Origin of the sequence: Xanthomonas hortorum, from assembly GCF_024339125.1 — a bacterium.
GTDB classification, from domain to species: Bacteria; Pseudomonadota; Gammaproteobacteria; order Xanthomonadales; family Xanthomonadaceae; genus Xanthomonas; species Xanthomonas hortorum.
Genome location: NZ_CP101417.1, coordinates 5262610 through 5318885, shown reverse-complemented (window position 1 = coordinate 5318885; position 56276 = coordinate 5262610). Strand labels below are relative to the sequence as shown.

At 62.6% G+C, this 56276-nt stretch carries 52 protein-coding genes, 1 tRNA gene and 1 pseudogene (2 of these 54 only partly in view); 24 read left to right on the top strand and 30 right to left on the bottom strand.

Annotated features, from left to right (window positions below):
• From NMB96_RS22855 to queE, 10 genes are all read left to right on the top strand, one after another.
• Positions 1-1787: the 3' portion of a potassium transporter Kup gene (locus NMB96_RS22855; RefSeq protein ID WP_255085810.1), read on the top strand. 121 nt of this gene lie to the left of the window's left edge; the window shows 1787 of its 1908 coding nt (coding positions 122-1908); the start codon falls outside the window, past its left edge; its stop codon occupies positions 1785-1787.
• 178 nt (positions 1788-1965) lie between these two features.
• A complete protein-coding gene (gene ruvB, locus NMB96_RS22850) occupies positions 1966-3003 on the top strand; it encodes a Holliday junction branch migration DNA helicase RuvB (RefSeq protein WP_006452374.1) in 1038 nt (345 codons plus the stop codon).
• Entirely contained in the window at positions 2993-3424 is a 432-nt protein-coding gene (gene ybgC, locus NMB96_RS22845) for a tol-pal system-associated acyl-CoA thioesterase (protein WP_043910488.1), read from the top strand. Before ruvB ends, ybgC begins: the two co-directional genes overlap by 11 nt.
• Positions 3425-3435: 11 nt before the next feature.
• Positions 3436-4215: a protein TolQ gene (gene tolQ, locus NMB96_RS22840; RefSeq protein WP_006452376.1), complete on the top strand. Its 780-nt coding sequence runs from the start codon at positions 3436-3438 to the stop codon at positions 4213-4215.
• Positions 4216-4354: 139 nt separating this feature from the next.
• Complete coding sequence (gene tolR, locus NMB96_RS22835) at positions 4355-4804, top strand: protein TolR (protein WP_006452377.1); 450 nt, start codon at positions 4355-4357, stop codon at positions 4802-4804.
• A complete protein-coding gene (gene tolA, locus NMB96_RS22830) occupies positions 4794-5834 on the top strand; it encodes a cell envelope integrity protein TolA (RefSeq protein ID WP_006452378.1) in 1041 nt (346 codons plus the stop codon). Before tolR ends, tolA begins: the two co-directional genes overlap by 11 nt.
• A 157-nt stretch (positions 5835-5991) precedes the next feature.
• The gene (gene tolB, locus NMB96_RS22825) at positions 5992-7311 is read left to right on the top strand and encodes a Tol-Pal system beta propeller repeat protein TolB (protein ID WP_023904815.1); all 1320 of its coding nucleotides are present in this window, start codon (positions 5992-5994) and stop codon (positions 7309-7311) included.
• 56 nt (positions 7312-7367) lie between these two features.
• The gene (gene pal, locus NMB96_RS22820) at positions 7368-7886 is read left to right on the top strand and encodes a peptidoglycan-associated lipoprotein Pal (protein ID WP_006452380.1); all 519 of its coding nucleotides are present in this window, start codon (positions 7368-7370) and stop codon (positions 7884-7886) included.
• 6 nt (positions 7887-7892) lie between these two features.
• A complete protein-coding gene (ybgF, locus tag NMB96_RS22815; protein WP_255085805.1) occupies positions 7893-8717 on the top strand; it encodes a tol-pal system protein YbgF in 825 nt (274 codons plus the stop codon).
• A 42-nt stretch (positions 8718-8759) separates the two neighbouring features.
• A complete protein-coding gene (gene queE, locus NMB96_RS22810; protein WP_115040751.1) occupies positions 8760-9443 on the top strand; it encodes a 7-carboxy-7-deazaguanine synthase QueE in 684 nt (227 codons plus the stop codon).
• A gap of 47 nt (positions 9444-9490) precedes the next feature.
• Here the strand turns inward: queE and NMB96_RS22805 are convergent, their stop codons facing one another.
• The 3 genes from NMB96_RS22805 to NMB96_RS22795 all read right to left on the bottom strand — a co-directional run bounded on the left by NMB96_RS22805 (position 9491) and on the right by NMB96_RS22795 (position 13223).
• Positions 9491-10357: an aldo/keto reductase family oxidoreductase gene (locus tag NMB96_RS22805; protein WP_255085804.1), complete on the bottom strand. Its 867-nt coding sequence runs from the start codon at positions 10355-10357 to the stop codon at positions 9491-9493.
• Positions 10358-10652: 295 nt separating this feature from the next.
• Positions 10653-12560 (bottom strand): XVIPCD domain-containing protein, encoded by a 1908-nt coding sequence (locus NMB96_RS22800; protein ID WP_255085802.1) that lies wholly within the window; start codon positions 12558-12560, stop codon positions 10653-10655.
• A 15-nt stretch (positions 12561-12575) separates the two neighbouring features.
• Positions 12576-13223, bottom strand: a complete 648-nt coding sequence (locus tag NMB96_RS22795) for a hypothetical protein (RefSeq protein ID WP_255085801.1) — start codon at positions 13221-13223, stop codon at positions 12576-12578.
• An 840-nt stretch (positions 13224-14063) separates the two neighbouring features.
• Between NMB96_RS22795 and NMB96_RS22790 the strand changes: the two genes are divergently transcribed.
• From NMB96_RS22790 to NMB96_RS22775, 4 genes are read left to right on the top strand one after another with little or no spacing between them, the layout of a single operon-like run.
• Positions 14064-14369: a ParA family protein gene (locus tag NMB96_RS22790; protein ID WP_255085800.1), complete on the top strand. Its 306-nt coding sequence runs from the start codon at positions 14064-14066 to the stop codon at positions 14367-14369.
• Positions 14370-14380: 11 nt separating this feature from the next.
• Positions 14381-14956, top strand: coding sequence for a ParA family protein (locus tag NMB96_RS22785; RefSeq protein WP_255085799.1), 576 nt, complete (start codon positions 14381-14383; stop codon positions 14954-14956).
• Positions 14953-15486, top strand: a complete 534-nt coding sequence (locus tag NMB96_RS22780) for a hypothetical protein (RefSeq protein WP_152025575.1) — start codon at positions 14953-14955, stop codon at positions 15484-15486. The genes NMB96_RS22785 and NMB96_RS22780 overlap by 4 nt, the downstream gene beginning before the upstream one ends.
• Before the next feature lie 50 nt (positions 15487-15536).
• Positions 15537-16178, top strand: coding sequence for a hypothetical protein (locus NMB96_RS22775; RefSeq protein ID WP_255085798.1), 642 nt, complete (start codon positions 15537-15539; stop codon positions 16176-16178).
• Positions 16179-16248: 70 nt separating this feature from the next.
• Here the strand turns inward: NMB96_RS22775 and NMB96_RS22770 are convergent.
• Positions 16249-16930: pseudogene (locus NMB96_RS22770) on the bottom strand (DNA-methyltransferase).
• A 297-nt stretch (positions 16931-17227) separates the two neighbouring features.
• Here NMB96_RS22770 and NMB96_RS22765 point away from each other — a divergent pair.
• The gene (locus tag NMB96_RS22765; protein WP_255085797.1) at positions 17228-17446 is read left to right on the top strand and encodes a hypothetical protein; all 219 of its coding nucleotides are present in this window, start codon (positions 17228-17230) and stop codon (positions 17444-17446) included.
• On the top strand, positions 17443-17751 hold the full coding sequence (locus NMB96_RS22760) for a hypothetical protein (RefSeq protein ID WP_023904806.1): 309 nt from the start codon (positions 17443-17445) through the stop codon (positions 17749-17751). The genes NMB96_RS22765 and NMB96_RS22760 overlap by 4 nt, the downstream gene beginning before the upstream one ends.
• Positions 17752-18154: 403 nt before the next feature.
• On the opposite strand, the gene NMB96_RS22755 is transcribed toward NMB96_RS22760, so the two are convergent.
• From NMB96_RS22755 to queC, 10 genes are all read right to left on the bottom strand, one after another.
• Complete coding sequence (locus NMB96_RS22755) at positions 18155-18970, bottom strand: hypothetical protein (protein ID WP_154844523.1); 816 nt, start codon at positions 18968-18970, stop codon at positions 18155-18157.
• Positions 18971-19204: 234 nt separating this feature from the next.
• Positions 19205-19942: an HGGxSTG domain-containing protein gene (locus NMB96_RS22750; RefSeq protein WP_104551275.1), complete on the bottom strand. Its 738-nt coding sequence runs from the start codon at positions 19940-19942 to the stop codon at positions 19205-19207.
• Positions 19939-20493, bottom strand: a complete 555-nt coding sequence (locus NMB96_RS22745) for a hypothetical protein (RefSeq protein ID WP_146091527.1) — start codon at positions 20491-20493, stop codon at positions 19939-19941. Before NMB96_RS22745 ends, NMB96_RS22750 begins: the two co-directional genes overlap by 4 nt.
• Position 20494: 1 nt before the next feature.
• The gene (locus tag NMB96_RS22740) at positions 20495-22591 is read right to left on the bottom strand and encodes a DUF3987 domain-containing protein (RefSeq protein WP_154844524.1); all 2097 of its coding nucleotides are present in this window, start codon (positions 22589-22591) and stop codon (positions 20495-20497) included.
• Positions 22588-22974, bottom strand: coding sequence for a CHC2 zinc finger domain-containing protein (locus NMB96_RS22735; protein ID WP_180313586.1), 387 nt, complete (start codon positions 22972-22974; stop codon positions 22588-22590). The genes NMB96_RS22740 and NMB96_RS22735 overlap by 4 nt, the downstream gene beginning before the upstream one ends.
• Positions 22975-22976: 2 nt before the next feature.
• Entirely contained in the window at positions 22977-23183 is a 207-nt protein-coding gene (locus NMB96_RS22730) for a helix-turn-helix transcriptional regulator (RefSeq protein ID WP_053054084.1), read from the bottom strand.
• 277 nt (positions 23184-23460) lie between these two features.
• Entirely contained in the window at positions 23461-24351 is an 891-nt protein-coding gene (locus tag NMB96_RS22725) for a hypothetical protein (protein WP_144422629.1), read from the bottom strand.
• A gap of 92 nt (positions 24352-24443) precedes the next feature.
• The gene (locus NMB96_RS22720) at positions 24444-25664 is read right to left on the bottom strand and encodes a tyrosine-type recombinase/integrase (RefSeq protein WP_255085790.1); all 1221 of its coding nucleotides are present in this window, start codon (positions 25662-25664) and stop codon (positions 24444-24446) included.
• A 163-nt stretch (positions 25665-25827) separates the two neighbouring features.
• A tRNA-Lys gene (locus NMB96_RS22715) sits at positions 25828-25903 on the bottom strand.
• Between the two features lie 47 nt (positions 25904-25950).
• On the bottom strand, positions 25951-26625 hold the full coding sequence (queC, locus tag NMB96_RS22710) for a 7-cyano-7-deazaguanine synthase QueC (RefSeq protein ID WP_255085788.1): 675 nt from the start codon (positions 26623-26625) through the stop codon (positions 25951-25953).
• Positions 26626-26924: 299 nt separating this feature from the next.
• Between queC and NMB96_RS22705 the strand changes: the two genes are divergently transcribed.
• On the top strand, positions 26925-27932 hold the full coding sequence (locus NMB96_RS22705) for a sensor histidine kinase (RefSeq protein ID WP_115040750.1): 1008 nt from the start codon (positions 26925-26927) through the stop codon (positions 27930-27932).
• Positions 27929-28288, top strand: coding sequence for a response regulator (locus NMB96_RS22700; protein WP_006448627.1), 360 nt, complete (start codon positions 27929-27931; stop codon positions 28286-28288). The genes NMB96_RS22705 and NMB96_RS22700 overlap by 4 nt, the downstream gene beginning before the upstream one ends.
• 93 nt (positions 28289-28381) lie before the next feature.
• Here the strand turns inward: NMB96_RS22700 and NMB96_RS22695 are convergent, their stop codons facing one another.
• Complete coding sequence (locus tag NMB96_RS22695) at positions 28382-29287, bottom strand: LysR family transcriptional regulator ArgP (RefSeq protein WP_023904803.1); 906 nt, start codon at positions 29285-29287, stop codon at positions 28382-28384.
• Between the two features lie 106 nt (positions 29288-29393).
• On the opposite strand from NMB96_RS22695, the gene NMB96_RS22690 reads away from it, so the two are divergent.
• Together NMB96_RS22690 and NMB96_RS22685 are read left to right on the top strand one after the other, a co-directional pair.
• On the top strand, positions 29394-30020 hold the full coding sequence (locus tag NMB96_RS22690; protein WP_023904802.1) for a LysE/ArgO family amino acid transporter: 627 nt from the start codon (positions 29394-29396) through the stop codon (positions 30018-30020).
• A gap of 27 nt (positions 30021-30047) precedes the next feature.
• Positions 30048-30482, top strand: a complete 435-nt coding sequence (locus NMB96_RS22685; protein WP_183086683.1) for a GNAT family N-acetyltransferase — start codon at positions 30048-30050, stop codon at positions 30480-30482.
• A 199-nt stretch (positions 30483-30681) separates the two neighbouring features.
• Here the strand turns inward: NMB96_RS22685 and NMB96_RS22680 are convergent, their stop codons facing one another.
• Together NMB96_RS22680 and NMB96_RS22675 are read right to left on the bottom strand one after the other, a co-directional pair.
• Positions 30682-32853: a methyl-accepting chemotaxis protein gene (locus NMB96_RS22680; RefSeq protein WP_183086684.1), complete on the bottom strand. Its 2172-nt coding sequence runs from the start codon at positions 32851-32853 to the stop codon at positions 30682-30684.
• A 527-nt stretch (positions 32854-33380) separates the two neighbouring features.
• Positions 33381-33587, bottom strand: a complete 207-nt coding sequence (locus NMB96_RS22675) for a hypothetical protein (protein WP_006448620.1) — start codon at positions 33585-33587, stop codon at positions 33381-33383.
• Between the two features lie 245 nt (positions 33588-33832).
• Between NMB96_RS22675 and NMB96_RS22670 the strand changes: the two genes are divergently transcribed.
• Positions 33833-34543: an rRNA pseudouridine synthase gene (locus NMB96_RS22670; protein WP_023904798.1), complete on the top strand. Its 711-nt coding sequence runs from the start codon at positions 33833-33835 to the stop codon at positions 34541-34543.
• Between the two features lie 550 nt (positions 34544-35093).
• Here the strand turns inward: NMB96_RS22670 and NMB96_RS22665 are convergent.
• The 4 genes from NMB96_RS22665 to NMB96_RS22650 all read right to left on the bottom strand — a co-directional run bounded on the left by NMB96_RS22665 (position 35094) and on the right by NMB96_RS22650 (position 38835).
• Positions 35094-35498, bottom strand: coding sequence for a response regulator (locus tag NMB96_RS22665; RefSeq protein WP_043889366.1), 405 nt, complete (start codon positions 35496-35498; stop codon positions 35094-35096).
• Between the two features lie 78 nt (positions 35499-35576).
• Positions 35577-36059 carry a hypothetical protein gene (locus tag NMB96_RS22660; protein ID WP_023904796.1) on the bottom strand — a complete coding sequence of 161 codons (483 nt, stop codon included), beginning with the start codon at positions 36057-36059 and terminating at the stop codon, positions 35577-35579.
• 137 nt (positions 36060-36196) lie between these two features.
• Positions 36197-37999 carry a DNA helicase RecQ gene (gene recQ, locus NMB96_RS22655; RefSeq protein WP_023904795.1) on the bottom strand — a complete coding sequence of 601 codons (1803 nt, stop codon included), beginning with the start codon at positions 37997-37999 and terminating at the stop codon, positions 36197-36199.
• Between the two features lie 278 nt (positions 38000-38277).
• Entirely contained in the window at positions 38278-38835 is a 558-nt protein-coding gene (locus NMB96_RS22650; protein ID WP_006452768.1) for a Dps family protein, read from the bottom strand.
• A 90-nt stretch (positions 38836-38925) separates the two neighbouring features.
• Between NMB96_RS22650 and hrpA the strand changes: the two genes are divergently transcribed.
• Positions 38926-43047, top strand: coding sequence for an ATP-dependent RNA helicase HrpA (hrpA, locus tag NMB96_RS22645; protein ID WP_023904794.1), 4122 nt, complete (start codon positions 38926-38928; stop codon positions 43045-43047).
• 246 nt (positions 43048-43293) lie between these two features.
• Here hrpA and NMB96_RS22640 read toward each other — a convergent pair whose 3' ends face one another.
• The 8 genes from NMB96_RS22640 to pqqA all read right to left on the bottom strand — a co-directional run bounded on the left by NMB96_RS22640 (position 43294) and on the right by pqqA (position 51222).
• Complete coding sequence (locus NMB96_RS22640) at positions 43294-45930, bottom strand: TonB-dependent receptor (protein ID WP_043889365.1); 2637 nt, start codon at positions 45928-45930, stop codon at positions 43294-43296.
• 107 nt (positions 45931-46037) lie between these two features.
• Positions 46038-47072: a glucokinase family protein gene (locus NMB96_RS22635; protein ID WP_023904792.1), complete on the bottom strand. Its 1035-nt coding sequence runs from the start codon at positions 47070-47072 to the stop codon at positions 46038-46040.
• A 275-nt stretch (positions 47073-47347) separates the two neighbouring features.
• Positions 47348-47860, bottom strand: a complete 513-nt coding sequence (locus tag NMB96_RS22630) for a hypothetical protein (protein WP_023904791.1) — start codon at positions 47858-47860, stop codon at positions 47348-47350.
• A gap of 173 nt (positions 47861-48033) precedes the next feature.
• Positions 48034-49158, bottom strand: a complete 1125-nt coding sequence (gene pqqE, locus NMB96_RS22625; protein WP_023904790.1) for a pyrroloquinoline quinone biosynthesis protein PqqE — start codon at positions 49156-49158, stop codon at positions 48034-48036.
• Positions 49155-49430, bottom strand: a complete 276-nt coding sequence (pqqD, locus tag NMB96_RS22620) for a pyrroloquinoline quinone biosynthesis peptide chaperone PqqD (protein ID WP_023904789.1) — start codon at positions 49428-49430, stop codon at positions 49155-49157. The genes pqqE and pqqD overlap by 4 nt, the downstream gene beginning before the upstream one ends.
• Complete coding sequence (gene pqqC / locus NMB96_RS22615) at positions 49427-50179, bottom strand: pyrroloquinoline-quinone synthase PqqC (protein ID WP_023904788.1); 753 nt, start codon at positions 50177-50179, stop codon at positions 49427-49429. Before pqqC ends, pqqD begins: the two co-directional genes overlap by 4 nt.
• Complete coding sequence (gene pqqB / locus NMB96_RS22610) at positions 50176-51075, bottom strand: pyrroloquinoline quinone biosynthesis protein PqqB (protein ID WP_023904787.1); 900 nt, start codon at positions 51073-51075, stop codon at positions 50176-50178. Before pqqB ends, pqqC begins: the two co-directional genes overlap by 4 nt.
• Positions 51076-51141: 66 nt before the next feature.
• Positions 51142-51222 (bottom strand): pyrroloquinoline quinone precursor peptide PqqA, encoded by an 81-nt coding sequence (gene pqqA / locus NMB96_RS22605; protein WP_002812057.1) that lies wholly within the window; start codon positions 51220-51222, stop codon positions 51142-51144.
• A 290-nt stretch (positions 51223-51512) separates the two neighbouring features.
• Between pqqA and NMB96_RS22600 the strand changes: the two genes are divergently transcribed.
• Complete coding sequence (locus NMB96_RS22600; RefSeq protein ID WP_043889854.1) at positions 51513-53699, top strand: RelA/SpoT family protein; 2187 nt, start codon at positions 51513-51515, stop codon at positions 53697-53699.
• Between the two features lie 194 nt (positions 53700-53893).
• Entirely contained in the window at positions 53894-55408 is a 1515-nt protein-coding gene (locus NMB96_RS22595; protein ID WP_023904784.1) for a hypothetical protein, read from the top strand.
• Positions 55409-55557: 149 nt separating this feature from the next.
• Here NMB96_RS22595 and NMB96_RS22590 read toward each other — a convergent pair whose 3' ends face one another.
• Positions 55558-56276: the 3' end of a glycosyltransferase gene (locus NMB96_RS22590; protein WP_023904783.1), read on the bottom strand. Its footprint extends 1384 nt past the window's final position; only the last 719 of its 2103 coding nucleotides appear in the window; its start codon lies off the right edge, out of view; its stop codon occupies positions 55558-55560.

Below are 56276 nucleotides of genomic sequence, written 5' to 3'. Positions count from 1 at the left end.
CCCTCAAGGAGGCGTTCTCGCCGCATTACGGGCTGACCAGCGATCACGACACCGTGCTGGGCGTGCTGTCGCTGGCGTTCTGGGCGCTGATGGTCACGGTGACGCTCAAGTACGTCACCATCATCATGCGCGCCGACAACGAGGGCGAGGGCGGCATCATGGCGCTGATGGCCTTGACCCAGCGCACCATGCGCAGCGGGTCGCGCTCGGCCTATGTGGTCGGCATCCTGGGCATCTTCGGCGCCTCGTTGTTCTTCGGCGATGGCGTGATCACCCCGGCCATCTCGGTGATGGGCGCGGTGGAGGGCCTGGAAATCGCCGCGCCCAGCCTGCATCCCTTCATCGTGCCGATCACCGTGGTGGTGCTGCTGGTGGTGTTCATGGTGCAGCGCTTCGGTACCGAAAAAGTGGGCAAGGTGTTCGGCCCGATCACCTGCCTGTGGTTTCTGTCGCTGGGGGCGATCGGCATCTGGAACATCGTCGATGCGCCGGAAGTGATGAAGGCCTTTAACCCGTGGTGGGCGATCCGCTTCTTCATGCAGCACGGCTGGCACGGTGTCTTCATTCTCGGTGCGGTGGTGCTGGCAGTGACCGGCGGCGAAGCCTTGTACGCGGACATGGGCCATTTCGGCGCCAAGCCGATCCGCCACGGCTGGTATTTCTTTGTACTGCCGATGCTGCTGCTCAATTACCTGGGGCAGGGCGCGCTGGTGCTCAACCACCCGTCCGCGCTGAAGAACCCGTTCTTCGAAGCGGTGCCGAGCTGGGCGCTGTATCCGATGATCATCCTGGCCACGCTGGCGGCAGTGATCGCCTCGCAGGCGGTGATCACCGGTGCGTATTCGGTGGCGCGCCAGGCGATGCAGCTGGGCTACATCCCGCGCATGCTGATCAAGCACACCTCGCGCACCACCATCGGTCAGATCTACGTGCCCGGCATCAACTGGCTGTTGATGGTGATGGTGATCGCGCTGGTGCTGATCTTCCGCAGCTCCACCAATCTGGCGGTGGCCTACGGCATCTCGGTGTCGATGACCATGCTGATCGACACCTTGCTGCTGGCGCTGGTGGCGCGCTCGCTGTGGCCGCGCTGGCGCAACTGGGTGCTGCCGCTGTGCGTGGTGTTCTTCATCATCGAACTGGCCTTTGTCATCGCCAACGGCGCCAAGCTGCTGCAGGGCGCCTGGTTTCCGCTGGCGCTGGGCATCTTGGTGTTCACCCTGATGCGCACCTGGCGCCGCGGCCGCGCGCTGCTGCGCGAGGAAATCCGCAAGGACGGCATCCGCATCGACAGCTTTTTGCCTGGCCTGATGCTGGCCCCGCCGGCGCGCGTGCCGGGCATGGCGGTGTTCCTCACCGCCGACCCGATGGTCGTGCCGCATGCGCTGATGCACAACCTCAAGCACAACAAAGTGCTGCACGAGCGCAACATCTTCCTCAACGTCGACACCTTGCCGATTCCGTATGCGCCGGCCGACAAGCGCCTGCAGATCGAATCGATCGGCGACGAGTTCTATCGCGTCTATGTGCGCTTCGGTTTCATGGAAACCCCCGACGTGCCGCTGGCATTGATGCGTTCCTGCGACCAGGGCGGCATCCATTTCGACCCGATGGACACCACCTTCTTCGCCAGCCGCGAGACCATCGTGGCCAGCGCCAACCGCGGCATGCCGATCTGGCGCGACAAGCTGTTCGCGCTGATGCATCGCAACGCCGCCCCGGCGACAGGTTTCTTCCGCATCCCCGGCAACCGCCTGGTGGAGCTGGGCGCGCAGGTCGAGATCTGAGGCCGCAACAGCGTCGCGGCCTTGGGAATCGGGAGACGGGAATGGGGAATAGGAAAAGCAACGGCCTGCGCCAGCCCGAGACACTCGGCGGCGGCTGAAAAGGGCACCAGCCGTGCCGGTAACCGCTACTATTGTCCGCTCGATTCCCCATTCTCGATTCCCCATTCCCGGCTTTTCAATGGACCGCATCATCGCCAGCAGTGCCACCCGGGAAGACGATGCCGCCGATGCGAGCATCCGCCCCAAGCGACTTGCCGATTATCTCGGCCAGCAGCCGGTGCGCGAGCAGATGGATATCTACATCCAGGCGGCCAAGGCGCGCGGCGAAGCGATGGATCATGTGTTGATCTTCGGCCCGCCGGGCTTGGGCAAGACCACGCTCAGTCACGTCATCGCTAACGAACTCGGGGTGAGCCTGCGTTCGACCTCCGGCCCGGTGATCGAAAAAGCCGGTGATCTGGCCGCGCTGCTGACCAACCTGCAGCCGCACGATGTGCTGTTCATCGACGAGATCCACCGGCTCTCGCCAGTGGTGGAAGAAGTGCTGTATCCGGCGATGGAAGATTTCCAGATCGACATCATGATCGGCGACGGCCCGGCCGCGCGCTCGATCAAGATCGACCTGCCGCCGTTCACCCTGATCGGCGCCACCACCCGTGCCGGCCTGCTGACCGCGCCCTTGCGCGACCGCTTCGGCATTGTGCAGCGGCTGGAGTTCTATTCGCCGGAAGAGCTGACCCGCATCGTGATCCGCTCTGCCGCAATCCTGGGCATCGACTGCACGCCCGATGGCGCCGCCGAGATCGCGCGCCGCGCGCGCGGCACCCCGCGCATCGCCAACCGGCTGCTGCGGCGGGTGCGCGACTTCGCCCAGGTCAAGGCGTCCGGGCATATCGATCTGCCGGTGGCGCAGGCGGCGATGCAGATGCTCAAGGTCGACCCGGAAGGTTTTGACGAGCTCGACCGGCGCATGCTGCGGGTGATCGTCGATCACTTCGACGGCGGCCCGGTCGGGGTGGAATCGCTGGCCGCCTCGCTGTCGGAAGAACGCGGCACCCTGGAAGACGTGATCGAGCCCTACCTGATCCAGCAGGGCTTTCTGATCCGCACCGCGCGCGGGCGCATGGCCACCAACAAGGCCTATCGCCATCTCGGGCTCAAGCCCAAGGCAGCGCCGGCACCGGACCTGTTCGTGGAGGACGAGGATGTCGGTTGATCCCCGATTCAGTTGGCCGACACGCGTGTATTGGGAAGATACCGACGCCGGTGGGGTGGTCTACCACGCGCGCTACGTCGCCTTCATGGAACGGGCGCGCACGGAATGGATGCGCGCACTCGGTTATGAGCAGGAACGCCTGCGCCAGCAGCACGATCTGGTGTTCGCGGTCCGCTCGATGCAACTGGATTTCCTCAAGCCGGCCCGGCTCGACGACGCGCTGTCGGTGTCGGCGGTCCTGCTCAGATGTAAACGTGCCAGCCTGCTGTTCGCGCAGTCGGTGCGTCGCGAGGGCGAAGTGCTGCTGACCGCGCAGGTGCGCATTGCCGCACTCAGTGCCAGCGACTTCCGCCCGCGCGGCATGGACGATGCGCTATACGACGTGTTGAAAGCTTTAGAAACCACAGAATCAGAAGACTGAGGAACAAACGGATGTCGATTGCATTGCTCCTGGCCCTGCAGGACACGGTAGTGGAAGCACTACCGCAGGACGTTGCCGCCGCTGCGGCACAGACCGCCAGTGTGGCGCACAATAGCGGCATCAACTATGTCGAGTTGATCCTGCGGGCGAGCATCCCGGTCAAGATCATCGTGCTGTTGCTGCTGATCGGCTCGTTCATCAGCTGGGTGATCATTTTCCGCAAGGCGCGCGCCTTCAAGCAGGCCAACCGCGAGGCGGACGAGTTCGAAAACCGCTTCTGGTCCGGCGCCGATCTGGCCAAGCTGTACGCCTCGGCCACCGATCGCAACCGCACCGTCGGCGGCCTGGAGTCGATGTTCGAAAGCGGCTTCCGCGAATTTTCGCGCCTGCGCGATCGCCGTCGCCTGGATGGCCGGGTGCAGCTGGAAGGCGCCCAGCGCGCCATGCGCACCGCGTTCACCCGCGAAGTCGACCAGCTCGAGCGCAATCTCGAACTGCTGGCCAATATCGGCTCCACCGCGCCGTATGTCGGCCTGGTCGGTACCGTGTTCGGCATCATGGTGACCATGCACGACATGGTCAGCAGCGGCGAACAGGCCGGTATCGCTGCAGTCGCACCGGGTATCTCCGAAGCCTTGTTCGCCACTGCCATCGGCCTGTTCGTGGCGATTCCCGCCGTGTGGGCCTACAACCGCTTCACTACCCGCGTGGAACGGCTGTCGGTGCGTTACGAAACCTTCGCCGACGAGTTCAGCTCGATCCTGCAGCGCCAGGCCGGCGCCGACGAGTGATGCCGCTCCCTCGCAACAGCCGGCTTGCATGCGAGTGCCTCGCAGACGCCCGCACCTTCGTGTGCGGGGACAGGATGGACGAGTCCCTCGGAGCAGTCCGCACACGCATGTGCGGGGGATTAATTAGGAACGTGTCGCGATGATTTCCAGTATTTCCCGCCGCAAGAAGCGCAAGCTCAAATCCGACATCAACGTCGTGCCGTACATCGACGTGATGCTGGTGCTGTTGATCATCTTCATGGTGACCGCGCCGCTGTTGACCCTTAGCACCGACGTCAATCTGCCGAGCTCGCGCGCCAAGGCGTTGGAGAGCAAGCAGGATCCGATCGTGGTGGTGGTGGCCGCCGACGGCCAGCTCGCACTGCAGTTGCCCAAGGGCAAGCCGCAGGCAATGGACGTGGCCGCGCTGCAGGCGCAGCTGGCCGCCATCGTGGCGCAGGACAAGGAGGCCCGCGTGGTGGTGGCCGGCGATCGCGCCGCCCCCTATCAAAAGATCATGGATGCCATCGACGTGCTCAAGCAGGCCAAGGTCGAAAAGGTTGGCCTGATTTCCGACTCCGGCGGTGCTGCAGGCAGCGATGCACGCTGACGCACTCCCCACGCAGACCGCGCGCGAGGATGGCTGGTTGCGACCAGTCGTGCTGGCCTTGGTCGTGCACGTCCTGGTCGCGCTGGTGTTCATCGCCGGCTGGCTGTGGTCGCCCGAGCGTTCGGTTGAGCCGGCCGCTGGCGATCCCAGCATGGAAGCCTCGCTGGACGTGTCCGCAGCCGAAGCGCGCGTTGCGCGGCAGGCGTTGAAGGCGACCCCGGTGGAGACGCCGCCGCCACCGCCCGCTCCGGTGCCTGAGCCCGCGCCGGAAGAAAGCGTGCCGCCACCGCAGCCGATCCCCGAGCCGCGCCCGCAGGATGCGCCCACGCCGCAACAGGCGCAGGCCCAGGAACGCGTGGCCCAGCCGGACAAGGTCGATCAGGAGCGTGTCGATGCGCTTGCGCTATCGGCAGAAAAGGCCAAGCAGGAGCAGGAAGCCAAGCGCCGTCAGGAGCAGATCGACCTCACCGAGCGCAAACGCCAGGAAGAGGCCGAGCAGAAGCTGCGCCTGGCCAAGCAGCAGGAAGAAGCCGACGCCAAGAAGAAGCAGGCTGCCGCGCAGCAGGCCGAAGACGCCGAACGCCAAAAGAAGATCGCCGATATCCGCCGGCAGCGCGAACAGGCCACCAAGGAAGCCGCACTGGCCGAGCAGAAGCTGCGCCAGGTGGCCGCCGCACGTGCGCAGCAGGCGTCTTCGGCCGCCGCTGCCACTGCCCAACCGACTGCAGGGCAGGGCGGCACCAACACCGACCTGTCGGCCAAGTACGCTGCGGCCATCCAGCAAAAGGTGTTGGGGCAGTGGGTGCGCCCGCCGTCGGTGCCGCCGGGTCAGAAATGCACCATCAACATCCGCCAGTTGCCGGGCGGGCAGGTGATGGAAGCCAAGGTCGCGCCGGGCTGTCCGTACGACGAAGCGGGTCAGCGCTCGATCGAGGCCGCCGTGTTGAGCGCGCAGCCGTTGCCGTATCGCGGCTACGAATCGGTGTTCCAGCGCAATCTGACCTTTGTGTTCACTGCGCAGGATCAGTAACGGCCGGTCTGGACGACCGGTCGGTTGGCAATACAGAGGTGTCGTGCTGTCTGCGGCCACTCGCTCCACTTTCACGCTGTCTCGTTCACGATTGCGAGTATGTTCACTCGTTGATTGGTATCTCTTGCACACTTTTCCTGCCCGATCCGAGCCGTCCATGAAAAAACCGCTGCGTTGGTTAGCTGCCCTGACCGCCTTGTTGCTTCCGCTGAGTGCCCTCGCGCAGCAGCAGGGGCTCACTATCGATATCGTCGGCGGTAGCGCTTCGGCTACGCCGATCGCTGTCATTCCGATGGCCTACCAGGGCTCAGGCACCGCGCCGCAGACCGATGTGGCGGCCGTGGTTGGCGCCGATCTGGACCGCTCCGGCCAGTTCCGGACCTTGCCGGCCGCGCAGATCGTCGAAAAGCCGACCCGTGGGACAGAGGTGCAGTTCCAGACCTGGCGCACGCTCAAGCAGAACTACATCGTGGTTGGCCGCGTGATGGATGCCGGCGAAGGCGCTTACCGCGTCGAGTACGAACTGTTCGACGTGGCCAAGGGCGAGCGCCTGCTTGGCCTGGCGATGACCGCACGCGCCAATGCGATGCGCGATGTCTCGCATCAGATGGCCGATGCGATCTACGAAAAGATCACCGGCGTGCGTGGCGCGTTCTGGACCCGCATTGCCTATGTCACTGCCAGCGGTAGTGGCGGTTCGATGCGTTTTGCGCTGATGGTGGCCGATTCGGATGGCTACAACCCGCAGACCATCGTGCGTTCGGCCGAGCCGTTGCTGTCGCCGAACTGGAGCCCGGACGGCAAGAAGCTGGCCTATGTGAGCTTCGAGCGCGGCAATTCCTCGATCTATCTGCAGGACATCTCCACCGGTGCGCGTGAACTGGTCTCCAGCTTCCGTGGCATCAATGGTGCGCCCTCGTTCTCGCCCGATGGCCGTCGCCTTGCGCTGGCGCTGTCGCGCAGCGGCAACCCGGAGATCTATGTGATGGATCTGGGCAGCAAGCAGCTGACCCAGCTGACCAACCACTTCGGCATCGACACCGAGCCGACCTGGGCGCCGGATGGCGGCAGCATCTACTTCACCTCCGATCGCGGCGGTCGCCCGCAGATCTATCAGGTGGCTGCAAGCGGCGGCAGCGCCAACCGCGTGACCTTCCAGGGCAATTACAACGCCACTGCCAGCGTCTCGTTCGACGGCAAAAAGGTCGCCGTGGCGCAGGGCAGCGGCAATACCTACCGTATCGCCATGATGGATCGCAGCCTGGGTTCGCCCAGCTGGAGCACGATTTCGCCGGGTTCGCTGGACGAATCGCCGAGCTTCGCGCCCAACGCCAGCATGATTCTGTACGCCGCTCGCGAGGGTGGCCGGGGCGTGCTGTATGCCGTCTCTTCCGACGCTCGGGTACGCCAGCGTCTGGTCCTGGCCGATGGTGATGTAAGAGAACCTGCATGGGGGCCTTACCGAACCGCGCATTAATGTTAATATTTCGCTGCGTTAAACCCCATTGGCCCAGGAGCCACCATAGGTATCCCATGAACAAGTCCACCCGCGTCTTGCTTGTCTCCCTGCTGTCTGTTGCCGTGCTGGCTGGTTGTTCGAAAAAGGTGAAGGAAACTCCGCCTGCTCCGACCGACACCACCACCGGTTCCTCCGTTCCCACCGGCCCGGCAACCTCTGGCCTGTACGGCCCGGGCGACCTGGATACCGATGCCTGCCTGCGCCAGCGCGTTGTCTACTTCGATCTGGATCAGGACTCCCTGAAGCCGGAATTCCAGGCCATCATGGCTTGCCACGCCAAGTACCTGCGTGACCGTCCTTCCTCGCGCATCACCCTGCAGGGTAATGCCGACGAGCGCGGCTCGCGTGAGTACAACATGGGCCTGGGCGAGCGTCGCGGCAATGCCGTGTCGTCGTCGCTGCAGGCTGCTGGCGGTTCCGCCAGCCAGCTGACCGTCGTCAGCTACGGTGAAGAGCGTCCGGTCTGCACCGAAACCAGCGAAAGCTGCTGGTCGCAGAACCGTCGCGTCGAAATCGTGTACACGGCTCAGTAAGAAGCGATGCGCTTTCGAGTGACATCTCTGTTCGTCGCGGCGGCCCTTGTGGTCGCCGCGCCGGCTTACGCGCAGCGAGCCAGTCTCGCTGATCGTGTTGCCGTTCTTGAGCAGCAGCAGGCCAACAGTCAGGCCAACAACGATCTTCTCAATCAGCTACAGCAGGCGCGTTCTGACCTGCAGGGATTGCGAGCGACGGTGGAACAGCTGCAGCACGACAACGAACAACTCAAACAACAGTCCAAGGACCAGTATCTGGATCTGGACGGGCGTCTGAATCGGTTGGAAGGTGCAGGTGGTGCAACGCCGCCCTTGCTACCGGCTACCGGCAGCGTCACCCCAGCCCCAGCCCCGGCTCCGGCCGCGCGGCCTGCAGCGGCGGCAACTTCCGAGAAGCCGCCCAGTGTGCATGGCGACTCCGGCACGCTGACCGCCAGTAACGAAGAACGCACGGCTTACAACGTGGCGTTCGATGCGTTGAAGAACGGCAAGTACGACGATGCGTCGCAACTGTTCCTGAGCTTTCTGGAGCTCTATCCGAACGGCGTCTACACCCCCAATGCGTTGTATTGGCTGGGCGAAAGCTATTACGCCACCCGAAATTTTCAGCTGGCCGAGGCGCAGTTTCGCGATCTCGTCGGCCGCTATCCCACGCATGACAAGGCCGCTGGCGGCTTGTTGAAGCTCGGCCTGTCGCAGTATGGCGAAGGCAAAAACGACGAAGCGCAGCAGACCTTGCAGCAAGTCGTCTCGCAGTATCCCGGCTCCGATGCGGCGCGCGTCGCCCAGGAACGCCTGCAGTCCATCCGTCTCGGCCAGCAACTGCGCTGAGCCCGCGCGTCGGTGCCTTTGGGCGCGGCGCATACTTTGCCTATGAACGCCGCCGCCGTCCCCAGCGAGATCGTCCAATCGCCATTGCCGCGATTGAAGATCACCGAAATCTTTTTGTCGTTGCAAGGCGAGGCCGAGGCTGCCGGTTGGCCGACCGTATTCGTGCGCCTGACCGGCTGCCCGCTGCGCTGCCACTACTGCGACACCGCTTACGCTTTCCATGGCGGTGAGTGGCACGATATCGATGCGATCGTTGCCGAGGTGGCCAGCCATGGCGTGCGCCACGTCTGCGTGACCGGCGGCGAGCCATTGGCGCAGAAGCGCTGCCTGGTGCTGCTGCAGAAACTGTGCGACGCCGGCTTTGATGTCTCGCTGGAGACCTCTGGCGCACTGGACGTTTCTGCAGTGGATCCTCGCGTCTCGCGCGTGGTCGACATCAAGACACCGGCATCCGGTGAAGAACAGCGCAACCGCTGGGACAACTTGCCATTACTGACCGCGCGCGACCAGATCAAGTTTGTGATCTGCAGCCGCGCCGATTACGAATGGTCGCGCGAAATTGTCGCCGCACATGCGTTGGACCGTCGCTGCACGGTGTGGTTTTCGCCCAGCAAAAGCGAAGTGACTCCTCGGCAGCTGGCAGACTGGATCGTTGCCGATCGTCTGCCAGTGCGGTTCCAGATGCAGTTGCACAAGCTGCTGTGGAACGACGAGCCAGGGCGCTGATGCCCGATTGCCAGGCGCTGCTTGCCAAGACGCAATCCCCCGCGTTTCTACGCTGCGATCTTGTTCAATGCGTCCAGGGCATCGGCCGGAAGTTTCAGCTCGGCTGCAACTAGATTCGCGCGCAGATGCGCCACCGACGACGTCCCCGGGATCAGCAGGATGTTGGGTGAGCGCTGCAGCAGCCATGCCAGTGCCACCTGCATCGGGGTTGCGGCCAGGCGCTCGGCAACAGAGGCAAGCGTGGACGATTGCAACGGCGAGAAACCGCCCAGCGGGAAGAACGGCACGTAGGCGATGCCGTCGCGCGCGAGCGCGTCGATAATTTCATCGTCGTGTCGATGCGCGATGTTGTACATGTTCTGCACACAGACGATGTCGGTGATGGCGCGCGCCTCGGCCACCTGCGTTGCAGTGACGTTGCTGATGCCGATATGCCGCACCAGGCCATCGCGCTGCAGGTTGACCAAGGTCTCCAACTGCTCGGCAATGGAGCCTTCTGCCGGCTCCTGGGCCTTGAACATCACGCGCAGGTTGACCACGTCCAGCGCGTCCAGGCCCAGGTTGCGCAAGTTGTCGTGCACGGCCTTGACCAGCTCCTGCGATGAGTGAGCCGGCAGCCACGCTCCATCCGTGCCACGCGCTCCACCGATCTTGGTGACGATGGTCAGATCGTGTGGATACGGATGCAGTGCTTCGCGGATCAGCTGATTGGTGATGTGCGGCCCGTAGAAATCGCTGGTATCGATATGGTTGACGCCCAGCGCAATGGCTTCGCGCAGCACCGCCAACGCCGCATCGCGATCCTTGGGCGGGCCGAACACACCAGGCCCGGCAAGCTGCATTGCGCCGTAGCCGACGCGGGTGACCTGACGGTCACCCAGGAGAAACGTTCCGGCTTTATCGATGTTGGTCATGGCGTTGCGCTCGCGTGTCGTTGAGCCAACAACGATAGAAAACGTTGTGCGGCTTGTGAATTCGCGTTTGATGTAGCCCTGGCTGATCGCTGCCGAGGCTTGCACTGCATGGGCGCAGGGGCGTCGGCTGAGATATTCGTATGGCCAAACGTGTCGGTGTTTCAGGTTTTGATGGCCTGAAGGGTGGTGCTTTAGGTTGGAGTGGCGAGAAATCTCTTGCTCGCCACTAGCAGCTACTAGCAGCCGCCATCGCCTTTCAACGCGAAGAGAATCGTCCTCGGGGCCGCATCTCAGTTCATCTGCTCGGCCCTCCCTGGCTTGGGTCGCCCATGCCGCGGGTCAGCTCCTGTTGCTGTGTCAACTCTTTCTGCTGCGCGATGGCCTGATTGGCCGCTAGCAGCTTTTGGTCCGATTGCTCTATCGGGGTATTGATGGCTTCATCAAGCTGCACATGCGCCCGCTTGTGAGCGGGGTCGTCCTGCCGGCCTTCCACGGCGAAGAGATTGCCGTTCTTGCCCATTACGACCAGGTCTACGCGGCTCAGCTCATTTCCCGCTAGGGAATAGTCGGGCTTCTCCGGGTAGGCTTCGCGGTTGTCCTTGCAGGCAGCCAAAAGGCTCCGGCTGACCCTCTCGCTCATGTCGTCATAGGGCTTGCCTACACTCTCGTCGATCTTGCGCACGCCGCTACGGATCTGCTCGAGCATGCTGTGATTTGGATGGCCCGCGTCGTCTGGACTCAGCGGACCAACTGCCGCCGGAGAACTCGGAGCAGCTGGCACCACTGGCACGTAGGTATGGTTGTGCGCAGGATTCACGCTTCCGTCCTGAGTGTGGTCGAAGTGGTGCAACGCTGCCGGCGTGGTGCTGCTGTCGTAGTACGGTCGCGGTGCCTTGTTGACGCCTAGATCCAGACTCTCGTTTTCGATCAGATGCTCGCTTAGCCCCAGGCCTGCCATATCGATGGTCACCCTGGGTCTGGCACCTTGGTGCAGCACATTGGCCCGATCCTCAGCTCGGACGATCTGCTCCACCGCCCAGGCTCCGTAGTAGTTAGCGTAGTCGGCAGTGGGCTGGAGATTGCCGGCTTGGTCTACGTGCTCGCCAAGTCCGACGGGGCGCTGGCCAGGCTGAGCATAGACCGGCGAAGGCCGATCGAAGTAGTGCTGGCCCATCGCGGCAATGTTGCCTGGGGTCTGCGAAAGGCTACCGTCCTGATTGAATGCCAGGCCTGGTCTTATGATGGCCTTGGGAACGGCAGACGTGGGATCTCGCTCAATGAAGTCCTCCGTTCTGCTGGTCGTGGTGGTCAACATCAAGTCCACGCCGTTGGCATTTGGATTGCCCTGCCTTTTCAAGCTCAGCAGTGCATTCCATCCAGCGATTTCTGCTTTCGCCTCGTCCTCGCGCCCAGCTTGTATGTAGGCGTGCAATTCGTTGGTGTAATCGTGTACTGGGCCTTTTACCTTCGCCTGATTTCCAATGTCAGACAAGAATGTAGAAGTGGCTTGGCTCTTTGCTGCGTGATTGAAACTGTGCTGGATCTCATGTCCCAACACGAAGGTCGTGGAATCCGCGTTGAAGCTCCCGCCAGGATTGGCAGCGGTTCTGGTCTGCAAGCCGATAGGCGGCAAGTTCATTATTTTTTGATTGCCGTCGTATGTTCCGCCGGCAGCTTGGCCAGGACCAACGAATCCGAAGCCCTCAAGGTTTGCGCGTTTCGGATTGTGTGTATCTGACGCGTCGATCGTGGTCGCAGCCTTCTTGATTTCGTCTGCCAGGAAGGGCGAGTTGTTGATGCTGGACTGAAGATTGCTGACCATATCCTGCGTAACAGGATGACTGGTACGCGCCGCATCTTGGTAGGTGCTGTGGGCAAATGCGACCGACATCTGCTGAACCTGCAGCGCACCCTTCAAGTCACTGCTTGCAGTCGCTCCAGCGGGGGGCAAGCTCGCCGCCGGCAAAGTAATCATGCCGCTCTGGATGTCGTACGTCCCTGCCAGGTTCGGTGCACTACTACCGGCTGACTGCAATGCAAAGCCTCGTAGGCTTCCTGCCTGTGCCTGCTGGTCAAACTGCGCCAGGAGCACGGCATCCGCGCTGATCGCGTTGCGTAGCTGGGCGACCTGGTCTTGCGTTACTCCTTGTTGCCCGGCGAACTGAGCCAATGCCGCTTCGAGTTGGAGGCTAGGGCTTGCCATGTGCTTCTTCCTTGATTAGCCCAGAGTGCTGATCGATTTGACGCACATCCGGGTGGCAGATCCGACAACGATGTTCTGCGGAACAATGGAAATAACGATGTCTCCGCCAGCCTCGCTTGTCGACGCTTTCACATAATGCAGGTCTTCCAGCTGACCAATTGGACCGTGTGTCGGCGAACTGACGAAGCCCATGCTCTTGAGCGATTGATCGTAATAGGCGAAATCTAGGCTGCAGACGGCAGTCATGTCAGCGAAGCGATCACCCGTGTTGACGAACGTCAACTTGACCCCCTTTGAGCTGGAAGGCGACTCGGGGAAGTAATCCAATACGTAGCGCCAACCGCCTCCTAGATCACCACTTGGAAATCCGGCGCCTAGCGCGCCTGGCTCAAGCTTCAGCTCGATACCCATCACTGCCCGAATCCTATCCAGACTGATCTCGTCCCGGGATTTCAGGCCTTCGATCAGCTTTAACAGGCGCTTGCCGATCTCCTCGGCACTGAGTGCGGAATTCCTAACTCTGTCGGCCTCGTGCGTTGTCATGGTGCTGTGTTCCTTCGGGGGCGGCTGCTGAGAGTGGGCCTGGGGATGCGCACACGCACAGAGCGCTGTACCGCAGAGGGTCGCTATGATCAGGAACGGGGCGGCTCTGACAGACCTCATTGACGCATTCCATGCGGGTAAGGGGAGGAACCTAGCTAGGCGAACATGAACAGCCAGTTAAGTTTTGCAGGTGCTACTACGTCGAATCCTCAACTGCTGAACCAGCGCCACCCAAACGGAGGTTGCAAGAGGCCGTGCCAGTAGGCACGAAGTATTGGAGCACGCCGCTCCTGGAACTCATTTAGCCGATTTTTCGGATGACCATCGGAGAGAGGTAATTTTGATAATAAGGCCGGGAAAGCCCAAGATAGTCATTTAATATCAATAACTTACTTATAAATTTATAAGGTAATAAGAAGGTGGTTTGCCGGTAACGGGATTACCTTCCAGCAAGGTAATTGCACCAATGAAAAAACCCTTGTAAATCAATGGCATTACTTCTTAGAACTTAACAAATTACCCGCGATCACCTTTCCGGGCAATCGAAAATATCTATTATATTCAATAGCTTATATCCGCACGTCTCGCTGAATTACCGATTGCCTTCTGCCGATGATCACCTCGGGAATTCAGCAATGCCGGCTTGGGAGAAGCCGACCTGCCGCAAGTCGCGGGAGAGTTGATTGCCCACAGGGTTCTGAAGGGGCGACAAGTGGTGCCGAACCGCGCGTTGCGCCATAGCCAGCGCGGCTGGAGCCTGGCTGCAGCAACGCGGCAAAACCGTGCCATGAAGACCGCAGGCGTGGCGGGGCGACGATTGCACGCGCAGTAGTCGTACCTGTCATCTGACTCGTACGGGGTCCCAAGCTCCACTCGGGGCGATCACTACGGTCTAGCCCGCAATACACGAGGAGGAAGTTCTGACAGAATCGGAACCACGCGCACGCCCCAACAATGGACATGGAAGCTATGGCAAAAAATATTGAGAGCAAAAAGACTCCGGTGCTTGCCGTTCTTAATATGAAAGGAGGGGTTGGAAAAACAACGATTGCGGCTAACGTCATGCGCCTTCTGTATAAGCAGTTCTCAAAGAGAACAATACTTGTCGACTTTGACCCCCAATTTAACTTGACTCAGCTGCTTTACACTCAAGACAAATATGAAAAACTAAAGAATGAAAAGCGGACGATTCTAAGTATTATGGAAAGCGAGCCTGAAACGTCATTATTTAAGGTGACTTCGCTAGCACTCCTCCTCCTAAGCTAAGCGAAGTTTCCGTGACGGTGAAGCGTCTGCAAGACAGCGTAGCGGATCTGCGACTTGTCCCCGGTGATTTTGGGCTTGTTAAGTACTCACTGATTGAAGACCCAAAAACTCTCACACCAGTCAAAGAGCGGTTTAAAACTTTCATTAAAGAAGCAAAGGAAGATTCCGACTTGGTTTGTATTGACTGCAACCCAAGTAGCTCCTTTATGACTGTATGTGCATTAGAGGCTGCAACGCACGTCCTCGTCCCTGTCCGCCCGGACCGCTTTTCTATTCTTGGACTAGAGCTTTTAGATACATTCGTGAATGACCTTCACACACTAAAAGTCAAGCCAAAATTCATAGTGGTGCTTAATGACATACCACGGAATAACTATGATCCAACTGTCGAGAATCAACTTCGCGCTCACCCGAATTTCGGGAAAAAGACTTTATCCACCCCATTGTATTATTCTAGGGTATTAACCGCGAGTCATAGCTATACTGGCTTTGCGACCGATAAGAAAGGCTCATATGTCGGGCGCGCAACGGCAAATGTCCAGAAGCTAGCCAGAGAGCTTGGCATTGAACTGGGGTTAGACAAATGAACGATCAGCTTGAAAGATTCCTATTGGCTGCTGCCGCCATGCGATTTACAGAAAAAGATATATACAGACTTATCGATGCGTTAAAGGAAGCAGATCCGTCCTCACTGGCCAAAACAGTAAATCTACTGAGGCAAGCGATACCAGGAATTGTGATTGATTCTATCGACTTTAATTTTACTGATACCCTGACGGATCAGATGAAAAGAAACGCCAGTTCAGGACGGCGCGACAACATCCGGTTCCAAGAAGACGATGTAGGACTTAGAGTTGATCACCTACTGAAAGGTGAAGCAGGCCTTACGACCAAGGACGCCGTTTCAATGCTCACAAAGCGCCTTATAAATGAGGGCGTTCTGAATCCTCGCGAAGCCCCTCCATTGTCAAGAAAAGCGTTTTACCTATGGGCAAATAAACTGGCAACAATCGTCGCACCAAAGGAATTGTTGCGTGCCGCAACAATAATAAGGAACGACATACTTCATGCTCCACGCGCTGACTGGACCTCCGCTATAGGTCGGAGAAGCCGCTGATGGTGAGTAAAAACGTCAGAGAGCTCGCGCAACAAGCCCACGACAATTGCATGTCCAGAGGCGATGCTGTCCTTTTGCAGGCTGAAAGTGCTAGTGAGCACTTATTGCTCTGGCTTGGTTATCTAAAAGAAATAGAGAAAGATAATGCCGCCAATTGCTTGCTGGAAGGAGCTGCGTCGGCAATACGCGAAGCCGCTGCATGTATAGCACTCGGCTTGGTGCGGCCTGCATTGAATTCCCTTAGGCTGCAGATTGACCTATTTTTGGCATGGCTATACTTCAAAGATCACAAGGTCGAATGGGAGAGAGTTCAGAGTAAGGGCGATGGGTTCAAACTTAAGAATGAAATAATCAAATATCTTGGAGATAATTTTGATGCATTCTCTCGGAGATATGGCGTTCTTGAGGCGATAAAACAGCGGCGCGAGAAGGAGCCGTATCGCCTTCTATCTGCTCATGTGCATGGTCAGAGCGAACCCGCCCTACCAAAGATAGAAAGTCCTGCGGATGTGGTCGCCTCCATCAGCCTTCAAGACGAAGCAATTGCTTTGCAAAAAGAATGTTCAGAATATATTGGAGACATTTTGTACTCGCTGTATTCTAATAACTGGCATGCGCTACCCAGCAATCTGCATCCTGCCCTTATAGCTAGATTCAAGACAAAACCTCAACAGGCAGAATTTTTCGAATAACCCCAAAGGCTGCCCTAACAACTGCTGCCTTCATATTTGGTTTTGAGGCCATTTGCGTGGCCTCAAAAAATCAGTCGCCGATAGCCGTCAAGCGGCTCACAGCCACTTCTGAATAGTGACGGCTAAGCTCGCAGCTCTAAAACCGCAGCTACGAGCGTAGAGCCTGATCCAGCAAAAGGATCAAGTACCTTTTCCCCCGCATTCAGTGGTCTTTACCAGCTGCCGCATCAACTCGGTCGGCTTGCCGGTCAGGTGGTGCTTATCAGCTTTGCGCACCGACTCACGGATGATACCTGGCAGCACAGGCGCGCGACGGTCCAGCGGCATATTGCCCTTGCTGCCCCACACGATGTATTCGGCCTGATTGCGGAAGCGGCCTAACTGGGGCCGCACGCCTTCGGTCTTGTCCCAGACGGTGATGCCGCGCCAGGTGAAGCCTGCGATCTGCAGCGCATCGGTTGTCAGCGGCAGCTGTCGCCAGTTGGTGAAAAGCAGTACCGGCGCGGCGTCTTTGAGCACACGCGCGCATTCGGACAATTACAGGTGCATCCAATTAAAGTATGAGCGCTAGTCGCGTTCGTCGCCTACGAAGTCGGTATGCAGCTGCGCGACGCCGCCTTGGACTTACTTGCCAAGGGCGGCTTGGCTTTTGCGGCTACGTGCAAGCCACCGCTCGCATACGGCGGTCAGTGATCAGCGCATCGAACGAATTCGCTTCGCGTGATCAGGATGGTCACGGCGCCATCGTGCACGGTTGGGTTTTCATTGACATGCCCAAGGGATCGGAGTGAGTATCCCCACGTCGCCGTACAATCGGCGACCGGGATTGGCGTCCCGAATCAAAAGGCGCACCAGCGCCCATCGACCGATGCATGGCGCTTTTTTGTTGCCCGCATCGTCGCGGGCGCATGCCGGCCAGCTTTATGGCGGGCGGTGCGCGGGGGCCGCAAGGCCCACCGGTTCCTTTTGGCCGGCACGCCAACCGCGTACCGTCCGCCACCCCGATTGGCGTCTGGGTGGCGGATTCCAAAACACAAAAGGAATCCAGCATGTCTTACGACACCCAAGAAATGCCCGCATCTGCGGCGCGCCAGGTCGCCCACCATTTCGATCTGACCGCCATCGTCCTTAAATGGAACTGTGCCGATTCGCTCAACGTGACGCCGAGCTTCGAAGGCATTGGCAAGCCCATCCACGTCCTCACGCCTGCCGATGTGGCTGTAACGATCGTTGCCGTTGATAGCTCGTTTGCGGAGGCTCAGCGATGAGCGCCAACAAGCAATTCCGCGTCTGCGCGGGCGTCGTCCTCAGCTTCGAGATAATGCAGGGCTACTTGCTAGCGATGCTGCATTCCGACACGCAGCAAGAAGTGGCGCCGGTTCTGATCGCCTGCGAAGCGACCGGCCTTGAAGAGGTCTTGATGGGCGGCGATGCGCAGAGCATCGTACTGGGCAAGTTGCATGTCTGCATGCGTGTCGATTCTGCACTTGAAGTCCTCACTTGGTTGCGCAAGCAAGCACGGGCCAGCGGAGGCGCACGACGAACACGACGGGTGCAATCGCTTATCCAGTAGATGTGGACCACGTGATCCAGTGTGGCCCTGGACAGACCTGGGTCGAAGATACGGCTGCATCCGCCTGGCCACATGACCTGCAAGATGACGCAATGTGATCTGCAAGGGTGTGCCGGCAATGAAGGCCCGCGCCAGCCGGCGCATGCCATCCGACTTCGTGGCCGTGGAGCATGCTCCACGGCCACTCATCTTCCCGGTAACTTTCCGGAGGCACAAAAAAAGCGCCTTAGGCGCTCTTCAAGTGACTGATTTGATTGGTGGCCGTGATTCAATCGAATTGCAGCCCGAAACGTAGCAACTGCGCAGATGTAGCCTTTTCTCCACCATCAGTTACCGTCAAAGTTACCGTCAACCGTTGCGTGCTTGACGCTGATCAAGCTGGCTTTGATGCCTGTTATGTCGCTCAAAAGCCGTCTTCGATGTAGTCGCACTGCAAAGAGATGTTCTGCTTCTTCCAGTCGTATAGGTACTCCCGTTCGTCGAGATCCTTACACTGCATCAGTAACGTGGTGGACTCAGGGTTGGTGATGACCTTGCGCGCGATGTACTGCCAAAAGTAGGGCTTTTCGCCTGGCTTCTCGGGCACCGGCACAAAGCGGGACAAGTTGATAATTCCGCAATCGCCATTTGGTGTGGTGTCGGCCACGTTCCAGGACTTGAAGGTTCCGTCTGAAGCGTAGACTGCCTTGAATGTCTGCTTAAACGAGTTAGTACCGATTTGGCAGGTGCGTTGTTCGATATCAATGCCCAGCGCCATGAAGCGCTTCATGCCGTCCAGCGTGCGCGTTTTGCAGGCTTGGCCCATGGCGCCCATCTGGGCAGCCAAGTCCCCGCGTGCTACCCGGCTCATGCGCGACACGGCCTTTCGCATCTCTTCGGTACTTGATGAGCCGTTTAGCGCCGAAAGTCCTTGCTGGGCCATATCGCACAAACCCTTCCAATCACCACTCTCGTACAGTCTTTCAGGTGTGGTTTTCATTTCTTTGGCAAGGGCTTCTGGCCAGCCTTGGGTCTCCTTCGCCAAACGCTTCGCGGCGTCGGAAGCAGACAATTTTTGACGAATTCTGGTTTGCACAAAATCGCATGCCAGCACTCCGGCTTCGGGGGGCATGCATTCGTAGGTTAGCCATCCGTTCTCCACTGTGTTGTACATGCGTCCGCCGAATGGGTGGGGCGGCTCATCCGCAATTGCGGCGGATGAAGTGAGAACGGTGATCACGATCCCCATTCCAATAGTAGTTTTCCTTATCACTCTTGGACCCACTGTTCGTCTAGGGGCTTGATCATGCGTCAGCGGTTGGACTTGGGCAACGCCTGAAAAGGTGGCAGATGGACGCGGGAGGCCAAGTCTAGGGCTACGCCGGAACACGCGTAATGCGGAACGGCCACCGTAGCTAAAAGACCCTCCTTGGGAAGGAGAGAGGCCAACTACTGAATCTGTCTGCCGACAGGCTCAATCATGCAAGCGTCGCAACACCAGCGGTAGTTCTCGGCGCTCTGCTTTCTGGTATTGCCGCAGGTTCGCCAATGCCCGGGCCTTGCCGGCTTCGGACGTGGGGCCGGTTGAACGTCCACCATGGAATCGGCAGCGGCGCTTGCCCGGCTCGCTCTTGGCCTGACAGGGCTGGCCGTCACGATGACGCCGTGCGCCGCAGGGCGCGCGGGCTGCATGTCGGGACTCAGGAGCGCTGGCGTGCCGGCTCGCTAGACCGTGCCGCGATCTTGCCGTATGCCCGGACTCATACGCGCCCACGCGCGCGCCTGCGATGTGTCCATTAATTCCGGTTTGCCTGTCGAAGTCTTGCGCGCGCGCGGAACGGTCACCAACGGCCAGCCTTTTTGCGTTGCCGCTGTCTTCGACTGGACCGGGCCCAAAGCGCACAGCGGCCGGACTCATACGTGTACGCGCGTACTGGTGCATGAATTCCGGCGGGCCCTTCGGAGTCTTGGGCGCTTCTACTTCCTGTTTCTTTATTCCGGTCAGCTCGGCCCACTCGGTCACGATGGCATCCAGCACAGCGCTATTGGTCGCCGCGATGCTGCCGGGGCGTTCCTGTGTCTGCCGTGCTTCAAAGGCCGCCAATGCATCCCGGCTGGGCGTGTAGTCGATTCGGCGAATGCTGGCCCGGCGTTCCCTTTGCATCTTGGCCAGGTGGGCCTTGTCCAGGCTCAGGTAGCCGTTGTCAGTCATGGCGCTTGCTCCTTCGGCAGGAAGTACGGCGGGCCGCTGGTGTTCTCGGCATCCTGCTGCGCCCATTCGTCCACAAGCCGGCGCGGTGGCCGGGCAATGGGCTTGCCAGCCTTCCTGCGGAAACACCACGGGCATGCCTTCACCACGGCCGGGCAGTCCGCCCACAGCAGGACCGGGCCGCAGCCTTCGCAAGTGCGCGTGACCGGCTCGCCCCATTCCACGGGCGTCGTGCCGGTGTCCATCAATCCCTGCGCCGCCAGGGCGTCCAGGTAACCGCGCAGCTCGGCATCGGTGTAGCCGTGGCAGGCCAGCATGTCGGCATCGCTCAGTCCATGCACCAGCTTTGCGGGGTGACCTTCACCTGCCGCCAGGGCCAGCAGGTGCGTGCGGATGACCGGGACAACATGCGCGTTTTCAGACTTGGCCCCGCTGCGACTTTTGCGACTCTGCGACTTTTCGGGGTCGGGAACGGGAAAAGTCGCAAGAGTCGCGAGAGTCGCAACGGGTACGCTTTCAGAATCCGCGCGTAGGGCATCCAGTAGTCGGCCCATATCACTGCCCCTCACTGTAGGGAACGATGCGCCAGACGTGGCGACGGTGCCCGCCATCCAAGGTCATCCCACCATTGACCGGCAGCGCCCAGCCGGCGTGTTCAAGCTCGCGCACCGCGCGCTGAAACGCTTCACGCTCGCGCGTTCGGTTCGGCCCTTTGTTCATGACCAGTCGGGAATAGATGACTTCCCGCCCGCTTTCATGACACCAGCCCAGCAGGGCTTCGGCATCGCGCACGTCCGGCGACAACTCCGCCGTGCCTGCCAGGCGCACCGCTTCGTTCAAGTGCCACAGCGCCAGCTCTGCGGCCCGGTCCATCGCGTCGGCACTAATCACTTGCGCCGCCGGGTCATCAATCAAAGTCAGCACACCGGCGATGCGTGCGGCTTGCTCGGGCGTCTTGCTCGCCCACGCCTGCACTTGCGCGAACCGGCCGCCCTGACGCATGCCTTGCTCTGTGGCGCTGTACACGTCGGCCCAGACGGCCCGCGCCTCAGTGCTCAACCGCAGCGCGCGCGGCTCCAGTTCCTGCCGCTTCCCTTCAGCCAATGGCAGCTCTTGCCGAAACCGGGATAGCAGCACGTCAACCATCCGCTGCATCGCTACGTCGTCGCGCATGTTTTCATCACTCAGTGTTCGCCATCCGGCAGTGCCTTCAGGCCAGGCCAACAGACACCGCGCCAGGAATCCCTGCCCGGCCAGCACGTCATCCGATAGCGCCCGCTCGGCAATGACAGGCTGCGCCAGCAGGTGCAGTGCAAAGCGCCGGCCTTGCAGCTTCATCGCGCCGTCGCCAGCACGTACGCGGTCAAGCTCGCCCCGGTCCCACAGCTTGCATAGCGTCCCGGCCGTGCGCATCACGGTTTCCTTCGACATGCCATGACCACCAAACACCAGCGCGGCTTCATCGGTGAACGCGCCCAGCGCCGGCCGGCTGACCTGCATCAGCTTGAAGATGCCTTCGGCGGTGAAGTCTGCGACGGTAACGCGTGGCAGCAGCGGTGCAGGCGGTGGCGGGCCGATGGCGTGCAGGGCAGCTTTCAGCCCTTCCCCTTTTTTCTTCTTCGCGTCGGACTTGGCGGCATCCACCCTTGCCTGCCACTGCGCCATGTCTTGTTCGTGCAAGGTGCTTTCCAACTCATAGCCTTGCGTCAACTCGGCTTCAAACACGCGCGCTGCCCGCATCGCTTCGGCATCCACGGCTGATTTGCGCTCGCCCGATTGGGCCACGCTCAACAGCCACAACGACAACGGATGAATCCGGCCGTCAATTTGAACATCGGCCTGTCCTTGCACCGCCAGCGATGCCGCCGCCAGCAGCGAACCGCCGATGATGGCATCCGGCGCTTGGATGACGCGCTTGATTGCTTCGGCCGCCGGCCGCAGGACTTCGCCCAGCGATTCCAGCGGGTACGGCTCAGGCGGGGGCGTGGGCCGGCGCAGCGGTTCGGGGGCCGACCTGCCTGCGGGGCTTTCCGCCGGCATTTCTTCGGCCAGCGGCAAGGACAGCACGTCAACCGCGTCAGCATCCGGGTGCGACTTGAGCCAGTCCACGCAGTCGCCCTTGGCCGGCAGGTCCAGCGTGTCCACGTCCACCCGTTCCACAGCGCAGCCCAGCGCGCGCAGGCGGCTTTCCACCTTATCCGCATACCCGGCGCCGGCCTTGTCGTGGTCTGGCCAGATGCGCATCCTGCGGCCTTGCAGCGGCGTCCAGTCGGCTGCATCAGCACTATCCGCGCTTCCGCTTGTCGTGGCGGTTAGGTCCAGTTTGGCCAGGGCATCGGCGCAGGCTTCGCCTTCGACAATCCACACCACTGCGTCTGGATTGGTAGCCAGTAGCTCCGGCAGGCGATACAGCGGCTTGCCCGCGTCCGGCGCTGGCGGCTCGCCGATGACGTAGACGGCCCCATCCCAGCGCATCGGTCGAATCCACTTGTCGCCATCCGACGGACGCTTGCAGCGGATGCGCCAGAACACAGGGTTTCCCTGGGCATCGCGGTATTCGTGCAGAGCTTCGGGCTTGAAGCCATCGCGGATGCAACTGGCGGCCACCCGGCGCGCGGCGTCCTTCGGCGTTTCAATGACAACCGCGTTCATGCCCGCACCCCCACCAGCTCGCGCGCAGCTTCCTTGAAGTCCAGGCCGGTCAAGCGCATGTGGAAGCTCACCAGGTCGCCACTGCCGCAGCCTGCGAAGCACTTCCACGGGCCGCGCGCGCTGGACAGGTTCACGCTAAACGATGCGTTGCGGTCTTCGTGGAACGGGCACTGCCCCTGCGCCCAGCCGTTGCCGTGCGCGTTGCCCAGCTTGGCGATTTGCCGGGCGTAGTAACTGCCAGGATCGGGCAGACGGTCGCGCCAGTTTTCCTGCAATCGCGCTCGTTCCCTGGGCCGGCTGGCGCTGGCAGAATGTCCATAGAGTTGCGACATGCTTTGCACTGCGCCCCGATAGCCGCCGGGGCGTTGTCGTTTCTGGGTCATGGTCAGGCCCCCTTGCCGGGGGCGGCGCTATCAATCAAGGCGCGGATATCTTCGGCACGCCACGCCGTGCACCGCTCACCAATTTTGACGGGCTGCGGATACTTGCCGGTGCGGATACCAGCCCACCACGTGGACTTGCTCACCGGGTAAAGCCGCAGGACTTCGGGCAGTCGCAGGAAGCCCGTTTCGGGCAGCGTGCTGGCGCTCATGCTGACCACCCTTGGCCGTGTGCCAGTCGCTGTGGAAGCGTGTATAGGCTGTCTAGGTAGACAAATCGTCTGCTGCCGATGTTAATCGTTTCGAGAAGGCCTGCGTTTGCCAGCTCATAGGCTTTGGATCGGCCGATGCCGACCTTGTTGCACTCCGCGATGAAGGGGCGGAACTCCCTGTGTCCATATGTATCCATGTGCTACACCGTGTGGCCGCTAGGCGGCGGTGCAGATAGGTTGTCGTGCGCGCCTTATCCAGTCACTGGAAGCAAATCCCCTATTTCGATAGGGGCGTATCTTTAACGGGGTGGCGCACTTGATTGAAACGCTTAACGTGCGAAGCAAAGCCATCTCTGTATGGCAGTCGATCAATCTGACTAGGCCCATGCATCGAGATAGGTACGGAGTCCAAACAGGAACGCCTGCATGTGCCTGAGTTGAGTAGTCGGTAGCCATCAAAATATACGATTAATTCGTATTCACTCGTACCTTCTGTAGGAATAATATCGTCGGACTTGTCGCGCCTATAGAATTTTTCGATCAGAGTTTCGCATCCATAGCCGAGAATCAAGCCAGTGCTTATTGAGTAAAAATCAAAATTCTCTAGCTTTTTCCGAATGGCCGGGCTGTTTCTTTGATCATTTATAATTTCGGCATCTCGTTCCAATGATCTGCAAATCGCATCGTCATGTTGCTCACGGCTCATGCCAATGGATTTGAGGTGATCATCACTCATCTCCCATGCGCCTGAGATTATTTCGGCATACGACCGAGAAAAGTCGAAAGCAATTGCGGAATGGATTAGCTCACATATGTCCGGAATGGATACATCAAAACAGGCGCGGATCAGATTAATGTCGCGAAAAACGTTGGCTTCCACGTCACTTTTCCTTGAGGCAAGCAAGGGCCTGACTCCGCCTCTCTTGGGCTTCAATCCAATGCGTGCATCGATACTCAAGTCCTTTCCCCGGTCCTGAGTGTCGAAATAGGCGTCTTTAACGGCATCCAGCAAAGGAGCTAATGCCCACGCAGGCGGCTCCCAATTCACGAGCCTGGCGGCAGCTAATGCCTTTATCAGGTAATACGGATTGTTTGTCTTTTTATACATGGCTTCGCCATGCTTATCAGCATTTGCGGCCCACTCTCGATTTTCAACGATGATGCCCATCACGCTCCCCGGCGCCCTGAAAAGTCCCCCGCGCCAGGCCGGCAGGGTGTCCGGCTTTTCGCCCCGTCGGGCTAGGTGGGTGTTCGGTAGGATCAGCCCGCCTTGGCCCGCAGCGGCACGACGTTGCCGCCCGTGCGCAGGCTGTCCAGATAGTCCGCCCAGCCCTGCATCATCTTGCGGCGTTCGGGCAGGTGGGCGGTACGGTTATAGGCGCGGCCGTTGGGATCGCGCACGGCGTGGGCCAATTGGTGTTCGATGTAGTCGGGGCGATAGCCCAGCACTTCATCCAGGATGGTCCGCGCCATTGCCCGGAACCCGTGGCCGGTCATGGTGTCGCCGTCGAATCCCATCCGGCGCATGGCGGCATTGACGGTGTTTTCGCTCATTGCCCGGTCGCGCCCGCGCATGCCGGGAAAGACGTACTCGCCCCGGCCGGTCAGTGGATGCAGCTCGCGCAGGATTTCCACGGCTTGCGTTGCCAGCGGCACGATGTGCGGCGTCCCGGTCTTGCTGGCGGTGTATCGCCATTCGGCCGCGTCCAGGTCGATATCGGCCCAGCGCGCGCGGCGCAGCTCACCCGGTCGCACGAAAAACAACGGGGCCAGCTTCAATGCGGCATTGACCACCGGCGTGCCCTGATAGCCGTGCAATGCGCGCAGCAGCGGTGCCACGTCCGCCGGTTCGGTCAGGCTTGCGAAATGCGTGCCCTGGGGCTGGGACAGCGCACCCAGCAGGTCGGCCGCCGGGTTGCGCTTGGCACGGCCGGTGGCGATGGCATAGCGGAACACCAGCGACGCCAGCATGCGTGCCCGGTGCGCCGTCTCCACGGCTCCACGCGCTTCCACCTTGCGCAGGGCCGCCAGCAGTTCGGGGGCGCTCACGCTGGCAATGGGGCGCTCCCCGATGTACGGGGCAAGGTTGCTTTCCAGCAGTCGCCGCTCCCGTAGCACCGAACCTGCGGCCAGCTTCTTCGCGCGCTGGGTCAGCAGTTCGGCGGTAACGGCCGCGAAGGTGTTGGCGGTCCGCTCTTGGGTCGCTGCCTTTTCCGCCTTGCGTTGCTCACCCGGGTCAATGCCAGCCGCCAGCAGCTTGCGTGCATGGGCTTGACGCTCCCGGGCATCGGCAAGGCCGGTATCCGGGTACGTGCCAAGGCTCAGCGTATTGCGCTTGCCAGTGACGGGCCTGCGGTAGTCCCAGCGCCACCAGCGCGCGCCGTCGGGTTTCAGCAGCAGATAGAGCCCGCCGCCATCGGCAAGCTTCAGCGGCTTGCCGGCTGGCTTGGCCTTACGAATGGCGGTATCGGAAAGTGGCATGACGGTAATAGCCTGGGCGGGGTCTCTCGTTACCGTCAAAGTTACTGTCAGTTACCGTCGCATTTCAAGGGCCGGTATCGGACCGCTGCGGACACTAAAAAGGCCGGGAGCCTTGATTTTGCTGGGCTTTCCGGCCTTTCTGGTATGCTATTGGACAACGATATGGTGGGCCGTGATGGATTCGAACCATCGACCAAAAGATTAAAAGTCTTCTGCTCTACCGACTGAGCTAACGGCCCACTGTCCCGGCAGTGCGCCGGGGTGCGCATTCTACCCTACACCGGCGTCAAGACGAAATGGTGTAGTGGGTGGGGTCGGGGATGCCGGCGTCGGTGAAGCCGGCGGCGCGCAGGCGGCAGGCGTCGCAGTGGCCGCAGGCGCGTCCATCGGCGTCGGCGCGGTAGCAGGAGACGGTGAGGCCGAAGTCCACGCCCAGGCGTACGCCTTCGCGGACGATGTCGGCCTTGCTGAGGAACTGCAGCGGTGCATGCACGCGCAGACCGGCGCCTTCCACGCCTGCCTTGGTGGCTAGATTCGCCAGCACTTCGAAGGCACGGACAAACTCGGGGCGGCAGTCTGGGTAGCCCGAGTAATCCACCGCGTTGACGCCGCAGAACAGGTCGTTGGCGCCGATCACCTCGGCCCAGCCCAGCGCCAGCGACAGCATGATGGTGTTGCGTGCAGGCACATAGGTGACCGGAATGCCGTCGCCGCCGGCATCGGGCACGTCGATGTCGGCGGTGAGCGCCGAGCCGCCGATGCTGCGCAGGTCCACGTCGACCACCTTGTGGGCGATGACCCCTTGTGCGGTGGCCACGCGTGCGGCTGCGTCCAGTTCGGAGGTGTGGCGCTGGCCGTAGCGCACGCTTAGGGCGTGCACGGCAAAGCCCTGTTCCTGCGCGAGCGCGACGACGGCGGCGGAATCCATGCCACCGGACAGGAGAACTACGGCTTTTTTCATGACGGAATCAGGCTGTAACAACGGAAGCGGAGAGGCTAGCAGGGTCGGCGTTGCACGGCGACAGCGCGCTATTGCCGCATGGTCCTGCCAAGGAGTTCTGGCATCCGGTCGAGGCCTAGGGTTTGAATGTCTTGAGCGCTTGTTTATTGACGCTATGCCGCTGCGAGAGATAGTGCATGGCTCCCTGCACGTCGCATCGTTACACCGCCCAGCCAGTCAACGTTGCAGTGGCGGCCGCATGATTTTTTGTTCACGGTTACCGGTTTATTGTGCGGATCGAATCCGGAGTCCATGACGTGATGGCCGACCAGCAGGAAGACGCCGCGAAATCGCGTATCTACAAGGCGCTGTTACAAGCGACTCCGGACCTTCTGTACGTGTTCGATATCCAGCATCGTTTTATCTACGCCAACGAGGCATTGTTGACGATGTGGGGGATGCGCTGGGAAGAGGCGCACCTCAAGACCTGCCTTGAAATTGGCTACGAGCCCTGGCACGCGGCGATGCACGATACCGAAATCGAGCAAGTGAAGGCGACCGGCCAGCCGCTGCGAGGCGAGGTGCCGTTTCCGCATACCACCAAGGGCCTGCGTGTGTACGAGTACATCTTTACACCGGTCTTTGGGCCTGATGGGGAGGTGGAGGCGATCGCTGGCGCCACGCGTGACATCACCGAACACAAACAGCATGAGCAGCACCTGCAGTTGCTGATCAACGAGCTCAATCATCGCGTCAACAATTCGCTGATCATGGTGCAGTCGCTGGCTCGCCAGTCGTTCAATAACGCGACCAGCCTTGCGGATGCGCAAGAAAAGATCGATGCGCGTCTGCTGGCGCTCTCCAGAGCCCATGACACGCTTACCCGCGAGAACTGGGTCAGTGCCGATATCCTCGAGCTGACCCGCGATGCTGCCGCACTATATGAATCGCACGATGGCGTGCGCTTCGCGCTGCAGGGCCAATCGTGCCGGCTCGATCCTCGGCGGGCGTTGGCACTATCGATGGCGCTGCACGAGCTGTGTACCAACGCGCTCAAGCACGGCGCCCTGTCTGTTCCGGAAGGCAGCGTGCTGATCGCGTGGGAACGCAGAATGCAGGATGCAGACGCGCAGCTCGAACTGATCTGGCAGGAACGCGGCGGGCCGGCTGTCCGCCCACCAACGCGCAAAGGCTTCGGCTCCCGATTGCTGGAGCGTGGTTTGAAGCACGACCTCAAGGGCGATGTCGAACTCGTTTTTGACCCTGCGGGCGTTTCGTTCCGCGTCTGCATGCCGCTGCCGGCCGAGCTGGTCGAGGCGCACACGTGACCGGGCGCGTCTTGTTGGTCGAAGACGAATCCGTGGTTGCCATGCTGCTGGAAGACTGCTTGATCGAACTGGGATACGAGATCGCGGCAACGGTGGGAGACGTGGATGCCGGGCTTGAGGAAGTGAAGAAGGGGAATCTTGATCTGGCGTTGCTGGACGTCAATCTTGGCGGCAGCTATTCCTTTCCGATCGCCGAGGAACTGGATGCCCGCGGAGTGCCGTATATTTTTGTGACTGGTTATTCTGTGGGTGGCATCCCCGAGAAATTCCAGCATCGGCACGGTTTGCAGAAGCCCTTCCACTTGCGTGATCTGCAGGCCGCATTGGCGCTGCTGCAGCAGACAAGCGCAGGCTAGTCCGCGCTTTTGAAAATTGCCGAGTCCAGCCGAAGCGAGTGAATAACGCTTTACCGGATCGAGGCATCGTGCGGGTGCACGCGACGGCAAAAGCTACTGCCTGCCGCCAAGCAAACTGGCAGCTGCCGCCTTACTCAGCACCTGACTGAGATGGTGCAAGGCGCTTGAGCGCACTGCCGCGCATTGCCAATACAGCGGCACATCGAGCCAGCGCGTGGGATCGATGATGACCACCTGCTTGTCCCGGACTGCCGGAACGACCATCGAGTCCGGGGCTAGACACCATCCAAGTCCACGCGCGGCAGCTTCGATGAAGCCGGTCGAGGTGGGGAGATAGTGCACCGGTGGCGCCACCTGCGCGCGCGTGATGCGGCGGACGAAGCGGGCTTGTAGCGTGTCTTTTCGGTTGAAGACCAGCATCGGCGCACGCGTCAGCGCCGTAGCGTTGAAACCCTGCGCGAAATACCTTGCAACGAAGGCGAGCGATGCGATGGCGTGGTAACGCATCACACCCAATGCGTCGACATTGCAGCCTTGCAGCGGCTTGCGCTCCGAGGTGACGGCGCCAAGCACGGTGCCTGCACGCAACAATTCCAGGGTGTGGTCCTGGTCGTCCACATGGACGTCGAAGAGGAACCCATGCGTTTGATGCAAGGACGCCAGTGCAGCCAGGAACCAGGTCTGCAGTGAATCGTCGTTGACGGCGATGGCAATGGTGCGTGGATGTCCAGCTGCGCCGTCGCCGGGCAGGAAGTCGGCCATTGCCTCGGCTTCGAGTACCTGCATCGGTCTTACCCGACGTAACAGGCGTTCACCCGCCGGGGTGGGGCGGCAGGGTGCTTTTCGTATCACCAGCACCTGGCCAAGCCGGTCTTCGAGTGCCTTGATGCGCTGCGAGATGGCCGAGGGAGTGACCGACAGCCGATACGCAGCAGCATCGAAGCTGCCTTCTTCCAGCACGGCCGCGAACGCCGCCAGCTGTGGATGCAGCAGATCCATGGCATCTCTTCACTGGATTAGAAGTTCTAACTAGCCTACAGAATATTTAGTTTTTCTGAATCGCTCGCTGCCATCACGATGCAGGCCTGGTTCTCGGGAGGTGCATATGGTCCTTCAGGCAGCAGCGGCCGGCTTGATCGCTGGCGCAGGTCTCATCATTGCGATCGGGGCACAAAATGCGTTTGTGTTACGGCAGGGGCTCAAGCGCCAGCATGTGGGCCTGATCGTGCTGATCTGCGCAGCCGGCGATATCGCGCTGATCGTGCTGGGCGTCGCCGGGATTGGTGCCTTGGTGAAGCAATGGCCGGGCGTGCTGCAAGTTCTTCGCTATGCCGGCGCTGCGTTCCTGGCGGCGTACGGAATCCTGGCTGCACGCAGGGCCTGGCATGGGAAGGGAGCACTGGCACCGGCAGCAAGCGACGCGCAATCCTGGCAGCGCGCCATGCTGACCTGTCTGGCATTCACGTTTCTCAATCCACACGTCTATCTCGACACGATGGTGCTGCTGGGCAGCGTGTCTGCGCGCTATCCAGGCCAGCTGCGCTGGGCGTTTGCGTCGGGTGCGTGCCTTGCCAGTGTTACCTGGTTCTCCAGCTTGGGATATGGCGCGCGTTTGCTGCAGCCGGCCTTTCGTGATCCGCGCGCATGGCGCGTCCTGGATGCATTGATCGCGGTGTTCATGCTGGTGCTGTGCGCCTTGTTGCTGCTGCCATCGCATGCTGCGCTACTCTGACGCCCCCCTATGACTGGAGTCACTGTCATGCCGCCGTTGCGCATTACCACCGACACGTCCGAGCTCGATGTGCCGATGATCCACCGATATCTGTCGCAGCACACCACGTGGGCCAAGGACATCCCGTTGTCGCTGCTGCAGCGCTCCATCGCCAATTCACTGTGCTTTGGCGGGTTTGTGGAGCGCGCGCAGGTGGCGTTCGCGCGGGTGGTTTCCGATTACGCAACCGTTGCATATCTGGGCGATGTCTTCGTGCTGCCCGAGCATCAAGGCAAGGGCTATAGCAAGCTGCTGATGGATGCGGTCATGGCGCACCCCGAGCTGCAGGGATTGCGCCGTTTCAGCCTGGCCACCAGCGATGCGCACGGGTTATACGCGCGCTACGGTTTTACGTCACCGTTGTATCCACAGTCGCTGATGGAGCGTTACCTCCCCGGGATATATACCCGCGACCGCGCCTAGCAGCTGATCAGGCCTGCAGTCGTGGACGTGATCTGCGTGGCCGCGGTTTAAATGGTCGGAAACAACGAAAAGCGCCTTGCCAGACGCTTTTCGTAGACGACATTTCGAGGGCGGATCTATGCAAGCCCCAGCCAGTGCCGTCAGCGTCACCACGCCGACGACGCTGTTGAGGGCAGTGCTGGGTTCACCGCCCAACTCCTCAGGCGCTACGGACCTTGTTCAACAAATGCGCGACCGGTGCTGCCGCGCGCGTCTGTGCCTGGCTTGTCTGCCGTGCATCGATGATCTTGAAGATCGCCACCGCGTCGGTGAGCTGCACAGCCTGTTCTTCCATCGAGCGTGCGGCGGCCGTGGCTTCTTCCACCAGCGCGGCATTTTGCTGGGTGGCCTCGTCCATATGCGTGATGGTCTGGTTGACCTGCTCGATGCCGGCGGACTGCTCCTGCGAGGCCGCAGAGATCTCGCTCATGATGTCGGTCACGCGTTGCACGCTGGCCACTACATCGCCCATGGTCTTGCCAGCGCTGTGCACCAACGCCGAGCCTTCGGCCACACGCTGCACCGAATCGTCGATAAGCCCCTTGATTTCCTTGGCCGCGCCAGACGAACGCTGTGCGAGCGTGCGCACCTCCGATGCCACCACCGCGAAACCGCGGCCCTGTTCGCCGGCACGCGCGGCTTCCACCGCGGCGTTCAAGGCAAGGATGTTGGTCTGGAATGCGATGCCATCGATGACGCTGATGATGTCGGCAATCTTTTTGGACGAGGCTTCGATACCGGTCATGGTCTGGACGACCTTGCCCACCACCTCGCCGCCTTGCGAGGCCACGCGTGCGGCGCCGATCGCGAGCTGATTGGCCTCGCGTGCGCTCTCTGCATTCTGTTTGACGGTGGACGTCAGCTCTTCCATCGAGGCAGCAGTCTCTTCCAGGTTGGCCGCTTGCTGCTCGGTGCGCTGCGACAGGTCCTGATTGCCGGCAGCGATTTCACTGGCAGCCGAGTTGATCGAGACCGCCGATTGCTGGATGTTGCCGACGATCTGCGCCAACTGGCTGGCAGTGGCGTTGGCATCGTCGCGCATCTGTGCAAACACGCCGCGGAACTCGCCACTCATGCGTGCGGTGAGATCGCCGGCGGCGATCGACTGCAGCAACGACGATAGCGATTGCAGATTGCCATCGGCGGTGGACATCAGATGATTGAGGCTTTCCACCATGATGCGGAAATCGAACTGGAAACGCTCGACATCGCCACGCGCTGTGAAGTCGCCATTGGCGGCCGACTGGGCAAGGTGTTTGATCTCATGATTCATCGCCGACAGATTGAGCTTGACCTGCGACATGGTGTCGCTGAAAGCGGCTTTTTCGCCCGGCAGTGGCTGCATGTCTTCGGAGAGTTCGCCGATGGCGTAACGCCCCATGATGCGGGCCAGATCGTTTTGCACCGCCACATGCGAGGCGACCAGCAAATTGGTGTCGTTGGCCATGCGCCCGTAATCGCCGGGGAATGCCGCCGCATCGATGCGGAAACTGATCTGGCCATTGTCGTGATGCTTGGCCATATCGGTCTGCGCGGCGATCAGGTTGCGCAGCTGTAACTGCATCTTGTCCATTGCCTGCAACAGCCGGCTGGTTTCATCGGTGGCGGTGGTGTGGACGTCGTTCTGCAGATTGCCGGCGGCAATGGCCTCGGCAGTGCGGGTGGCCTGGCTGAGCGGCATGGTCAGGCTGCGCGTGATCATCCACGCAAGCAGGGCGCTGATGGCCAACGCGGCAATGCCGCCACTGGCGAGCGTGACCTTGCCGCGATGCATCGATGCCACCGCTGTGGCATAGGCCTGTTTGCTGAGGCGGCTTTCCAGTGCTGCGTTGGCGCGAATGGCGGCTTGTTGTTCATTCATCGCCACCGCGGCGGCGCCTTGCAACAGCGCCTGCGCCTCCTGGTTCTGATCATGAATGCCGTATTCGAGAATCTGGTTGTTGTACTGGACCGAGATGTCGCGTTTTTCCTGCACCAGCTTGAGCGCGTTCTTTTCGCCGTCGGTGCTCGGCATGGCTGCCAGCGCATCGTGCGCGGCTTTATAACGGGCGCGGTTGCTTTCGATCATCTCCATTGCGCTGCGGTTGGCAGCATCGCCAGACACCATGACGATGTCGCGCAGGCCGATCGCCACGTTGGTGTTGGCGTCCAGCATGTCGGTGGAGAGTCTGATCCGCTCCATGTTGTTGTTGACGATGGTGTCCAACTCGAGACGGGCGGTGGACATGGTGACCAGGCCGGTTGCCACAAGCAGGCCGGACAATAAGATCAAGATGCCGAAGGCCACGCCCAAGCGGCGGCCGACATTGAGGTGTTGCAGATATTGGTTCATCACCGCATCCAGGTTGTGCAGCTGAAGGGCTCAGTGAATGCGGGGTGCATCCACTCAAGCGTCTTGCCCAGCTAGCGGCCTGAGAGTGAGGAGCTAAAGGCTTGTATTCGGAAATACTTATGGCGGATTCATGACGTGGAAGAAATTTCCCGACAGCTGTCCGCCGCTACCTGACATCCCGCCAAAAACGCCTTGTTTAATGCGTCATTGGTGGATCGAAGCGTGCCAATGGCAGGACGATTTTCCGACGTTTTACTGACGCGCTGAAGTGGATAACGCAGCGCGCACAGCCAACGATTGGAACTGACGAATGGTCGAGTTCGCTGGCGTGTGTGGTATGGGCGGATGAGAGCCGCAGGATTGCTGCGAATGCATCAATGCCGCGAGCGATTCGGTTGATGCTGGGCAGCAGTACAGCCTGCCCGTGTACATCGCGAGCCGGCCTGTGCCGACTACTTTTTAGCGAGCCACTGATCCATCGCGCCGTCGCGCGCAGCAAGCATGGCGCGATGGGTATTGTCTTGCGCTCAACTCTCCAGCGCGGCAAGGACGTTGGCGTAAAGCTGTTCGGCATCGGCCTCGTTGTTGAAGCGTGCGAACACCTCGTCGCCGGAGATCAGGCCGACCCGCACTGAGTGGCAATACGAACCGAAGCTCTCGCCGGCGTTGAACGGGTCGTTGACGACGGAGATATGGGCAAGGCGGATCCGGGTTGTGCCGAATTTGATGAACATCTGCAATCTCCTGTGTGAGCGCTCAGTTTCCCATTTTGTCGGGTGCGGCAGAAGCGCGATGGCAGCAAAGTGCCGGGCGAAGCCTGCATGGGTACCCGGCGACGGCGCTGATTCGTTGGCGTTCACATGGATGCCGACATACCCCCAGGTGTTGGCAGAGCCTCAACGCCGCGCCAGTGACGCCAACCTCGCGCATCCACGGACCCAGCACGTACACTGCCGTGCCCTGATGCTGAGCTCGTCCGATGTCCGAACCGATCCGTCTCGACAAATGCGTTGCCGCGCTGTTCGGCTGCTCGCGTGGCGAGGCTCAGCAGTACATCGAAGGCGGCTGGGTCAGCGTGGACGGTGTGGTGGTCGAGGAGCCGCAGACATTGGCCACTGCGCCGCAGGTGACGCTGGCAGCCGATGCGGTGCTGGAGCCTGCCGAGCCAGCCACGTTGCTGCTGCACAAGCCTGCCGGAATGACGGCCGAGGCCGCGTTGGGGTTGGCCGCGCCGGCCGCGCGCAGCAGTCTGGATCAGGCCAACGTACGCGTGCTGAAACGGCATTTCCTGCGTCTGAGCGCGCCGTTGCCGCTGGAGGATGAGGCCAGCGGTCTGCTGGTCCTGAGCCAGGATGGCCGCGTGCTCCGCAGGCTCAGCGCCGATGCAACCTCCATCGAGCAGGAATTCCTGGTGGAAGTCAGCGGCGAGCTGCGCCCCTACGGCATGGCACGGCTTGCGCATGGCCTGGTCTATCAGCAGCGCAGCCTGTCGCCGTGCAAGGTGAGTTGGCAGAACGAAGAGCGGCTGCGCTTTGCGATCAAACATGTGCAGCCTGGGCAACTGCGCTTCATGTGCAAGGAAGTCGGGCTGGACGTGGTGAGCATCCGGCGCTTGCGCGTGGGCCGCATCTCGCTGGGCAAACTGGCGATCGGCGAATGGCGCTACCTGCCGGCGGGCGAGCGTTTTTGAGTGTGCCGCTGGCGTTCAACGCTGGCGGCAACCTGCAGGCAATGCGACGAGTCGCTGCCTTCGAACCGATGCCCGGGTCGCTTACTTCTTGTTGCGCTTCTTCTTGGCACGCGTCACCAGCCAGAAAACCACGCCGATGATCGCAACGACCAAGATGATGAAAGCCGGTGACAGAAACGAGTTGTCGCCCATGGGGATCTCCTGAGTTCTTTGGCAGCAAAGCGCTGCATTCGAACCAGCCTAGCGAGCGGCGTGCTTGATCGCGTGAAATACGACGTATGCGTGGTTCAAATGTTCTTTGCACGTTGCATTCGTGAGGCGTCATGCGATGGACGTTCGGTGTATTGGTGTCGAAGCGCAATGTCTGGCGCAGATCGTGCAAGCAGACCCTGCAGCGTTTGGCTGACTGAGCGGCTTTTGCAGGCGGGCGATGGCGCCGCATCCTTGGCACAAACGTGTGTTGATCAATCCCCGTGGCCGGCGCATGGCGCGACGGCTGGCATTTCATACCGGGATTGTGTGGGCCGCCGTCCAGTGGCGGCCGCCGCCGTCAGGTCACCGGGGTGGGAAGCACCCGGTGTTTGGCCATCACGCTGCGGATGGCGGTCAGCAGTTGCTCGGGGGTGTAAGGCTTTTCCAGGAAGGCCACGCCGTCGGGCAGGATCTCTTCCACGTACTCCACCGCCAGGCCGGAGGTGAGCAATACCGGAAGCTTGTACGGCGCCTGCGCGGTCTTGACCGCCAGATCCACGCCGGTCAGGCCGCCCGGGAAGTGGATATCGGAAAACAGCACGTCGATGCGCGGGTCACTTTCGATCAGGGTCAGCGCTTCTTCGACCGAGCCTGCACTGCGGCAGGTGAACCCATAGCTCTCCAGCACAAGGCAGCTGAGTTGTCGGGTGCCATCGCCGTCTTCGACGACGAAGACAACTGGCCGTTCCTTGTTCTGTGACATGAGCGCGTCTCGTAAGGCAAGCCGCATTCTCAGCGATGCAGGGGTGAACCCTCCGTCAACGCAGACGGGGCCGTATGGTTACCAGCCGAACGGGCCGGGACCGTAGCCGCCAGGCCCATAACGCGGGCCGAAAATCGGGCCTTCGCCACGCCCGACGCTGATGCTGACGCCAATCTGGTGCGCCTTGCCGTCGTCGTCGTAATAGGTCTTGCAGGAATTCAGATTGACCGCCTGCCAGTTGCTGTTGCCGCCGCGGCTGGCATAGCCCATGCCGGTTTCGACTGCGCCATGCAGCTTGCCCTGGCATTGCTCGGCGCGTTCGGCGGCGATGGCGGCGGCGCTGGGCCGGCTCAAGGCAGGCTGGGGACCGCTTTTGTCGCCGTAAAAGGTACCTGGCGGATCGGTGGGGACCTCGGGATCGGAGCGGTACTGCACCGGTGCCTGTGGAATGCTCAGATCGAGCGAGCGCGCCGTGACCGGCTCGGCACTGCCGTCGCCGGCCTGGGCGAGCGCGCCGCCAGCGGCAAACAGAGTGGCCAGGAGAAGCAGGCTGCGTTTCATCGATTGGACTCTACATGAGGGACTGGCAGCGCGTGCCAGATCGCCTTGTGAAACTAGCAACGGCTGATTGAATGTGCGCTGTCGATCTTGCGGATTTTTGTGCCAGCGTTGGTATGCCGATGACACACGCCGTTGCATCAGCCTTGTTCGCGCACGATCTCGATCAGCTGCGCCCCGTAGCGGGCCAGTTTGCCGCCACCGATGCCGCCGATATGCGATAGCGCATCGATGCTGGTTGGCCGTTGTTCGGCGATGTTGCGCAGCGTGCTGTCGTGGAAGATCACAAATGCCGGCACGTTCTGTTCCTTGGCCAGCTCTGCGCGCAAGCCGCGCAAGGCGTTGAACAACACCAGATCCTGCGGTTGCACCGGCAGGCCGGTGCGTTGGGTGCCGCGCTCACGCTCGCGTCCGGCCGCCGGGTTCTCGCGGCGCATCATCACCTGTCGCTCGCCCTTGAGTACCTGGCGGCTGGCATCTGTAAGCCGCAGACCGCCATGGCCTTCGCTGTCGACCTCCAGCAGGCTGGCGGCCACCAACTGGCGGAACACGCCGCGCCAGGTGCGCTCGTCCAGATCGCGGCCGATGCCGTAGGTGCTCAATTGGTCGTGGCCGAGCTGCTTGATGCGCTCGTTCTCGCTGCCGCGCAGGATGTCGAGCAGGTGGCCCACACCGAAACGCTGCCCGCTGCGGTACACGCAACTGAGCGCTTTTTGCGAAGCCACCGTGGCATCCCAGGCGGCCGCCGGGGTGAGGCAGTTGTCGCAATTGCCGCAGGGCTTGGGATAGGTCTCGCCGAAGCCGGCCAGCAGCACCTGGCGACGGCATTGCATCGATTCGCAATAGCCCAGCAGGTGATCGAGCTTGGCGCGCTCCAGGCGCTTGCGCTCTTCGGCCGCTTCGCCCTGTTCGATCATCTGCTTGAGCAGCACCATATCGCCCAGGCCGTAGCAGAGCCAGGCCTCGGCCGGGTCGCCGTCGCGGCCGGCGCGGCCGGTTTCCTGGTAATAGCCCTCCAGCGATTTGGGCAGATCCACATGCGCCACGAAGCGCACGTCGGGCTTGTCGATGCCCATGCCGAAGGCGATGGTGGCGGTCATGATGATGCCGTCTTCGCGCAGGAAGCGGCGCTGGTTTTCCGCCCGCACCTCGGCCGGCAAACCGGCGTGGTAGGGCAGGGCGTTGAAGCCTTGCGCACACAGCTGCTGCGCGGTTTCTTCGACCTTGCGCCGCGACATGGCGTAGACGATGCCGGCCGAGCCGCGATGGCGGCCCAGGAACTCCTGCAGCTGCTTGCGCGCGTTGTCCTTCTGCACCACGGTGTAGCGGATGTTGGGGCGGTCGAAGGAGCTGACGAAGTGGCGCGCGTCGACCAGATCCAGACGCTCGGCGATCTCGCGCTGGGTCGGCGGGTCGGCGGTGGCGGTCAAGGCCATGCGCGGGATGTGCGGCCAGCGTTCGTGCAGCACGGTGAGCTGGCGGTATTCGGGGCGGAAGTCGTGGCCCCATTGCGAGACGCAATGTGCCTCGTCGATGGCGAACAGCGCGATGCGGCTGCGCTCCAGCAAGGACAGGAAGCGTGGCGTCAGCAGGCGCTCTGGCGCGACGTAGAGCAGATCCAGATCGCCCGAGAGCAAGGCGCGCTCGACCCGCTGGGTGTTTTCCGCATCCAGCGTGGAATTGAGGAATTCGGCGCGCACGCCGAGCTGGCGCAAGGCGTCGACCTGATCCTGCATCAATGCGATCAGCGGCGAGACCACGATGCCGATGCCATCGCGCAGCAGCGCAGGCACCTGGTAGCACAACGACTTGCCGCCACCGGTGGGCATCAGCACCAGGGCATCGTTGCCGGCAGCGACGTGTTCGACAATGGCCTGTTGAGGACCGCGGAAGTCGTCGTAACCGAAGACGCGGCTGAGCAGTTCGTGGGCGGGGGAAGACATCCGTCTAGGATACCGCGCGGGTCACGTCTTGGCCTGTGTCATGCCGGCGGCGTTGCGTAATGCGGTGTCGGGGATCGCCGCGACGCGATGGGGCGCGCCGGGAAAATGCGCACATTAAGCATGTGCTGGGGCGGGCGCACGGCGCAGGAAATGGGCGGTGGCCGCGCGTTGGGTGGGGCACTTGAGCTTCGCTCCGTACCCTCACCCCAACCCCTCTCCCGGGGGGAGAGGGGCTTTGTGTCCCGCGCCTGACAATGCCGGCGCGTGGAGAGAAGTGCTTACTGCAGTAGTGACCGCAGCATCCATGCGTACTTTTCGTGGGTCTGCAGGCGCTGGGTGAGCAGGTCCACGGTCGGGTCGTCGCCGGCGTCGTCGGCGGTGCCCAGCACCTTGCGGGCGGTGCGGCAGACCGCTTCGTTGCCGCTGACCAGCTGGCGCACCATTTCACGCCAGTCGGCGCTGTCGCTCAGGCCCTGTTCTTCCGGGATCGAAGTCAAAGCGACGAACTCGCTGTAGGAGCCCGGCGCGTTGTAGCCCAGGGCGCGGATGCGCTCGGCCACTTCGTCCAGTGCGGCCCACTGCTCGGTGTACTGGGTTTCGAACATGGTGTGCAGCGAGTTGAACATCGACCCGGTGACGTTCCAATGGAAGTTGTGGGTCTTCAGATACAAGGTGAAGGCGTCAGCCATGTAGCGGGCCAGACCGTCGGAGATCTTCTTGCGATCGCCGTCCTTGATCCCGATATCGATGTGCGGGGCCGATGCGGCGGCAACCGGTAAGGCGTCTGGTCCGTCAATGATGACGACGGGCTTGTTGGCGTTCTTTTTCTTGGACATGGGAATGGTCCTCCTGAGGGAACAGATATCGGGTCACAATAGTCACTCTAAAGGATCACTCGTCATTCAATCTTTCACATTTTTTCATCAATGAGCGCTATCGATACCGACCTGGCCACCACCTTGCGCGAGGGCCGTAGCGCCGTCGATGGCGGCATGAGCCGCGACCGGGGCCGCTTGCTCGGCCTGTGGTCGCGCTGGCAAGGCAAACCCGGCAACGTGCAGCTGCGTCAGGCCTTCGAGCAGGCGCTGGCGGCGTCGCAGGCGCAGCGCAAGGCGCGCGCCGAGCAGCAGCCCGCCATCACGTTGGACACGCAGCTGCCGATCGCGCGCGAGGCCGAGCGCATCATCGCGTTGATCCGCGATCATCAAGTGGTGGTCATTGCCGGCGAAACCGGCTCGGGCAAGACCACCCAGCTGCCCAAGCTGTGTCTGGCGGCCGGGCGGGGCGCCGCAGGCATGATCGGCTGCACCCAGCCGCGCCGGATTGCCGCACGTGCGGTGGCTGCACGCGTGGCCGAGGAGTTGAAGACGCCGTTGGGCACCACGGTGGGCTTCCAGGTGCGCTTCACCGACCGGGTTGGTGAAGACTCGCGGATCAAGTTCATGACCGACGGCATCCTGCTGGCGGAGATCGCCAGCGACCGTTGGTTGTCGGCCTACGACACCATCATCGTGGACGAGGCGCACGAGCGCAGCCTCAACATCGATTTTTTGCTTGGCTATCTCAAGCAGTTGCTGGTCAAACGCCCCGATCTGAAGTTGATCGTGACTTCGGCCACCATCGACACCGAGCGTTTCGCGCAGCATTTCAACGATGCGCCGGTGATCAGTGTGGAAGGACGCACGTTCCCGGTCGAGGTGCGCTATCGCCCGCTCGAAGGCGACGCCGGTACTGACAGCGACGGCGAACAAGGCAACGGCCGCGATGGCGAGCGCACCGTCAACGATGCGATCGTGGCGGCAATCGACGAAATCACCCGCATCGACCCGCGCGGCGACGTGCTGATGTTCCTGCCCGGCGAGCGCGAAATCCGCGATGCGCATCAATCACTGGAACGGCGCAAATACCGCGAGACCGAAGTGGTGCCGTTGTACGCGCGGCTGTCTGCGCAGGATCAGGACCGGGTGTTCAATCCGGGCCCGCGGCGGCGCCTGGTGCTGGCCACCAATGTGGCCGAGACCTCGCTGACGGTGCCGCGCATCCGCTATGTGGTGGACCCCGGATTTGCGCGCATCAAGCGCTATAGCCCGCGGCAGAAGCTGGACCGCTTGCATATCGAGCCGATCTCGCAGGCCAGCGCCAACCAGCGCATGGGCCGGTGCGGACGCATCGCCGAGGGCATCTGCTACCGCCTGTATGCCGAAGCCGACTTTGCCGCCCGGCCGGCGTTTACCGACCCGGAAATCCGGCGCGCGTCGTTGTCGGGCGTGATCCTGCGCATGCTGCAGCTGGGCCTGGGGCGGATCGAGGATTTCCCGTTTCTGGAAGCGCCGGACGAGCGTGCGGTGGCCGATGGCTGGCAGCAGTTGCTGGAGCTGGGCGCGATCGATGGCGAGCGCCGCCTGACCGCGACCGGCCGCCAGATGGCGCGCCTGCCGGTGGACGTCAAACTGGCGCGCATGCTGGTAGCCGCGCAGCAGCACGGCTGCCTGCGCGAGATGATCGTCATCGCCTCCTTCCTGGGCATCCAGGATCCGCGCGAGCGCCCGCCCGAAGCGCGCGAGGCGGCCGATAACGCGCATGCGCTGTTTGCCGATGCGCGCTCGGAATTCGTCGGCATCCTGCGCTTGTGGGAGGCGTACCGGCAGGTGCACGAAGAGCTCACCCAGTCCAAATTGCGCGATTGGTGCAATCGACATTTTCTGGGCTTTTTGCGCATGCGCGAGTGGCGCGAACTGCATCGGCAGTTACGCTTGTTGTGCGAAGAACTCGGTTGGAGCGAAGAGCCGGCCGGGGTGATGATGGCGCCGCTGCTGGCCGGTGCCAGCGCACCGCCGCGCGAGGACGGCCACAACGCCAACCGGCCCACGCGCGGGCAGCTGCATCGCGCCGCGCGTCTGGCGCGCGAAGGCAAGCCGGAGCCAAGTGCGCCACCTGCACGCACCACCTCTGCAGCTGCGAACAAGCAGGCCGAAGCCGCCGAGGTGTCGGCGCGCACCAGCGAGCGCGAACGCGCTGCGGCGTATCAGGCACTGCACCGCGCGCTGTTGGCCGGCCTGCCGACGCAGATCGGCCATCGCACCGAAAAAGGTGATTTCCTCGCCGCGCGGCAACGCCGGTTCGTGCCGTTCCCCGGCTCGGCGTTGGCGCGCAAACCGCCGCCGTGGATTCTGGCCGCCACGCTGCTGGACACGCAGAAAGTCTGGGGCATGACCAATGCCGCGATCGAGCCGGATTGGGCGATCGCCGAGCTGCCGCATCTGCTGGCGCGCAAGCATTTCGACCCGCATTGGTCGCGTGCGCAGGGGCAGGTGGTCGCCTCCGAGCAGATCAGCCTGTTCGGGCTGGTGCTGGCGCCGAAAAAGCCGGTGTATTTCGGCAAGATCGACCCGGCCGCGGCGCACGATCTGTTCGTGCGTCAGGGTCTGGTGACGGGCGAAATCAATACGCGCGCGGCGTTCGTGGCCGACAACCTCAAGGTGCTGGAGCAGGCGCGCGAAGAAGAAGCCAAGCTGCGTCGCGCCGGCATCGTGGCCGACGAAGAGTGGCAGGCGCGTTGGTATCTGGATCGCATTCCGTCCGAACTGCATTCGGCCAGCGGCCTGGATGCATGGTGGAAGACCTTGCCGCCGGACAAACGCCGCAGCCTGCATTGGTCGTTGAACGATCTGCTGCCGGGCGAAGGCAGCGAGGCCGATCGCTTCCCGAAGTATTTCCCCCTTGGCGATGCGCGGCTGCCGTTGCATTACCGCTTCGAGCCGGGGGCCATCGATGACGGCGTCACCCTGGATGTGCCGTTGCATCTGCTCAATGCGCTGGATCCAACGCGGCTGTCGTGGCTGGCACCTGGCTTTGTTGCCGACAAGGCATCGGCCTTGATTCGTAGCCTGCCCAAGGCGCAGCGCCGTAACTATGTGCCGGCGCCGGATTTCGGGCGCGCGTTCTACGAGGCCTACAGCATTGCGTCGGCCGACGATATCCGTGGCGAGCTGGCGCGCTTTCTGAGCAAGGCCACCGGCACGCAGGTGGCGGCTCTGGATTTCGACGAAGAGGCGCTGGACACGCATCTGCTGATGAACCTGCGCCTGCGCGATGACGACGGCAAGGTGCTGGCCGAGTCGCGCGATCTGGACGGGTTGCGCGCTCGCTTCGGCGAGCGTGCGGGCCAGGCGTTTGCCGCGCGTGCGGGCCGCGCCCTGGCTGCCGAGGGCTTACGCGATTTCCCGGCCACCCCGATCCCCGAACAGGTGTCGGGCGAGGCCGGTGTGCCGGCGTATCCGGCGTTGGTGGATCAGGGCGAAGACGCAGCGCTGCGCATCTTTGCCGACCGCAACGAAGCGGCGCAGGCGCATCCGCGCGGCGTGCGCCGGCTGCTGGAAATCGCGCTTGCCGACAAGATCAAGCAGGCGCGCAAGCAATTGCCGGTGTCGCCCAAAACCGGTTTGTTGTACGCGGCGATTGAGTCGCAGGAGCGGCTGCGCGGCGATCTGGTCGATGCCGCGCTCAATGCGGTGCTGGCAGAAGGGCTGGGCGCGATCCGCGATGCGGGCGCATTCGCGCAACGCCGCGACGATGCGACCAAGCGCCTGTTCGGCGAGGCGATGGAGCGGTTGACACTGGCCGAAAGCATCCTCGGCGCCGTGGCCGAACTCAAGCCCTTGCTGGAAGCGCCGTTGATGGGCTGGGCGCGGGGCAATCTGGACGATATGGAGCAGCAGTTGCGCGCGTTGGTGCATGCCGGCTTCCTGCGCGAGACCCCGGCCGAGGCGCTGGCCAACTACCCGCGTTATCTCAAGGCGATGATCCTGCGCACCGAGCGCGCCAAACGCGATCCGGCTCGCGACCAGACCCGCATGCTCGAACTCAAACCGTTCGTGGATGCGCTGGACGATGCGGCCGCACGTGGTTTGCAGCAACGTGAGCAATGGCAGTCGCTGCGCTGGGATCTGGAAGAGTTGCGCGTCTCGGTGTTCGCGCAGGAGCTGGGCGCCAAGTCGGGCGTGTCTGCGAAGAAGTTGTCGCAGCGGGTGGCTGCGTTGCGCGCTTGAATGGTGCCGGATGCGCCAGGGTCGAGGTGATCACCAGACGCGGTGATCCATGCGGATCGACATCCACTGGCCGCTCCGACAGATCGCATCGGAGCGGCCAGCGCATGCAGCCACATGACGCCTCTAAAACCTGCTGAGCGCTTGTCAGACAGGTGCGGGCGGCATACCTGGAGCCCGCCGCGTGGGTGGGCTCCATGCCGCCCGGGCGCAGCTTGCTGACGCTGCGCCCGGGCTTTGGTCATGCCGTCAGAACTTCACATGCAGGCTCGCCATATAGCGGCGCCCGCTCTTGTAGCGGCCAGCCAGATGTTCCTTGTCGCCGAGATACTGCAGGTACTCCTCGTCCAACAGGTTCTGCGCGTCCACTTGCAGTGACCAGTTCGGGCTGAACGCATAGCCGACACTCGCGCCGAGTTCGGCGTAATCATCCACGCTCGCCGGTGCCGCACCGGCCACGTAGCCGCCGGCCAGGTAGCTATCGCGCCAGTTGTAGGTCAGCCGTGCATTGAGCGGGCCTTTTTCGTAGTACGGACTGAAGGCAACGCTGTTGCGCGACTGGTAAGGCAGCGCATCGCCGGTGTTGTTTTCGCCATTGGCGTAGGTGTAATTGGCGGTCAGGCCAAAGCCGCTGTCGCCAAACGGTTGCTGGAACGCGATATTGAATCCCTTGACCTTGCCGTCGCCGGCATTGCGCGGTCGCTGGATGCTGTAATCGCAGTAGCCATCTGCGCTGCAGCCATTGCTGCCGACCAACTGCGCCCAGCTCTGCGGTGCGGTGTCGCGCAGCGCGTTGTATTGGCGCTCCACGCTGGCGCTGGTGTCGATGTAGTTGTCGATGTTCTTGTAGAACACCGACCACGCCACCACCGACTGCTGCGCAAAGTAATACTCGGCCGATAGATTGAAGTTCCACGATTCGTACGGCGACAGCTCCGCATTGCCGCCGCTGCCGGTCAGCGTGGTGTCGTTGAGGAAGGTGTTGTTGACCATCTGGTTGTACGGTGCCCAGGCGATCACCTTGGCCGCAGCGAAGCGAAACACCCAGTCGTCTGCAGCCTCGTAGGCCAGCGTGAGCGAAGGCAGCAGGAAGTCTTCCTTGCGCGTGCGGGTCTGCCACAGGCTGTCGGCATTCAGCAGTGAAGGCGTACCGCTGTAGACAAAGCCGCTGCCTTCGGTCTTGGAATCCACATAGCGCAGCCCGAGGTTGCCGCGCAGACCGCCGCCGGAGAAATTCAGCTGCGCGTACGCCGCGTTATTGGTCTGCTGCAGCGCCCAGGTGTTGTTGAGATAACTGGACGGGTCCGGCGCGCCGTAGTCGACCGGGCTGTTGCGGATCCAGTTCAGCACATTGTTGCGACCTGCCTGCACATGCTGGCCATGATCGGGATAGAAGTCCTGCAGATCGGTCAGCCCGATCGTGCCCACATCGGCCAGCGTGCCCGGCGTGACGCCGCCATAGACATTGAGCTCGAAGCGCTCCTCGTGTTTGCCGTGGCGCACGCCCAGCAGCAACTGATTGAGCACGCTGTCGAACTGCACAGCGAGATCCAATTGACCATAGGTGTCCTTGCTTTCGGTCGAGAAGATGCCGTTATTGCCGAACCAGCCACCTGCCGAGCCCCAATTGGCCGGGTCGCGCGCGCGCGCCGGATCGTCGAAGCGAATGCCACGCCGCGTATCCCAACTGAAGCCGCCGTTGTAGAACGGCTCGATGAAGTATTGCGAGAGGTCCTTGTTCTTCGACTTGCTCTGGCCGAGCTGCCCGTTCAAACCCCAAGCATCGCCGCGAAATGCGCCGCGTAGATCCAGGCCTTTGGTAGTCACTTCCGATTCGCGCACGTTGTTGTCGTAGATCACCGTGCCGCCGAGCGGGTCGGCATTGGCGCCGGAATGCCCGCTAGTCACCACCCCGTTGCGCAGCCCGCCGAGCTGGTCCACTGCCGCCACCGTGCCGGGATTCCAGGTCAGAAAGCTGTACATCGACTGGTTGTAGTTGTCGAAGTTCTCGTTGATGTACAGGCCGCTGAGGTTGAACTCCAGCGCCTCGCTGGGCTTGAGTTGCAGGTTGACCACCGCGCTGTCGCGTTCGCGATCCTGCTGAAACCAGGCCGCATTGATCGAATTGGGCACGTCCGCGTCTGCAGGGACGTCGCCTGCCGCATTGGCGAAGCTGCTGGCCGGCGCGTAGCCGAACACTTCCATGCCGCGGCGGTCGACGCGTTCTTCGTAATGCTGCGCCGACACCGCGATGCCGAAGGTGTCGGCGGCGTTTTTCCAGCTGTAGAGCAGTGCCGCATTCGGTTTGCCCTGGCTGGCTTGCGCGCTGTAGCTGTAGCCGATGGAGGCAGCGACCTCGTTGACCTCCAGATCGAGCGGTTGCCGTGTGTGCATCAACACGGTGCCGCCCAGGCTGCCTTCGGTCAGACGCGCTTCTGAGGATTTGAGAATTTCCACACGCCCCAGGATCTGCGGTGCCAGCAAGGTGTAATCGAAACCGCGGCTGGGTTGCTCGCCATACAACCAGATCGCCTGCGCCACCGGATGCCCGTCCAGGAACGACAGATTGAGGCTGGGGTCGGTGCCGTCGATGCTCACCCGTTCGCCCTGGCCAAAGCGGCGGTCCAGGGTCACGCCGGGAATCTGCGACAGCGCTTCGGCCACATTGGTGCTGGGAAACTTGCCGATGTCTTCGGCGGTGATCGCCTCGGAAATACCGGTGTTATTGCGTTTGGTGTCGAGCGATTTTTCCAGGCTTGCGCGGATGCCGACGACTTGCACGGCGTCCAGGTCGGTGGCTTGCGGGTCACCGTTGTCCTGGGCTTGCGCCGCGAATGCCAGCGACAATGCGATCGCGCTGGACAGCAGGGTGGTGCTGTATTTCATGATGTCTCTCCTCATCACGCACAGGGATGGACGGCGAGCGACAGCTCGCCGGATGCGGGTCTTGATGTCGCGCGTTTTGCGGGGAGCACAAACGCGTGGTGGATTGCTTACGACACGTGGACGTGTTGTTGCAGATACCAGTTGGCCGCGCCGAGCACGCCCAGCTGCCCGTGCTCGACCAGCTTGACCGGGATGCGCTCGAGCAGCGCACGCATGTTTCCCTTGGCTAAAAAACGTTCGCGAAAAGTGCTGTTGGCCAGAAACTGCCCGATCGTCGGCAAGATCCCGCCGGCCAGATAGATGCCGCCGGCAGCGCCGTAGGCCAGCGCCATATCGCCAACCGCGCTGCCCAGCAATGCGCAGAAGCTGTGCAGGCAGTCGCGCGCCACCGCATCGTCTTCGTGCAGCGCTGCATGCGTGATCGCAGCAGGCAGGCGATGGCGTGGCGGCACCGCGTGCAGTTCGCACACGGCGTTGTAGAGATTGAGCAGGCCGGGGCCGGACAACACATGCTCAAGGGGCAGATAGGGCTGGCCGCGCAGCAGAATCCGCAGCAGTTGCAGCTCCCTGTCGTCGGTGCTGGCCAACGCGACCTGGCCGGCCTCGGTGGCGAGCACGATCGGGCGAGGCTTGGCATCGATCCACACTGCAGCGCCAAGCCCGGTACCGGGACCGACCACCAGGATCGGACCGGCGGCGCGCGTGTGCCGTGGCGTCGGCCCGCTGAGCTGCAGCACGGCGCGTTGTTGCATCTGTGGCGCGGCGTAGGCGACCGCTTCGAAATCGTTGACCAGATGCACGCTGCGCACTGCAAGCGCGTGACGCATCTGTCTGGGCGAAATCGTCCACGGCAGGTTGTTGCTGATGAAGCTGCCATCGTCCAGTGCGACACCGGCACTGGCGATCACCACCGCATCGACACCGCGCACCTGCTGCAGAAAGTCGCCGAGGATCGCCTCCAGACTGGCGTGCTCGCTGCCGCGATAAGTGCGGTAGTGCGACAGCTCGATCGCTGCGTTGCCCGCATACGCCACGTGGCCGACACGCACATGCGTGCCACCGACATCGGCAGCGATGAAGCCGGTGGCAGCGGGGCAAGCGGGCAAGACAGCAGTGTGAGCAGAACGCGAGGTCGCAGCCACATTCAATCCTCAAGGGTTCGCCGAGCGTCCGATGCCGTCAGCGAGTACGGGCCTGTGTAGGAGTTGATGACAACGATGTCAATGGATCAGTCGGGTTGGATCGATCTTGTTGACGCACTCAAGCGCTAAACAGGCGGTTTTGGAGGTGTCTGTGCGGACTTCAATGCGCAAACAGGACAGGCGCTCCCAGCGTGGGTAGCGCCTGTTGTCGGTGGACTCTGTTTGTACCCGCAAGCCTGTTTGGACAAGACGGCGTTGTCGTCAGTCAGCCGCGCTTACTTGACCCGACGCACCTTGGCAGGCGTGTTGTAGCCCTCGATCTGCAGATACCACACGCCGACCAGGCCGGGCTTGATCTTGACCTTGGGCGCCTCCTTGCGAACGCCGGCCAAGCTGGCGGCGTCGGTCTGCTCCCAGTCCTGACCATTGGCCAGCGTGTACACGCGACCCTTGGAGAAGCCCTTGAACTCGCCAACGATCGTGCTTTCGATCGGCTCCTTGCTGCCGAAATCGAAAAAGCCGCGGTTCTTGACGATCACTTCCTGGCGGCCGGCTTCCTTGGCTTGTTCGACCACCACGGCCGCTTCCTTGGCGACCTTGCCTTGCAGCCAGTCGTTGAGCGCGGCCAACTCGCTGGCATTGAGCTTGTCCAGGCCGGCTGCCTGGAACTGCTCGGCGCTCATCTGCGACTGCAGATCGCCCTGCACGGCGCGCTGCGCCAGGGCCGGGAGAACGGTCAACGCGAAGGTCAGGCCGACCAGCAGGGGAATGCGGCGCGCGAGGGACATGGAGGCGATCCGGAAGACGAAGAGGCCGCTAGTGTAGACGCTGGCGCGCATCGTGCAGCTTGGCCCACGGCGCGCGCTGCGTGGTGCTCGCCCACAAGCCAAAGGCCCTTTCGCGCCGCATGGAGAGGTGGCAGGCAGATGCGCAGAAAGGCTCAAGCTGCTGCTGCTGTGAATTACTCCTCGTCTACCGTTGCTACGGTCGCGCGCGCAGCACGTTTGGGACGGCGGTAGACAAACTCCGGTGCGGGCGCAGCGGCCTCGCGTTCGGCGGTGGCGCGTACGTCGGCGTGCACCGGCGAGCGTTCGCACACGGGGTCCAGCGTGGCGGCATCGCCGGCCAGCGCCAGGGCCTGGCAGCGGCAGCCGCCCCAGTCGATCTCGCGCTTGGGGCAGCCCTGGCACACCTCGGGCATCCACGCGGTGCCGCGGAAGCGCACGAACGCCTCGCCGTTGTTCCAGATATCGGCTAGCGAGCGGTCGCGCAGATTGTCGAAGCGCATGCCCTCGATGGTTTCGGCCGCGTGGCAGGGCAGTACATCGCCACGCGGGGAAATATTGACGAAGCGCTGACCCCAGCCGCCCATGCAGGGTTTGGGCTGGCGCGCGTAATAGTCGGGCGTGACGAAGTCGATCGCCAGACGGTCGCCGAGTTCGCGGCGCGCGGTTTCCACTGCCGTAATCGTGGCCATCAGTTGCTCGCGGCTGGGCATCAGCGCGGCGCGATTGCGCAGGCCCCAACCGTAATACTGGGTGTGCGCCACTTCGATGCGCTCTGCCTGCCATTCCAGCGCCAGCGCAATCATGCCGGGCACGCGCTCGGCGTTATGGCGATGCAGTACCGCGTTGAGCGTCAGCGGGAGGCCTCGTGCACGCACGGCGGCAGCGAACTCGCGCTTTTTCGACAGACTGTTGCGATAGCCGGCGATGCGATCGGCACCGGCCGGGTCGACGTCCTGCACGCTCAGTTGCACGTGTTCCAGTCCGGCCGCCTTCAATTGGTCCAGCATCGGCTCGCCGCCGGCCACGCCGGAAGTGATCAGATTGCTGTACAGCCCGAGCGCGCGCGCATGCGCCACCAGCTCGGGCAGGTCCTTGCGCAGCATCGGTTCGCCACCGGAAAAATGCGCCTGCAGCACGCCCATGCCGGCGGCCTGCTGCAGCAACGAGCGCCAGCCGGCGGTGTCCATTTCCTCGCGCAGCGCTGCCAGCGCGATCGGGTTGGAGCAATACGGGCACGCCAACGGGCAGCGATGGGTCAGCTCCAACAACACGGACAGTGGCGGCGGGGCGATGTTCATAGCCGCAGCAAACGCTTCTGATGCAGGGTGTTGGTGAGTTCGATCACATCGACCTCGATGTCTGCCGCGTCGGCATCGAATTCGGCAGCCAGTTCCTGCGCGATCTGCGCCAGCGAACGCACGCCGTCGTAGCGCTGCGCCACCACCAGCGCGATCTCGTCCAGCTCGACCACGCGTTCTGGCGCCAGCAGCACCCATTGATCGCGTGCGCGGTCATGTTGCAAGCGTACGCCGACGCGCAGGGCTGGCTGGCTATCGCGGGTGATGCTCACGCAGCGGCCCGGCTGGCGTCGCGGTCGGGCACGAACGCATCCGGCCACACGATGCCCGGCGTAACGTAGGCCCCGTGCAGCGCATCCAGCTGCGCCCACAACACCGAGCATTTGAAGTGCAGCGCGGCCTTGACCAGCTCCTGCTTCTCGACGGTAGTGGCGTGCTGCTTGACGTAGTCGAGTGCGAAATCCGAATCGCGCGGCGCTTCGGTCAGGCGATGCTCGAAGTAGGCCAGCGCCTCGGGAGAGACGAAGTCGTAATGCTTGAGCATGCCGGCCACGCGCCGGCCGATGATGTTGGGGGCGAACAGCTCGGTGAGCGAGGAGGCGATCGCTTCGAGCAGGCTTTTTTCGCGCACGAACTGCAGGTAGGCCTGCACGGCGAAACGCGTGCCGGGGAGCAGTGCGCGCCCGGACTCAACCAGTGTGCGATCCAGGCCCAGCGCGTCGGTCAGGTGCAGCCAGCGCGCGATACCTCCATCGCTGGGGCTGTTGCCATCGTGATCGAGAATGCGTTGACGCCAGATCCGCCGCAGCGCCGGGTCTTCCATGCGCGCCAGAATCGCGGCGTCTTTCAATGGAATGCAGCGCTGGTACTCGAAGCGATTCAGCGCCCAGGCCTGGACCTGGCCGCGATCAAGCTTGCCGTCGTGCAGCAGCGCGTGGAACGGGTGCTGGTCGTGGTACAGACGTGCGCCGATGGCGCGCAGGTCCGCTTCCAGTTGGTCGGGGGTGAGCAGGGCGGTCACAGGGTGATCTCCAGGCCGTCGTGCGCGACCTCCCAGCCGCTGGCACGCGCGCTGGCGTACTCCGGCGAGTGGGTGTCGAGCACGGGATTGGTGGTGTTGAGATGGATGAAGATCTTGCGCGCCACATCCAGCGGGGCGAAGGCGGCGATGGTGCCGTCGGGGCCATCGATGCTCATGTGGCCCATGCGCTGGCCGGTCTTCTGGCTGATGCCCAGTTGCACCATCTCGTCGTCGCGCCACAGCGTGCCGTCGAAGAACACCAGTTCGGCGCCTTGCAGGCGCGCACGCAACGCATCGGTCATTGCCGCGCAGCCGGGGATGTAGTGCACGCGGTGCTGGCCATCGTCGATGGTGAGCCCGAGGGTTTCTTCGTTGGAGCCGGCCAGATCGCCGCCGCTGCGCGATTCCATGAACAATGGCACCTTGCCGGGCACCGAGAATGGTGTGAGTTGCAGGCCCAGCAGCGACACCGGTGTGTCCAGCGCAAACGGCTGGCGCTCCACGTAGGCGGGATTGACCGCGTCGAAGATTGGGTTTTGCGACAGCAGATCGAGCACACGACCGCTGGCATGCAGGGAGAACGCCTGGCTCTCTCGCATCGACAGCAGCCCGGCGATATGGTCGATCTCGCCGCTGGTCAGCAGCACTGCTTCGATCGGCGAGTGCCGCAAATCGCGCTGCGGCCAAAGCGCAGGCGTTGCGAGAATTTGTTGACGGAAATCGGGTGAGGCGTTGATCAGAACCCAGCGCTCGCCATCGGCACTGACCGCGATGCTGGCCTGGGTACGACGTTGGGCACCGCCTGCTTGTTGCCACGCCCGTTGACTCGCGGGTGTGTGGCAATTCCACTGCGGGTGCCCACCGCCGGCCGCCGATCCCAGAACGATGATGCGCATGGAGAACTGTTACCTATCTGCCGGCGCGTGCCGGTCATGCATCGGGAGGAAGGGCGGCAGGTGAGCTCAGAATTCGCCGGAGACGTAGCAGTTGATCTCGGCGCCACAATTGACTTCACGAACGACAGGCTTCTTCCAGGTCTTCATCGGCTACCTCGCAGTTGGTTGGAATGACGTTGCCGCAGCATTGGGCAGCGACGACGCCAAGGGAGCATAGGCAGCCGGTTTGGCTGAATTGTAAAGGGCATGTAAAAAGCCGCCGCCGAAGCCGATTTCATGGGCGCAACCGCATCGGATTCCACACAGAGCGGTTGCGAATCAAGGCGTTGGCGGGTGAACCGGGCATAAGCGCGAAGGCATCGGATTTCCGCGGATGCGCTGCGATTGCGCGTTGTGGAGAAGGTGACGCGCACGTTACCGTAGCTGTCAGACCATTGTTGTTGCCCACGCCCGTGTCCACCGCTGTGACCAGTTCCTCATTCGACCGCCTGCATGCCGTGCTGCAGCGTCCTGCTGTCGCGTCGATCGCGCCCGCGTTGCGCGACGCATTGGCGCAGGCCTGGCAGAACGTGCCGCCAGCGCAAGCCGAGGCCGTGCCGTGGGCGCTGCTTGCCGACACGCTGGATGCGCTGGCGCTGCTGGCGGCCGATGAGGCCACCTTGATTGCTGCATTGCTGTTCGATCTGCCCGCATTGCGTGGCGTGGTCGCGAGCCTGCCATGGCAACCGGCCGAACGGCGTGTGGTGGTCGAAGGTTTGCTAGATGGGCTGGATGCGGCCGACCAGGTCTGGGCGCTGCATGCCGGGCGCGAAGCCGGGCGCAACAGCGAAGGCTTGCGGCGGCTGCTGCTGTCCATCATCCACGACCTGCGGGTGGTGCCGATCCTGCTGGCGCGGCAGCTGGCGCGCATGCGCGTGGCCGACCGCCTGAGCGAAGAACAACGCCGCGCGCTTGCCCAGCTCACTCGCGACATCCACGCCCCGCTGGCCAACCGGCTGGGCATCTGGCAGGTGAAGTGGGAGCTGGAAGACCTGGCGTTCCGGCATCTGGAGCCGGACACCTACCGCCGCATCGCCCGCGAGGTGGACGAAACCCGCGTCGCGCGCGAGCGCTATCTCGAAACGGTCAAGCGCACCTTGTCGACGACGCTGGCCCAGCAGGGCCTGCGTGCGGAAGTGAGCGGGCGGCCCAAACACATCTACAGCATCTGGCGGAAGATGCAGAAAAAGCGTCTGTCGTTTGACCAGCTATACGACATCCGCGCGGTGCGGGTGATGGTCGACGACGTGGCCGCCTGTTACGCCGCCCTGGGTGCGGTGCACTCGCTGTGGGCACCGGTGCCGAGCGAGTTCGACGACTACATCGCCCGGCCCAAGGCCAACGACTACCGCTCGCTGCACACGGCAGTGCTCGGCCCGGAAGGGCGCACGATCGAAATCCAGATCCGTACCCACGAGATGCACGCGCAGGCCGAACTCGGGGTTGCGGCGCACTGGAAGTACAAGGAAGGCGGCAAGGGCGCCGAGAAGGCGTTCGACCGCAAGATCCTGTGGATGCGCCAACTGCTGGAGCAGGTGCAGGAGGGCGATCACGGCGAACTGGCCGGCGCGCTGGATGCCGAGCTGATCGAGGACCGCGTGTATGCGCTGACGCCCAAGGGCGAGGTCATCGATCTGCCGCAAGGCGCCACGCCGCTGGATTTTGCGTATCACGTGCACACCATGGTGGGGCATCGCTGCCGCGGCGCGCGCGTCAACGACCGCATCGTGCCGCTGACCTACCGGCTGCGCAGCGGCGACCGCGTGGAGATCATGACCGCCAAGGAAGCCGATCCGCGCCGCGACTGGTTGCTGGCGTCCAACGGATTTCTGGCCAGCGGGCGCTCGCGCGACAAGGTGCGCGCGTGGTTCCACAAGCTCGACCGTGCGCGCAACGTGCACGCGGGCAAGGAGTTGCTGGATCGCGAGCTCAAGCGCCTGGGCCTGCAGCACTCCGATCTGAGTGTGGCGACGCGTAAATTCCACGCCGAAAACATCGACGATCTGTATATCCAGGTGGCGCTGGGCGATACCGGGCCCAACCAGGTCAGCCGTGCGCTGCTGGAAGCCGAGCGCGCGGCCTCGCAACCGACGGTGCCGGCGCCGCCACGGCCCACCGCGCGGCGCGAGGGCCTGGGCAAATCCAAGTTCACCGTGCAGGGCGTGGGCAATCTGCTGGTGCAGCTGGCGCGCTGCTGCCAGCCGGTGGCGGGCGAGCCGATCGCCGGCTATCTGACCCGTGGCCGCGGCATCACCGTGCATCGCACCGATTGTGCGGCGCTGTCGCGTCTGGCTGCCGCGCATCCGCAGCGCGTGCTGCCGGTGGAGTGGGGCCAGGCCGGCAGCGGCTACGAGGTGGATGTGCAGGTGCGCGCGGTCGACCGCCGCTGGCTGCTCAAGGACATCACCAACCTGATCGCGCAGGAAGACGCGCATGTGCTGGAGATCAACAGCGACAACGTGCGCGACACCGGCCGCGCGCAACTGCGTTTGCGTTTGAAGGTCAGCGATTACGAACAGCTGTCCGGCTTGCTTGGCAAGTTGGATGCCTTACCCGGGGTGAGCGAGGTGCGGCGACTCGGCTGAGCGCGCCGCACACCTCGCCAGCGCCAATCGATTTGAAACAGGTGGCACACAGCGAGCAAGCAAGGCGTGCTGGCCTGACGAATCCCGAATCCCGAATCCCGAATCCCGAAGCGCACATCGTCTTCGCAGCGGCCGGCTACCATAGCGGGGTGAACGCGTCCCCGTCAGGTCGCGCCAAGGATGGACGCCACCGCATGCTCCCGCTTCCGCGCTGGGCCAGATCGCCCCGCCTCTGGGCGCCGTTGCGCAGCCGTGCGCTATGGCGCGTGGCATTGGGGCTGTGCGCATGCCTGCTGTTGACCACGATCGTATTGCGCAAGCCGCTGGCCGATTGGCTGTGGCCGGATACGCGTATCCAGCAGCTGCTGCAACGGGGCGAGGCGGCCTTGTCGCGCGGCCAACTCAGTGCCGCCGATGGCAGCGGCGCGCGCGAACTGTTTGCTGCCGCGCTCGCCTTGGATGGCGACCGCAGCGAAGCCCGTGCCGGACTGGCGCGCACCGGTGCCGCCGCAGTGGTGCAGGCGCGTGCGGCAATCGCGGCCGGGGACGCCGCCGGAGCGCAACGCACACTGGCGCTGGCGACTGCGCTGGAAGTGCCACAAGCGCAGATCGCGCCAGTCACGCTGCGCTTGCGCGCGCTGCAGGCACGTCGCGCCGGGTTGGATGCCTTGTTCGCGCAGGCCGTGGCCGCGCAGCAACAAGGACGCCTGGATGGCACACCGGACAGTGCATTGCCGTTGTACCAGCGCATCCTGACCCTGGCGCCGGACCGCACCGATGCCCTGGAAGGGCGCGAAGACGCCTTGACCGATCTGCTGGCGCAGGCCCGCCATGCACTGTCGCGCGATGCGCTCGGCGATGCTGGGATGTTGCTGGCCGCTGCCAAGCGCTACGACGCCGGGCATGCCGATGTACCGATGACCGAAGGCCATTACCACCGCGTGCTGGAGCAGCGCCGTCAACGTGCAGAAGACTTGTTGCGGCGTGGTCGCCTGGCGCCGGCCGCACGCGATTTCAACGCCGTGCTGGCGGCCGAGCCAGACGACGCCGCAGCGCGTCGCGGGCTCGATCAGGTCGCGAGCGAATATGCCGCGCAGGCCAGCCGGCAGGCGGCGGATTTCCACTTCGACGCTGCACTGCAATCGCTGCAGGAGGCGCGCGCCCTGGTGCCGGGCGCTGCATCGATCGTGCAGGCAGAACAGGCGATTGCGCGCGCGCGCGATGCACAGCGCAGTCCCGAAACCGGTTTGTCGCGTGGTGCACGCGAGCGCCGTCTGCGCGCGCTGCTGCAACGGGTGACAGATGCCGAAGCGCAGCAGCAATGGATGACCCCGCCCGGCGCCAGTGCCTACGACGCGGTGCGAGCAGCGCAGGCGCTGGCACCGCGCGATCCGCGCGTATTGCAGGCCGCCGCACGCGTGGCGCCGGCGAGCCAGCGCTGTTTCGAGGACGAGTTGCGCAATAACCGTCTGCGTGCCGCGCGCGGTTGCTTGGATGCGTGGCAGGCATTGACGCCGAATGGCGAGGCGCTGATTGGCGCGCGCCGACGTCTGGCCCAGCGCTGGATTGCGGTGGGCAGCGAGCGGTTGGGGCAGGAGGATGCGGCGTTCGCGCGGCGCGCGCAGGATGAGGCACGTCAGCTGGATCCGGGGCTGCCGGAATTGGTCGAGTTCACGCGACGGGTCAAGGCGGTAGCGGAGCAGCGTTGAGGTGGAGGCCGCTTTTGACGGCGCTTCTTTGAGCGCGATGCCTGAGCGGCGCGCGGGGAATGGCGGCTCTGGCCACCAACTCCCGCTACGTGCCCGGCCCACGCTGGCAGCGCTGGTGTACCAAGGCACGCACGCCAGTGGCAGGCAACTCAAGCCTCGATAAATAACGCGCGTACCGTGCTACGCGCGGCATCCAGCGAAAAATGCCGCGCCACGTTGCGCAAGCCGTTGTCGGCCAGGCGCTGCCACAGCGCTGCATCCTGATACAGGCGCACGATCGCAACGGCGAAGGCGTCGGCGTTATCCGCTACGCATACATCTTCGCCATCGCGCAGATGCATGCCTTCCACTGCGCAGGTGGTGCCGACCACTGGCTGCCCATGCGCCATGCTCAGATTGATCTTGCCCTTGACGCCGGCGCCGAAGCGCAACGGCGCCACCGCGATGCGCGCAGTGTCCATGTACGGCACCAGATCGGGCACATGTCCGTGCAATTGCACGCCCGGGCACTCGTCGGCCAAGAGCTTCAGTGCCTCCTGCATATCAGCACCGATGCAGTGGAAGATTACCTCCGGCAACTGCGCACGCACTTGCGGGAAGATCGCGCTGATGAACCACTGCACCGCATCCACATTGGGCGGATGCCGGAAGCCACCCACGAACACCAGGTCGCGACGTTGCGCGAAGGGATGACCGCTACCGGCCACTTCATGCAGATTTGAGAGCAGGGCGGTGCGGATCTGCGGTGCGTCCGCCTGCAGCTGCGCCTGTTCGGCCGCCGAGACCAGCAGCGTGACGTCGGTGGCGGCCATGATCTCCAGTTCGCGCAGGCGGGTGCGTTCTGCCGCGCGCAACAGGTTGGCATCGC

What these genes read in the sequence shown, in the direction of transcription:
- ruvB (WP_006452374.1), top strand. Translation starts at nt 1,966, where the DNA reads ATGGACCGCATCATCGCCAGCAGTGCCACCCGGGAAGACGATGCCGCC.
- ybgC (WP_043910488.1), top strand. Translation starts at nt 2,993, where the DNA reads ATGTCGGTTGATCCCCGATTCAGTTGGCCGACACGCGTGTATTGGGAA.
- tolQ (WP_006452376.1), top strand. Translation starts at nt 3,436, where the DNA reads ATGTCGATTGCATTGCTCCTGGCCCTGCAGGACACGGTAGTGGAAGCA.
- tolR (WP_006452377.1), top strand. Translation starts at nt 4,355, where the DNA reads ATGATTTCCAGTATTTCCCGCCGCAAGAAGCGCAAGCTCAAATCCGAC.
- tolA (WP_006452378.1), top strand. Translation starts at nt 4,794, where the DNA reads ATGCACGCTGACGCACTCCCCACGCAGACCGCGCGCGAGGATGGCTGG.
- tolB (WP_023904815.1), top strand. Translation starts at nt 5,992, where the DNA reads ATGAAAAAACCGCTGCGTTGGTTAGCTGCCCTGACCGCCTTGTTGCTT.
- pal (WP_006452380.1), top strand. Translation starts at nt 7,368, where the DNA reads ATGAACAAGTCCACCCGCGTCTTGCTTGTCTCCCTGCTGTCTGTTGCC.
- ybgF (WP_255085805.1), top strand. Translation starts at nt 7,893, where the DNA reads ATGCGCTTTCGAGTGACATCTCTGTTCGTCGCGGCGGCCCTTGTGGTC.
- queE (WP_115040751.1), top strand. Translation starts at nt 8,760, where the DNA reads ATGAACGCCGCCGCCGTCCCCAGCGAGATCGTCCAATCGCCATTGCCG.
- NMB96_RS22805 (WP_255085804.1), bottom strand. Translation starts at nt 10,357, where the DNA reads ATGACCAACATCGATAAAGCCGGAACGTTTCTCCTGGGTGACCGTCAG.
- NMB96_RS22800 (WP_255085802.1), bottom strand. Translation starts at nt 12,560, where the DNA reads ATGGCAAGCCCTAGCCTCCAACTCGAAGCGGCATTGGCTCAGTTCGCC.
- NMB96_RS22795 (WP_255085801.1), bottom strand. Translation starts at nt 13,223, where the DNA reads ATGAGGTCTGTCAGAGCCGCCCCGTTCCTGATCATAGCGACCCTCTGC.
- NMB96_RS22790 (WP_255085800.1), top strand. Translation starts at nt 14,064, where the DNA reads ATGGAAGCTATGGCAAAAAATATTGAGAGCAAAAAGACTCCGGTGCTT.
- NMB96_RS22780 (WP_152025575.1), top strand. Translation starts at nt 14,953, where the DNA reads ATGAACGATCAGCTTGAAAGATTCCTATTGGCTGCTGCCGCCATGCGA.
- NMB96_RS22775 (WP_255085798.1), top strand. Translation starts at nt 15,537, where the DNA reads ATGTCCAGAGGCGATGCTGTCCTTTTGCAGGCTGAAAGTGCTAGTGAG.
- NMB96_RS22765 (WP_255085797.1), top strand. Translation starts at nt 17,228, where the DNA reads ATGTCTTACGACACCCAAGAAATGCCCGCATCTGCGGCGCGCCAGGTC.
- NMB96_RS22760 (WP_023904806.1), top strand. Translation starts at nt 17,443, where the DNA reads ATGAGCGCCAACAAGCAATTCCGCGTCTGCGCGGGCGTCGTCCTCAGC.
- NMB96_RS22750 (WP_104551275.1), bottom strand. Translation starts at nt 19,942, where the DNA reads ATGACTGACAACGGCTACCTGAGCCTGGACAAGGCCCACCTGGCCAAG.
- NMB96_RS22745 (WP_146091527.1), bottom strand. Translation starts at nt 20,493, where the DNA reads ATGGGCCGACTACTGGATGCCCTACGCGCGGATTCTGAAAGCGTACCC.
- NMB96_RS22740 (WP_154844524.1), bottom strand. Translation starts at nt 22,591, where the DNA reads ATGAACGCGGTTGTCATTGAAACGCCGAAGGACGCCGCGCGCCGGGTG.
- NMB96_RS22735 (WP_180313586.1), bottom strand. Translation starts at nt 22,974, where the DNA reads ATGACCCAGAAACGACAACGCCCCGGCGGCTATCGGGGCGCAGTGCAA.
- NMB96_RS22730 (WP_053054084.1), bottom strand. Translation starts at nt 23,183, where the DNA reads ATGAGCGCCAGCACGCTGCCCGAAACGGGCTTCCTGCGACTGCCCGAA.
- NMB96_RS22725 (WP_144422629.1), bottom strand. Translation starts at nt 24,351, where the DNA reads ATGGGCATCATCGTTGAAAATCGAGAGTGGGCCGCAAATGCTGATAAG.
- NMB96_RS22720 (WP_255085790.1), bottom strand. Translation starts at nt 25,664, where the DNA reads ATGCCACTTTCCGATACCGCCATTCGTAAGGCCAAGCCAGCCGGCAAG.
- queC (WP_255085788.1), bottom strand. Translation starts at nt 26,625, where the DNA reads ATGAAAAAAGCCGTAGTTCTCCTGTCCGGTGGCATGGATTCCGCCGCC.
- NMB96_RS22705 (WP_115040750.1), top strand. Translation starts at nt 26,925, where the DNA reads ATGGCCGACCAGCAGGAAGACGCCGCGAAATCGCGTATCTACAAGGCG.
- NMB96_RS22695 (WP_023904803.1), bottom strand. Translation starts at nt 29,287, where the DNA reads ATGGATCTGCTGCATCCACAGCTGGCGGCGTTCGCGGCCGTGCTGGAA.
- NMB96_RS22690 (WP_023904802.1), top strand. Translation starts at nt 29,394, where the DNA reads ATGGTCCTTCAGGCAGCAGCGGCCGGCTTGATCGCTGGCGCAGGTCTC.
- NMB96_RS22685 (WP_183086683.1), top strand. Translation starts at nt 30,048, where the DNA reads ATGCCGCCGTTGCGCATTACCACCGACACGTCCGAGCTCGATGTGCCG.
- NMB96_RS22680 (WP_183086684.1), bottom strand. Translation starts at nt 32,853, where the DNA reads ATGAACCAATATCTGCAACACCTCAATGTCGGCCGCCGCTTGGGCGTG.
- NMB96_RS22675 (WP_006448620.1), bottom strand. Translation starts at nt 33,587, where the DNA reads ATGTTCATCAAATTCGGCACAACCCGGATCCGCCTTGCCCATATCTCC.
- NMB96_RS22670 (WP_023904798.1), top strand. Translation starts at nt 33,833, where the DNA reads ATGTCCGAACCGATCCGTCTCGACAAATGCGTTGCCGCGCTGTTCGGC.
- NMB96_RS22665 (WP_043889366.1), bottom strand. Translation starts at nt 35,498, where the DNA reads ATGTCACAGAACAAGGAACGGCCAGTTGTCTTCGTCGTCGAAGACGGC.
- NMB96_RS22660 (WP_023904796.1), bottom strand. Translation starts at nt 36,059, where the DNA reads ATGAAACGCAGCCTGCTTCTCCTGGCCACTCTGTTTGCCGCTGGCGGC.
- recQ (WP_023904795.1), bottom strand. Translation starts at nt 37,999, where the DNA reads ATGTCTTCCCCCGCCCACGAACTGCTCAGCCGCGTCTTCGGTTACGAC.
- NMB96_RS22650 (WP_006452768.1), bottom strand. Translation starts at nt 38,835, where the DNA reads ATGTCCAAGAAAAAGAACGCCAACAAGCCCGTCGTCATCATTGACGGA.
- hrpA (WP_023904794.1), top strand. Translation starts at nt 38,926, where the DNA reads ATGAGCGCTATCGATACCGACCTGGCCACCACCTTGCGCGAGGGCCGT.
- NMB96_RS22640 (WP_043889365.1), bottom strand. Translation starts at nt 45,930, where the DNA reads ATGAAATACAGCACCACCCTGCTGTCCAGCGCGATCGCATTGTCGCTG.
- NMB96_RS22630 (WP_023904791.1), bottom strand. Translation starts at nt 47,860, where the DNA reads ATGTCCCTCGCGCGCCGCATTCCCCTGCTGGTCGGCCTGACCTTCGCG.
- pqqE (WP_023904790.1), bottom strand. Translation starts at nt 49,158, where the DNA reads ATGAACATCGCCCCGCCGCCACTGTCCGTGTTGTTGGAGCTGACCCAT.
- pqqB (WP_023904787.1), bottom strand. Translation starts at nt 51,075, where the DNA reads ATGCGCATCATCGTTCTGGGATCGGCGGCCGGCGGTGGGCACCCGCAG.
- pqqA (WP_002812057.1), bottom strand. Translation starts at nt 51,222, where the DNA reads ATGAAGACCTGGAAGAAGCCTGTCGTTCGTGAAGTCAATTGTGGCGCC.
- NMB96_RS22595 (WP_023904784.1), top strand. Translation starts at nt 53,894, where the DNA reads ATGCTCCCGCTTCCGCGCTGGGCCAGATCGCCCCGCCTCTGGGCGCCG.